The 40,947-nt window shown below is 46.3% G+C and carries 32 protein-coding genes, 1 tRNA gene and 1 riboswitch (1 of these 34 cut by a window edge); of the genes, 10 read left to right on the top strand and 23 right to left on the bottom strand.

The window, feature by feature from the left end:
- Nucleotides 1–146 carry the 3' end of a phosphoglucosamine mutase gene (gene glmM / locus ACK5NH_RS08965; RefSeq protein ID WP_416919343.1) on the top strand. The gene continues 1,207 nt to the left of window position 1, outside the view, so 146 of the gene's 1,353 nt are visible here — the last part of the coding sequence; the start codon falls outside the window, past its left edge; the stop codon is at nucleotides 144–146.
- A 180-nt stretch (nucleotides 147–326) separates the two neighbouring features.
- On the top strand, nucleotides 327–1,352 hold the full coding sequence (gene rfbB, locus ACK5NH_RS08970; protein WP_416919345.1) for a dTDP-glucose 4,6-dehydratase: 1,026 nt from the start codon (nucleotides 327–329) through the stop codon (nucleotides 1,350–1,352).
- Between the two features lie 65 nt (nucleotides 1,353–1,417).
- Here rfbB and ACK5NH_RS08975 read toward each other — a convergent pair whose 3' ends face one another.
- Together ACK5NH_RS08975 and ACK5NH_RS08980 are read right to left on the bottom strand one after the other, a co-directional pair.
- Nucleotides 1,418–2,110 (bottom strand): HutD family protein, encoded by a 693-nt coding sequence (locus ACK5NH_RS08975; protein WP_416919347.1) that lies wholly within the window; start codon nucleotides 2,108–2,110, stop codon nucleotides 1,418–1,420.
- Between the two features lie 101 nt (nucleotides 2,111–2,211).
- Complete coding sequence (locus ACK5NH_RS08980; RefSeq protein ID WP_416919349.1) at nucleotides 2,212–2,700, bottom strand: copper resistance protein NlpE; 489 nt, start codon at nucleotides 2,698–2,700, stop codon at nucleotides 2,212–2,214.
- A 246-nt stretch (nucleotides 2,701–2,946) separates the two neighbouring features.
- Here ACK5NH_RS08980 and ACK5NH_RS08985 point away from each other — a divergent pair, with 246 nt between their 5' ends.
- From ACK5NH_RS08985 to rfbC, 3 genes are all read left to right on the top strand, one after another.
- Complete coding sequence (locus ACK5NH_RS08985) at nucleotides 2,947–4,308, top strand: sensor histidine kinase (protein ID WP_416919351.1); 1,362 nt, start codon at nucleotides 2,947–2,949, stop codon at nucleotides 4,306–4,308.
- A gap of 123 nt (nucleotides 4,309–4,431) precedes the next feature.
- Nucleotides 4,432–5,322, top strand: a complete 891-nt coding sequence (gene rfbA, locus ACK5NH_RS08990; protein WP_416919353.1) for a glucose-1-phosphate thymidylyltransferase RfbA — start codon at nucleotides 4,432–4,434, stop codon at nucleotides 5,320–5,322.
- The gene (gene rfbC, locus ACK5NH_RS08995) at nucleotides 5,309–5,851 is read left to right on the top strand and encodes a dTDP-4-dehydrorhamnose 3,5-epimerase (protein WP_416919355.1); all 543 of its coding nucleotides are present in this window, start codon (nucleotides 5,309–5,311) and stop codon (nucleotides 5,849–5,851) included. Before rfbA ends, rfbC begins: the two co-directional genes overlap by 14 nt.
- A gap of 25 nt (nucleotides 5,852–5,876) precedes the next feature.
- Here rfbC and ACK5NH_RS09000 read toward each other — a convergent pair whose 3' ends face one another.
- The 12 genes from ACK5NH_RS09000 to ACK5NH_RS09055 all read right to left on the bottom strand — a co-directional run bounded on the left by ACK5NH_RS09000 (nucleotide 5,877) and on the right by ACK5NH_RS09055 (nucleotide 20,536).
- On the bottom strand, nucleotides 5,877–8,219 hold the full coding sequence (locus ACK5NH_RS09000) for a YjbH domain-containing protein (protein ID WP_416919357.1): 2,343 nt from the start codon (nucleotides 8,217–8,219) through the stop codon (nucleotides 5,877–5,879).
- The gene (locus ACK5NH_RS09005; RefSeq protein ID WP_416919359.1) at nucleotides 8,219–9,004 is read right to left on the bottom strand and encodes a capsule biosynthesis GfcC family protein; all 786 of its coding nucleotides are present in this window, start codon (nucleotides 9,002–9,004) and stop codon (nucleotides 8,219–8,221) included. The genes ACK5NH_RS09000 and ACK5NH_RS09005 overlap by 1 nt, the downstream gene beginning before the upstream one ends.
- Before the next feature lie 10 nt (nucleotides 9,005–9,014).
- The gene (locus ACK5NH_RS09010; protein WP_416919361.1) at nucleotides 9,015–9,725 is read right to left on the bottom strand and encodes a YjbF family lipoprotein; all 711 of its coding nucleotides are present in this window, start codon (nucleotides 9,723–9,725) and stop codon (nucleotides 9,015–9,017) included.
- Nucleotides 9,726–9,872: 147 nt separating this feature from the next.
- Nucleotides 9,873–10,121, bottom strand: a complete 249-nt coding sequence (locus ACK5NH_RS09015; protein WP_416919363.1) for a hypothetical protein — start codon at nucleotides 10,119–10,121, stop codon at nucleotides 9,873–9,875.
- Between the two features lie 276 nt (nucleotides 10,122–10,397).
- A complete protein-coding gene (locus ACK5NH_RS09020; protein ID WP_416919365.1) occupies nucleotides 10,398–11,522 on the bottom strand; it encodes a patatin-like phospholipase family protein in 1,125 nt (374 codons plus the stop codon).
- 255 nt (nucleotides 11,523–11,777) lie between these two features.
- A complete protein-coding gene (locus ACK5NH_RS09025) occupies nucleotides 11,778–13,490 on the bottom strand; it encodes a proline--tRNA ligase (RefSeq protein WP_416919367.1) in 1,713 nt (570 codons plus the stop codon).
- Between the two features lie 170 nt (nucleotides 13,491–13,660).
- On the bottom strand, nucleotides 13,661–14,290 hold the full coding sequence (locus ACK5NH_RS09030; protein ID WP_416919369.1) for an acyltransferase: 630 nt from the start codon (nucleotides 14,288–14,290) through the stop codon (nucleotides 13,661–13,663).
- Complete coding sequence (gene tsaA / locus ACK5NH_RS09035) at nucleotides 14,291–15,025, bottom strand: tRNA (N6-threonylcarbamoyladenosine(37)-N6)-methyltransferase TrmO (protein WP_416919371.1); 735 nt, start codon at nucleotides 15,023–15,025, stop codon at nucleotides 14,291–14,293.
- A 94-nt stretch (nucleotides 15,026–15,119) separates the two neighbouring features.
- On the bottom strand, nucleotides 15,120–15,500 hold the full coding sequence (gene rcsF / locus ACK5NH_RS09040) for an Rcs stress response system protein RcsF (RefSeq protein WP_416919373.1): 381 nt from the start codon (nucleotides 15,498–15,500) through the stop codon (nucleotides 15,120–15,122).
- A 77-nt stretch (nucleotides 15,501–15,577) separates the two neighbouring features.
- On the bottom strand, nucleotides 15,578–16,867 hold the full coding sequence (locus ACK5NH_RS09045; protein WP_416919375.1) for an amidohydrolase: 1,290 nt from the start codon (nucleotides 16,865–16,867) through the stop codon (nucleotides 15,578–15,580).
- Complete coding sequence (locus ACK5NH_RS09050) at nucleotides 16,867–19,941, bottom strand: amidohydrolase family protein (RefSeq protein WP_416919377.1); 3,075 nt, start codon at nucleotides 19,939–19,941, stop codon at nucleotides 16,867–16,869. Before ACK5NH_RS09050 ends, ACK5NH_RS09045 begins: the two co-directional genes overlap by 1 nt.
- A 202-nt stretch (nucleotides 19,942–20,143) precedes the next feature.
- Complete coding sequence (locus ACK5NH_RS09055) at nucleotides 20,144–20,536, bottom strand: H-NS family nucleoid-associated regulatory protein (RefSeq protein WP_011622135.1); 393 nt, start codon at nucleotides 20,534–20,536, stop codon at nucleotides 20,144–20,146.
- A 310-nt stretch (nucleotides 20,537–20,846) separates the two neighbouring features.
- On the opposite strand from ACK5NH_RS09055, the gene ACK5NH_RS09060 reads away from it, so the two are divergent.
- From ACK5NH_RS09060 to ACK5NH_RS09070, 3 genes are all read left to right on the top strand, one after another.
- A complete protein-coding gene (locus tag ACK5NH_RS09060; protein WP_416919379.1) occupies nucleotides 20,847–21,596 on the top strand; it encodes an electron transfer flavoprotein subunit beta/FixA family protein in 750 nt (249 codons plus the stop codon).
- A complete protein-coding gene (locus tag ACK5NH_RS09065) occupies nucleotides 21,597–22,523 on the top strand; it encodes an electron transfer flavoprotein subunit alpha/FixB family protein (protein ID WP_416919381.1) in 927 nt (308 codons plus the stop codon).
- Between the two features lie 95 nt (nucleotides 22,524–22,618).
- A riboswitch (Lysine riboswitch) is annotated at nucleotides 22,619–22,815 on the top strand.
- Nucleotides 22,816–22,894: 79 nt separating this feature from the next.
- Nucleotides 22,895–24,463, top strand: a complete 1,569-nt coding sequence (locus tag ACK5NH_RS09070; RefSeq protein WP_416919383.1) for a Na+/H+ antiporter NhaC family protein — start codon at nucleotides 22,895–22,897, stop codon at nucleotides 24,461–24,463.
- Nucleotides 24,464–24,576: 113 nt separating this feature from the next.
- Here ACK5NH_RS09070 and ACK5NH_RS09075 read toward each other — a convergent pair whose 3' ends face one another.
- Nucleotides 24,577–26,727, bottom strand: a complete 2,151-nt coding sequence (locus ACK5NH_RS09075; protein WP_416919385.1) for a M3 family metallopeptidase — start codon at nucleotides 26,725–26,727, stop codon at nucleotides 24,577–24,579.
- Nucleotides 26,728–26,897: 170 nt separating this feature from the next.
- Complete coding sequence (locus ACK5NH_RS09080) at nucleotides 26,898–28,988, bottom strand: multiheme c-type cytochrome (protein WP_416919387.1); 2,091 nt, start codon at nucleotides 28,986–28,988, stop codon at nucleotides 26,898–26,900.
- Between the two features lie 538 nt (nucleotides 28,989–29,526).
- Here ACK5NH_RS09080 and ACK5NH_RS09085 point away from each other — a divergent pair.
- Both ACK5NH_RS09085 and ACK5NH_RS09090 read left to right on the top strand, forming a co-directional pair.
- Entirely contained in the window at nucleotides 29,527–30,105 is a 579-nt protein-coding gene (locus ACK5NH_RS09085) for a thymidine kinase (protein WP_416919389.1), read from the top strand.
- Between the two features lie 286 nt (nucleotides 30,106–30,391).
- The gene (locus ACK5NH_RS09090; RefSeq protein WP_416919391.1) at nucleotides 30,392–33,463 is read left to right on the top strand and encodes a transglycosylase domain-containing protein; all 3,072 of its coding nucleotides are present in this window, start codon (nucleotides 30,392–30,394) and stop codon (nucleotides 33,461–33,463) included.
- A gap of 129 nt (nucleotides 33,464–33,592) precedes the next feature.
- Here ACK5NH_RS09090 and ACK5NH_RS09095 read toward each other — a convergent pair whose 3' ends face one another.
- From ACK5NH_RS09095 to ACK5NH_RS09125, 7 genes are all read right to left on the bottom strand, one after another.
- A complete protein-coding gene (locus ACK5NH_RS09095; RefSeq protein ID WP_011716480.1) occupies nucleotides 33,593–34,972 on the bottom strand; it encodes a sigma-54-dependent transcriptional regulator in 1,380 nt (459 codons plus the stop codon).
- On the bottom strand, nucleotides 34,969–36,780 hold the full coding sequence (locus ACK5NH_RS09100; RefSeq protein WP_416919394.1) for a sensor histidine kinase: 1,812 nt from the start codon (nucleotides 36,778–36,780) through the stop codon (nucleotides 34,969–34,971). The genes ACK5NH_RS09095 and ACK5NH_RS09100 overlap by 4 nt, the downstream gene beginning before the upstream one ends.
- 99 nt (nucleotides 36,781–36,879) lie before the next feature.
- Complete coding sequence (locus ACK5NH_RS09105) at nucleotides 36,880–38,277, bottom strand: TRAP transporter large permease (protein WP_416919396.1); 1,398 nt, start codon at nucleotides 38,275–38,277, stop codon at nucleotides 36,880–36,882.
- Nucleotides 38,277–38,921, bottom strand: a complete 645-nt coding sequence (locus ACK5NH_RS09110; RefSeq protein ID WP_416919398.1) for a TRAP transporter small permease — start codon at nucleotides 38,919–38,921, stop codon at nucleotides 38,277–38,279. The genes ACK5NH_RS09105 and ACK5NH_RS09110 overlap by 1 nt, the downstream gene beginning before the upstream one ends.
- Before the next feature lie 62 nt (nucleotides 38,922–38,983).
- Nucleotides 38,984–40,006 (bottom strand): TRAP transporter substrate-binding protein, encoded by a 1,023-nt coding sequence (locus ACK5NH_RS09115; protein WP_416919400.1) that lies wholly within the window; start codon nucleotides 40,004–40,006, stop codon nucleotides 38,984–38,986.
- A 395-nt stretch (nucleotides 40,007–40,401) separates the two neighbouring features.
- Nucleotides 40,402–40,632 carry a hypothetical protein gene (locus ACK5NH_RS09120; RefSeq protein WP_011073026.1) on the bottom strand — a complete coding sequence of 77 codons (231 nt, stop codon included), beginning with the start codon at nucleotides 40,630–40,632 and terminating at the stop codon, nucleotides 40,402–40,404.
- A gap of 143 nt (nucleotides 40,633–40,775) precedes the next feature.
- Nucleotides 40,776–40,851 (bottom strand) — tRNA-Val (locus tag ACK5NH_RS09125).
- Nucleotides 40,852–40,947: the final 96 nt, after the last annotated feature.

Raw genomic sequence — 40,947 nt, forward strand, 5'->3', positions numbered from 1 at the left:
CTGAGGAAGTTTTAGGGGATAAGGGGCGAGTATTATTGCGTAAATCGGGTACTGAACCCTTAATTAGAGTGATGGTTGAATCCACGGACATTGCCTTAACCCAACAACAAGCTGAATATATCGCTCAGGCAGTCAAAGCGGCATAAGCGAGGAGATAGAATCTAGGGCGTTGCTTGCCAATGCTTGGATACTGCGTTTTTTAACTTCTAGAATCAAGATTCTAGACTTAGCGCGTGATGATCCGCTTATATTGACAGCTAAGCGCTTAGCTTTTCTGATATAATTCGTTACTTTTGCTTTCAAAGCTGTAAGGTGTGAAAGATATAATGCGGATTTTGGTTACTGGTGGTGCTGGGTTTATCGGTTCGGCATTAGTGCGAATGCTGATTGAGAAAACGATGTGTGTCGTGATCAATGTCGATAAGTTAACCTATGCCAGTCACCCTGAGGCTTTAGCAGCTATTGCCGAGAGTGAGCGCTATCATTTCATACAGGCGGATATTTGTGATGGAGAGACATTAGAGCAAGTCTTTCAGGCTCATCAGCCCGATGTGGTAATGCATTTAGCGGCTGAAAGTCATGTTGATCGCTCGATTGAAGGACCCGCTGCATTTATCCAAACCAACATTGTGGGCACCTATACGTTGTTAGAAGCTTCGCGCCGATATTGGCAGCAATTAGCGGATACGCGAAAAGGGTTATTTAGATTTCATCATGTTTCTACCGATGAGGTTTTTGGTTCACTGACCGAAACTGGATTGTTTAGTGAAACATCTGCCTATGATCCGAGCTCTCCCTATTCGGCCAGTAAAGCCTCTGCCGATCATTTAGTTCGCGCCTGGTATCGAACCTATGGCTTACCGATAGTGATCACTAACTGTTCGAATAACTATGGTCCGTTTCAATACCCTGAAAAACTCATTCCCTTAATGGTCACCAATGCGTTGCAGGGTAAACCGTTGCCAATTTATGGCAATGGTCAACAAGTGCGGGATTGGCTGTATGTGGATGATCACGTTAAGGCGCTCTATTTAGTCGCCACTCAAGGTCAGCTTGGACAAACCTATAATATTGGTGGCTCCTGCGAGCAGTCTAATTTGGCTGTGGTGCAACAAATTTGCTTATTACTTGAGGAGTTAATACCTACTCACCCACAATCGCTTGCGATGAAAGGAGACGGTTTTGCAGCTTTAATTGAACATGTGATTGACCGCCCGGGACACGATGTTCGCTATGCGATTGATGCTAGTAAAATTCAACAGGAATTAGGCTGGAAAGCGGTAGAGTCTTTTGAATCAGGGCTTAGAAAGACTGTCGCTTGGATGATTACGCAGCAGGCACAATTAAACTAAAATGCCTCAGTGGATTGGATATTTCTAGCTTTACATCACACAATGCCGTTAAGTCCGCGATATATTCAATCTGGTATGGATTGCGCTAAATTGTTACTTAATACTAATGACTGTGTGGCCTCAATAAATACACGTATCAACTGACATTTTTTACTGCTTATCAGCGTGAAGTATTTCACTGTTGCCTCCTGTTCTTCTGCTAATTGCAGCAGATCGTAACGTTGAAGTGCCATCTTCTCTCCTTGATAAATACAGGTGATTGGTGCTAGCGGGAGCAAAAATTGTATAGACTGCTCATTTGCACTCAGGTGAGCACTGTTAGCTTTTGTTTCAATTTCAAGAGTGCCATTGCACTCGATGCGCTCAATCCTTGCAGTGTAACTAGCGCGTCTCGTCATCACATTAAAGTCTAAAATCTGTTTATCTAATAACTCGCTTTCAATTGGAATTTCGCCGCTAAAGCAAAATGGGGGATCATTTGGACCTAGGATGACGACTTCCTCTGATAGAGCTAAATTATCAGCCTTGATGTTTAGTCTTACTCCTTCACCTTCTAAGATACACAGCTGTCTATCAATGCCTAAAAATTGTGAGAAGGGGCCATCGCTCAAAATGGTGGCTATGCTTATCCTAAAATCAAAGTTGTTAAGGTCTGCAGCCTTTGGCGATATCAACAGTTGTTTAGTACTGCCGCCGCCATTTTTCCATAAACTCGATTCGCAGTCTTGATAACGGATGATCTGGATATTTGATTTCAACTTTTGTTTCTCATTAGATCATAAGGCGCAACAACGTGGCTTTAGGATGCGAGTTTCTCAAGATCTAACAGTAAACTTCTCGTAGAAAAGCGCGTTCAATGTTAAATCCCTTTCTTCTTTAAAATATAATGTTCGGCTAGTTCACCGCTTACCCTATTACCTTCCATATCTAACATAAACAGCTGGTTTTCACCGACGTGGTATTTGCTACCATCAGAGAGGGTGATTTTTGAGCCACTCTTATCCCAATCAAATTTCCCTACCACTTTGAAGATGGATTCATCTTTACCTAAATAAATACTTTTTAATTGAAAGCTATTATCCGCTTGTAGCGTGAGTGTGGTTTCAATACCTTCACAGCTTGCGCAGGGCAGTACACCTACATATTCACCTGGCCAATCGAGTGCATTTTGGCTGTTATCGCCTAGAGATATATTGGTTTGAGCAACGCCGTTCTTATTTGCGGTGTTTGCTGGCTCACCGCATGCGGTCATCATTAAGGCTAGAAGAGCGAGTGTAATCTGTGAAAGTTTCATGTTCATCTTAACCATTTGATTTATTGACTGTCGTATGATGATACCTGCCATCATAGCGTGTTCCAACCTTATTTATTCAGCGTGCTTTTATCATGGCTCATGACACCACAGAGAGTGTTTTCGATTTAGTAAGTAGGAGACTAAGTATTGACCTTGCAAACAAATAGCATCCTGCTCAAACATTTAGCCTCGTTAGTTTACAGATTGAATCTATACTGAATGGTATTACTTAAGGTTGAGTCGCCAAGTTCACTGACAAATTTTTAAGTCACTAGGCTCTAAGCGGGATACAGCAATATTATGACGCGTATGTTAGACAGAATTCTATTTGACGTAAGTCGCTCATCCATTATTGATGGTGGCGATCTCGTTGAGGCTTCGCAACTTATCGTGTCATCCGTTTGTAAAGGCTTAAAAATTAGCCGCGCCGGTATCTGGTTATGGAGTGAAGACCACCAAAGTATGCATTGCTTTTACTTGCTCGATAATAAGCTCAGGCAGGAAGCGCTGATATTAACCAGACTGGATTACCCTCATTATTTCAGTCTATTGGATAACGAGCGAGCCATAGTGGTAAATCTCGCTCAAATCGATAAAGCAACCCATGAGTTTGTTGAGGCCTACTTAGTCCCCAATAACATTAGCTCTCTGTTAGATAGCCCTATACGCCATCGAGGTAAAATGGTAGGCATTATCTGCTCTGAGCATCAAGGTGAGCCTCGTGAGTGGACACGAGATGAAAAAGCCTTTGCTTCGGCGTTGGCCGACTTATTTGGCCGATCTATGAGCGCAAAGGAGATTTTGGACTATCAGGAGCAGTTAAAAGCCATTAATGCCGATTTAGAGACGCAGGTTGAGCAACGGACTCAAGAGTTAGAGACCGTACTGGCGGATTTGCGTTCGATACAACACCATTTAGTCGAGAACGAGAAAATGGCGGCGTTAGGGAGTTTAGTCGCAGGGGTTGCGCACGAGGTCAATACGCCTCTAGGAATTGCCGTGACGTCAGTAACCCATTGTTTAGATGAAGTCTCGCTGCTGAAAACGGCTTTTGAACAAAACGATCTCGATGAAGATAAATTTTTAAGTTTTATCAATACCATGCAAGATGGTTTAGGGCTGATTGAGCGCAATCTTTCTCGAGCCGCGGAGTTAGTCCATAACTTTAAACGTACAGCTGCGGACCAATCGGTGCTTGAGTGTGAGCGATTTAATTTAAAGTCATATATTTATCAGATATTTAGTTCGTTAAGACCATTAATGCGTAAGAAAAATATCATTTTAAGTGTTGAGTTTGATGAGGATATTTTTATTGAATCTTACCCTGGCGCTATCGCGCAAATTTTTACGAATTTAGTCGCCAATAGTTTTCGCCATGGATTTCCAGAGGGCTTTACTGGGGATAAGAACATTATCATCCGAGTCGAAAAGCAAGGCTCGAATATTTGCATGCAGTATCAAGATAATGGGGTAGGGATGACTGACGAGGTTAAATTAAAAGCCTTTGAACCCTTTTTCACTACAGCACGTAAAGATGGCGGCACAGGTTTAGGTATGTCGATCATTTATAATCTGGTGACGCAAAAGCTACAGGGTATGATCATGCTGACCTCATCTCCCCATGAAGGGGTTAAGGTTGAAATACAGATCCCTGATAAATAACCTCAGTGCATCGCTTAGAGGCCACGGTGCTGCTTGTTGCAGGCCTAGTGTCATTCTGCTTTCTTGGCATTTATATGCTACAATTTCGTCCTTTACTTAGACTCACTAATCCTTGATATATCAATGAGAAAAGGCATTTTATTGGCGGGCGGAACGGGTTCACGCCTTTATCCTATGACACAGGTAGTGTGTAAGCAGTTATTGCCCATTTACGATAAGCCAATGATTTATTACCCACTTGTGACCTTAATGCAGGCGGGTATAAAAGAGATTTTAGTTATTTGCACTAGCGGTGATTTACCTCTTTTTCAGGCATTGCTTGGTGATGGTGGACGCTGGGGTATTCAGCTTGAATATGCTGTCCAGCCTTCCCCAAATGGGTTAGCCGAAGCGCTTATTATTGGCGAAGCTTTTTTGGCGGGCGATACATGTGCATTAATTCTCGGTGATAACCTGTTTTATGGGCAACAACTGAGCACAAACTTGCATCGGGCCTCTCAACTCAAGGTGGGGGCGACAGTATTTGGTTACCATGTAGCTAATCCGAATGCCTACGGCGTTGTCGAATTTGATGAAAGCGGAAAAGCGATTTCTATCGAAGAGAAACCCCGAATTGCGCGTTCTTCCTATGCTATTCCTGGATTGTATTTCTTTGATAATCGGGCCAGTGAGTGGGCTAAAAAAGTGATGCTATCGGCGCGGGGAGAGTTGGAAATCGTTGATGTGATTAACCGCTATTTGCATCTTGGTGAATTACAGGTTGAAATTATGGGACGAGGAACGGCTTGGCTAGATACGGGGACACCCGATGCGATGGCCGAAGCCACGCAATTTATTGCTGCTATTGAGAAACGTCAAGGTTTGAAGGTCAACTGCCCTGAAGAAGTTGCTTTTCAATCAGGTTGGATAGATGCAGTGCAGCTTACCGCTTTAGCTCAACCTCTGCTTAAAAGCGGTTATGGTGAGTATCTCTTAGGATTATTAAATAAGCAGGTGTTTAATGAAGTGCATTGAAACCGAGCTTGCAGAAGTACTTGTGTTTGAACCTAAGATATTTGGCGACGAGCGTGGTTTTTTTATGGAAACGTTTCGACAAGCGTACTTTGCTGATTGCTTGATAAGCCGAGGGTTTAAGGCGGTTGAATTAGTACAAGATAATTACAGTCGCTCACAACAGAACGTATTACGTGGCTTGCACTATCAATGCAAGCATCCGCAGGGGAAATTAGTCCGTGTGTGTGTTGGCAGCATTTTTGACGTTGCAGTGGATATTCGTCCGCAATCTGCAACCTATGGTAAATGGGTTGGTAGGATACTTTCTGCGGATAACCATTTGCAAATGTGGATCCCACCTGGTTTTGCCCATGGGTTTTATGTCTTGAGTGAATATGCTGATGTGATTTATCGCTGCAGTGATTATTACGCGCCAGATGATGAATATGTGCTGGCGTGGAATAGTGTTGAGTTTGCCATTGACTGGCCACTACTCGACAAGCTGCCGATTCTGTCTGTTCGGGATGCGAAGGCAACAGTGAGTGCCTAGTTTTAGGCACTCACTGCATGTGGTTTTATTTGTCGTTATGTTCAATACTCGGGCGAGTGTACCAAGGTGCACGAGCGTCCGTGACATCGAATAGGTTGTATTTACGACCTAACATCTGACCACCATCACGCGTCAATGGCATCCAAGAGAGGAATGCACGGCTGTGGGTTGACTTAATCGTCATCAGATCGAATGGAACCGAAATATAGAACCCCTTAGTAAAGCTTCCTTCGCCATACTCTTCAGATGAGAGATTAGTCTTAGTCGCAAAGGCTCCTACGATTACACCACTATTAAATTGTTTTGAGAAATCAACGGTTACCCCTTTATCTTCAGTTAAATACTGGCCAGCACTGACCCTTAGTAGGGTATTTGGGAACCAATTAGGTTGATAATAGGCGGTTGCATGACCCGTTACTGTACCTGTTTGTACTCTGTAAGCTCTATTCGTTAGCGGATCGAATTGATGCTCATCTTCGAAGAAGCCAAACATACTATCTGGATCGCGTTGCTTGACGTAGTTTACATCAAAGCCAAAAGCCCATTGGCTGTTAAGCGGTCGATAGAGGAATTCTGTACCCACACCACCATACATCATCTCTAAATAGCCACCATAGGCTTGATAGGAGATGTTTTCACTCAGATTATCCATCCAAGTCAGTTGCAGGTTATTCACCCTTACAGGATTATCATGTACATATTGACGAATTAGTGTACGTACGCGTTTTAGATCGGTTCCATCAGGTGGAACATCGTACAAAAACTTATCGTAGTTATCATAGAGGTTCAGATATATGGAGCTAGAAAATTCGAAATTATCATTAAAGCGATAACTCGCACTACCTGTTACGCCAATATTGAACATATAGAATCCTTCTGAGCCGCCAAAGGATTGCACCATAGTTGGAGAAATATCAAAGCCGAAATTATCTAACCAATCTTTGTCTGTTTCTGTGACTAATTTACCCTGTGGTGATGTTGGCACACTTACCACACTGGTGTCGGCCATTTTTGCATTGATATAGCCATAACTTGCCACTTGAGCAAATTTATGGCTATCAATGCGTGTTTCTGTTACCGGTTGATGATAGTGGGTTTCTATCAGGCGATATTCTTTTATAGTTGCTGTGTCTGTATTGTTGGCGAGAATCGTTGCCGCTCTCCGATGCGCTTCGTTCCTGTCGCGGAATTTGCTTTGTTCACCCACCACAGTAACTGTGTCATGGTCGAGGTAAATTTGGGCGTTGTAGTAACCAGCAATGGACTGTAAATCTTGGGCGACCTTATTCCAGTCAACATTGTGGGTCGTGTCTTTGTTGGTTGATATAGGCTCAACTGGTGTTTGTTTTTCAGATAAAGCAGTAACTTCTACCTTCGAAACCTTACTAGTTGCATCAGAATTTTGAGTTACTTCTGTTGTTGCATTTGTTAATGGCGCCGCTGGAAGGGGTTTATACTTGGCCGCTTCAGGGTCGCGTTTAATTTGGGTTAGCGTATTAAAGTTGGTTTGTAGGCTAAAGCCTAGTGTCCAAGTATTACCACGCTCATAACTTAAATGCAGATCGCCCCAGTCCCCAAAACGATAGAGCATACCATAATTAAATTTACTGTCTTGTGGCATGGAGACTCCACCACGAACGACAGGGAAGTCGGATTGATAGTCGTTGCCATCGTATTCAACTTTTAAACGCAGAGGTTCCCAAGGTGTTTGATACTCAATCCCACCAAAGAGCGCGGCACAGCCTTTAAACCAACGTTGATAATCAACAGTGCCGCCAGAGCCTCCATAGGAAGTATCTCTATCACAGTTGTAATTGAGATCTTTTTTATCTGAAGTGAGATTTCCGCTATTCCCTATATAACCCCAACCAATACCTAAGGTGAAGTCGAGTGGGCCTACGCGCTTCGTTGCTGCAATAAACTCACCATCAAATAACCCTGTTCCACCAAAATCGCGTACGCCGAAGGAGGTTTCGGGTAACCAATCGGTTTCTTCGAGTAGGCGAACTTTAAAATCAATCCCTTTATCCGTGTATTTAGTACTTCCGCTAAAGCTTGGATCATCGCTGTAGAGTAAGTCTTGTACTTGGGTGTAGCGGATTGTTGTTTCAAACCAAGGAAATAACTGTACTGATGCAGTAAAATGCTGATATTCGTCGTTATAGCTGGTGGCAAAATTAAATTCACCTTCGGGAGCCATGCGTCCCGTAGGCATTTGCATTAAACCTACGCCACCAAAATCTGATTGTGAAGGTAAGAGTGTGGGATAGGAAAATTCATCGGCGCTAACGTGTAATAAAGGTAGTAGAGCTAAAGATAGCGCAGATAAACGCCCGAACGTATGCAAAGTGGGGGTCGACTTTTTCATTACAGAGCCTGATTTTTGAGTAATTCGATAATGTTGTTGTTTAATGTGGAATAATCATCAAAAAGGCTTGAAAACTCAACGAAGAGTATTGCACCAGGTGCGATATCTTGAGCCTGATGATTCCAATAGGCAATAGGTTGTCGAATAGCATTACCATCAGGTTGAATTATCCATACAAAACTATTTTCAGCGTTTTCCAATAAACCAGCTTGCTTCAGATAGTCTTTACTGCTTTTACGAGATTGCCACACTTGTTCACCCGTTTGTGCCACGGATCCAACCACTGTGACTGTTGTCGGACGAGGGGGTAACACTAATAAAAATTGCCCATCAATGCTGGGATTATAGGCGTCTGTAATACGAATTAAATCGAGATCTAACGGCTGATTAACCCTTTGTCCGAGTTTAATATTTCTGAGAAACTGCGCAAATTTGGAAAGCTTCGCAATATACTGGCTGTTATCCACTTGCTGTCCAATATTTGCCAATTGCTGCAATACATGCTGACGAGTGGCTTCTAGTTCGGCGGTGTTTTGTAGATCTAGCAATGCAGCACCTAACCAGTAAATCGGTATAGCTTCGTTTCTTGTTGTCTTATTATAAAGTGGCAGTTGGGTTAAACCATCTTGCACTGCTTGTCCAACACGAATTGTTGCAGGATAGGTTATCTGCATCTGCGGTTCTTTAGAAGCTGATGTGCTGACGTAGAGTTGTGTATTGGCTTGGACTGTAGGCAAAAATAATGTACTCAGCAGTAGAGCTAAAGAAGGAGTATAGGATTTCATTATGGCTCCACTAAGCTGCAAAAGGCTTTAGCAAGGTAATATCAATAAATGGCAGATTGGGCGCAATCTTCTGACGACTCTTAAGAACGGTACCATTTTCTGGGTCTAGCCAAAATTCATTTTGGTATTTAATGTTGAGTGCTTCCACAGAGACATTTTCACTAAAATGTAGAGCTTGAGTGGGGAGGCCGTTGATTAGAATCTTTTCGTCGGCAATCAATTTAAATTCAGATGTTGCTTTATAGCCATAATGATAACCGGGTTGCCAGTCTAGCGTACGAATCCAAGTTTTTGGGGTATTGCTTAAATGCAAACCTAGTAGCAAAGGGTCTGGCTCATCACTTTCGACTGCACTTAAATTACCAGCGAGTAGATTGTGGGTTTTGACTAAGCGACCATTGACAGTGACTAACATCCCTTTATCTGCAGATAACCATTTAAGTTCAAGAGCATCGGGATTTTGCTTGGTAGGGGATAGAGTCACTTTGGGTTCTGCAAACGCTAATACTACAAATGCTTGGGGTGTATCTTCTATTTTTACATAGACACTAGCATAGGGGTTAGCTTTTACTTGTTCAGCACTGAGAGTGATATCATCATCACCGATAAAGGCGAGCTTAATCGTATCGTTTAGCGCACTAATTCGTTGGCTACAGCCAGAAACACCTATAAGAAAGGCTGAGAGCGATATTAGCGAAAATAATCTTGTGTATATACGCATCCGGATTGCTTATTTTAAATAATAATTGGTTGTCAATGTAAAGGCATGTGGAGGGGATTTCAAGTCATCAAGAGTTGACCTTTACTTTTAAATGCCTGAAAAAAAACAACCGCCATGTGGCGGTTGTTTAAATATCCGGTTAATGGCTTAGTTACCAGTACCAGTGGTAGTGTTAGTACCAGTGCTGGTGACTGGGTTACCGTCAGAACCGTTAGATGCTACTACGATACCAGTAATAGCCGCTGCACCTGCTACACCACCAGCAACTAGAGTACCAGTTGCGCCACCAGTAGTTGCGCCACCAGTAGTTGTGCCACCAGTAGTTGGGTTAGCATTTGCAGCAACTGAGCCTAACATTGAAATAGCAGCAATAAGTGCTAATGAAGTTTTTTTCATCGTGATTCCCTTTTAGAAAAAATTAACCTAATTTTTAGCTAATCTAGTACAGCATGATAGGCGATTCAACTTAAATGATCAATGTTAAATCTGTTTCGCCATTCAAACTTTAGACTGATTTGCTGCCGATTCGCCTTCAAATAATCCTTAATTTAGAATGGGTTTGCCACATTCACGTTGGATCACTGAGGCGACACTTATTTTATACCACGTCGAGGTTGGTGCTTCAAATCGATTTATTTGACCGTTTGTAACAAGCCCTAGGCAATAAATACCTCAAGCTAGATTAAAAAACGCTTTTAGTTCGTCCATTTGAGCCATGCCATCTTTATAGCCCAATTCAATCAATGCACTTGTGTATGACTTCTCAAACAAGAGATAGGACACAATACTCGAGTCTGACTGCCTGTCGATACCGATAAAACCTAGTAAGGTCTTGATCGCCCAAGGCATATCATCGTAGAAACGGGCGGCGATTTTACTTAAGTCTTCACTGGGTTTTATCACTAGGGTTTTTATCGGATGTAATGACAGTTGAGCGCGGCTCTCTTCGGGGATCAACGACAGCGTATGGTTAATCCGCTCTAGGCGCTCAAGATCGCTATTTAAGGTATCAGAAAATATTGTATCCAGCAGATGACCGGCAATGGTTGCCGTCTTGGGATGATATTCTAACTCCATAGGGAAATGCTTATGGGGACTGTCTAGGTTTATCACCAGCAGTTTATTGGCGCCTAAATGGATTGGACTTGAAAGCGGTGCCAGCTGGTGGACGGAGCCGTCACCATAGTAGGCTTGGTTAAGCTTAATTGAAGGGAACACCATGGGAATCGCCGAGCTTGCCAACAAATGTTCGGTATTTAACATTCGCCGCTCACCGCTGCGTCTTGCGCGGGTCCAGTTTTCAATATCCCGCGCCGCTTGAAAAAACGTCACCGAGCGTGAGTTGTTATAGCAGGAGGTATCAACACTGAGTGCCGTTAATGCACCGTTGCGGATATTGCGATCAATTCTTTTAAAATCAATGAGTTCATTGAGTAAGTGTCGTAAAGGTTCGTTATCGAGTAGGCTGCCAGCATCCGTATTGACCTTATCATCCTGTAGACCTTTAAGTGCCATTTTCGCCAAATGGCTTAACACGCCGGGAATGGAGGCGCGATATACTTTTCTGGTTTCAAAATGGCGCCAAACCCATTCGAGTTTTCTAACCCCTAAGTGGAAACAGGAGGCATGGGTGGCGATGGAAGTGCCATTAATTGCACCTGCAGATGTGCCACAAATGATTTTAAAGGGTACGCCATGGTTGCGGGGATAGAGTTGGACCAGTGCTTTTAGCACTCCCACTTGATAGGCTGCACGGGCGCCACCGCCTCCGAGAACTAATGCTGTTGATGTTGGCAATCTTATGACTCAACGATTTGTTATTATGATTTTATTAAAGCAATGCCTACTCTAAAAAAGCAAGTCTGAGCAGTTATCTTAATGACATATCTTTAGTTTTTGGTGTGAGGTTGAGCTGAGGAGAGAGCAAATCTGTTATTAGGGTGGAAAATAAAAAACGCACTTAAGTCTGACTTAAGTGCGTTTGCATTTATACGCGTGAACCCTATTTAAGTATTCGCTCAAACCGGCGGATTCAGCGCGGTAAACTTTTGTTTAAGGCTGCAGATTCTTTAAGAAATCGACGATTTGGTCGAATGGTACGTCTTGCTTCTCACCGGTGCGGCGGTTTTTGTATTCAAATACACCGGCGTCGATATTGCGATCGCCAATCACCACAGTATGTGGAATACCAATCAGTTCCATATCGGCGAACATTACGCCTGGACGCTCTTTACGGTCATCCAGTAGCACATCGATACCCGCAGCACTTAAATCTTTGTATAACTGCTCGGCGATATCAGTCACGCGGTGCGACTTGTGCATATTCATTGGCAGAATGCCCACACTGAATGGCGCAATGGCTTCTGGCCATACAATGCCACGGTCATCAAAGTTTTGCTCAATGGCCGCTGCTACGATACGGCTCACGCCAACACCGTAGCACCCCATCAGCAACACTTGTGATTTACCGTTCTCATCGAGAACCGTCGCATTCATCGATTTAGAATAGTTAGTACCGAGTTGGAAGATATGACCCACTTCGATACCACGAGCCATAGCATAAGTCCCTAAACCATCCGGTGTTGGCTCGCCTTCAACCACGTTACGGATATCGGCAGCTTGTGCCAGTGGCAGATCGCGCTCCCAGTTGATGCCAAAGTAGTGTTTGTCATCTTGGTTAGCGCCAGCGGCGAAGTCGCTCATCACGCTAACACTGTGGTCGATGATGATAGGCATATTCAGGCCGACAGGGCCTAATGAGCCAGGACCAGCGCCAATGGCGTCACGGATCAGGGCTTCTGGGGCAAATTCTAATGGTGATGCCACTAAATCTAGCTTGTCTGCCTTGATTTCGTTCAGCTCGTGGTCGCCACGTACAATCAGCGCTACCAGCGGTGCTTCTTCCGTCGCACCCTTAACAATCAAGGTTTTCACTGTCTTAGTGATATCTAAACCGAATTGTTCAACTAACTCGGCAATGGTTTTCGCATCTGGCGTATCGACTAAACGTAACGCTTCAGTTGCCGAGCCACGCGCTTCGGTTGGCATTGGTGATTCGGCTTTCTCGATGTTAGCGGCATAGTCGCTGCCAGTAGAGTAGGCGATTAAGTCTTCACCGCTTTGCGCCAATACGTGGAACTCGTGTGACATGCTGCCACCGATAGAACCTGTGTCCGCTAAAACTGGGCGGAAGGCCAAGCCCATGCGTGAAAGAATGTTGCTATAGGCTTGATACATGGCCTCATAGGTTTCATTCATGGTATCTACGTCCAGATGGAAAGAATACGCATCTTTCATTAGGAACTCGCGCGAACGCATCACGCCAAAGCGTGGGCGCACTTCGTCACGGAATTTGGTCTGGATTTGGTAAAGATTCAGCGGTAATTGCTTGTAAGAGCTGACTTCTTTACGGATTAAGTCGGTGATTACTTCTTCGTGGGTTGGCCCCAGAACGAAGTCACGGTTATGGCGGTCTTTAAAACGCAGCAGTTCAGGACCAAATTTGTCCCAACGACCAGTTTCTACCCATAAATCAGCCGGTTGCACCATAGGCATTAGGATTTCAATCGCGCCCGCTTTGTTCATTTCTTCACGAACAATGGCTTCGACTTTACGCAATACACGCAGGCCCGTGGGCAGATAGCTGTATAGACCTGAAGCGTTACGGCGGATCATACCCGCACGTAGCATTAATTGATGGCTGATGACTTCTGCATTCGCAGGTGTTTCTTTTTGAGTAGAAAGTAGGTATTTGCTAACGCGCATTACCGATGTCCAAATTTGAGTTGAATGGGCGCCATTTTATCACCTGCTTCGATGATGTCACCTATGGATTGAGGTTAAATTCAATCAACTGGAGACAAATGGCCGTTTTCATTTTACAAAGTGTGCCGCGTTGCCACAGAGGACGCAGCATGTGGATAAAGCTGAGTGAGTTATTTATCCCGCCTATCGCCAATCACCCGTGCGGGGTTGCCCGCGACGATGGCCCAATCGGGAACATCTTTAGTGACAATACTGCCCATGCCAATTACCGCATGGTCGCCAATGGTGACACCATCGACTATCCCTGCCTGTGCGCCAATCCACACATCTTTACCTATCACGACTCCTTTAGAATGGGAGGCTTGTTGATAAATGGGCGTATCTGGCACCATGCCATGATTAAACGCATAAATGGTCACATGGTTGGCAATGCGAGTTTGGGAGCCTATGTGAATGCCCACTCGTCCGCCATCAAAGGAGCAGCCGTGATTGATGGCAACTTCATTACCGAGCGTGATAGGGCCGTGCAAAAAGCATTCAGCGGCAATCATGCAGCGATTACCGATTGTGATATCGCGATTGGGCTCGGCAAATAACTGCGCCTCGGGCGCAATAAAACAGTTTTCGCCAATGGTCACGGTTTCGAGGGCGCAAAGGTTGGCTTGCACTTCATCCTGCCAGGGTTTGGCCCAAACTAAGTGTTTTTCTTTGAGTGAAAAATACAACCAGGGCATCCAAGACAGACGCTTTTTATGCTGGCTCTGATAATCAGGCAAGGCCGTTGTGATTGGCGTCTGCATTTAGCCACATTTCCCCGGTTTGAGTTCTAAAACCTGAATGTATTCCTGTTCATCCTCATCGACCGCCATCCGCCAAAAGATATCTAAATCATACAAAGCGACTTGATATAACTTGGGGTCATCCTTGGCTTTTTTATAGGCCGGGCGGGGGTCTTGCCCCAGCACGCCGTGGATGAGTATGGCTAGATCAGTATAGGCGTCCTGCTTGCTGTAAGTGTCAATCTGGATTGTGGCGAGTTCTGAAAACACGACGCGGATAAGTTTTGGTGCTTCTTGCGCGATACCGCCGACGGCACCTTCAATCGAATCCGAGAACGGAATATAGGGCTTAATATCGATTATGGGCGTGCCATCGACAAGATCCATGCCCGAAATCTCTAGGCATACTTTGCCTTTACGTTGCACCACCCCGTGGAGTTTGACCACGGATTGGCCTATGCCATTCGGGCGAAAGGTCGAGCGAGTCGCGAATACGCCGAGTTTTTCATTGCCGCCTAAACGGGGCGGGCGTACGGTCGTTTTCCACCCTTGGGCGAGATTCTCATGGAAACAAAACAACAACCAAAGGTGGGAATATTGCTCGATACCACGCACGGCATCGAGATGATTGACATGGGGCTCCAGCTCAACATAACCGCGTGCCTCCACCAAACCGGGCTGCCGTGGAATGCCAAATTTTTGTTTATAGGGAGTACGGCAAGTGGCGACAGCGGTAATCTGGTTGGTAAATGTCATGCAAAAAATACCTAAAGGAAGGGCAACAACCCAAACTCAGATGGCCTAGGTTGTTAAGTACATCAATATTGGCGTGCAGTATACACGCTTTGAACTAGTCGGCAGAGGCCATTTTGATGGCTTGGCCAACGCAGAGGGCGCGGCTAACACAGCCTTGGGCCGCTTCTTCCATCATCACGCATTGTTTGATGATGATGCCATTGGCGCCTTTATCGGCCGCTGCGCGGCGGGCTTCGGTTCGGGCTTCACTTAAGGAAGCGGGCACCGCATTCACATCGGCTTGACAAGATTCACCCTGTACCAAACCTTTTAATTCGTAATGGCCTTTAGGCAAACTATCGCCCTCAAACAGCGTGACATCTCCAGCCTTGAAGTAGTCATTAATCGCCTCGCTATCCAAATTGCTGTTAAAACTGTAATCGCTGGCACAGGCGCTAAGCAGTAGCACTAATGCACTTGAGAGGATGATTTTCATGGTTTGACCTGAGATTAAGGGTAAATAGGCGCAGTCCAACGGACTGCGCGGTATCGAGCGATTTATCTGAGCAAATTCTAGCGCTTAAGATACTTTTGATAAAGCTGCTGGTGGCGATTATTCAGATCTATTTGCCGTCCTTCAATCCAGATCGCATCAATTTTGTTGCTCATGGGGTCTAGGATATCCCCATTACTCAGCACAACACTGCCCTGAAAGCCCACAGCGATGGCGCCTAAATCGGCAATCCCCAGCAGTTTTGCTGCATCTAAAGTCACCGATTTTAATGCTTGCTCGGGCGTCACGCCGTAAGCAGCACTGTAGCCTGCGGCATAGGGAAGGTTACGACTATTCCAATCCGATGAAAACCCTAGGGCATAGGGAATGCCTGCACTTGCTAGCAACGAAGGGATTTTAAAGGGTAAATCCACTGGTTCATCTTTACGTTTGGGCAGACTCAGAGTGTGCGGGTAAATCACACTGGCGTTCACTTCCCTTAGGCTTGAAGCCAATCGCCATGCATCATAACCACCGACAATCACCAATTTAAATTGATATTTTTTAGTCAGGGCAATGACTTGCTCAATTTGGCTGACGCTGTCCGCATGGGCAAATAGCGTGGCCTTACCTTGGTACAGGGGCAACATGGCCTGCCAACGTAAATTGGCTGTCTTGGCTGAATCCTTTGCCTTATGGCTTAAAAAGTAGCGATAGCCATCCTCAAAGGCTGTGGTCAGTGTATCTATTGCTTGCTGATTTTTCTCAATCGCCTTGGCTTTTTCCTTTTCATCCTCTGGGATACGCTTGATTTGCGGCCAGTAAACATGGAATTGGCCTTCGCTTGGTTGCAGGGCGTCCTCAATCGTCCAAGCATCGAGGTCTACGACCACAGATTGGCCCGCGAGTCCGTCGCCACTGGGGACGATTTGTGCGTGGGTGATGCCATTGTAGCGAATGGTCGGCAATAGTTCGGAATCTGGGTTGTAAGCCGTCGCAGCGCTAATTTGCGGATTAAAATCACCGACTTCTGCATTATCTACGGTTGGGCGCACCATCTCGATTTCCACTAAACCAAGACTGGTATCGAGTGCGATAAGGCCGGGGTATAAGTGTTTGCCCGTGGCATCGATGACCTGCGCTTGGCCATTAGCGCCATTGGTGCTTAGCTGTTGCCCGATGGCGCTAATTTTACCTTGCTCAATCAACACATCGGTATTGTTCAATGTCCCTTGGCTGACGGTATGCACAGTGGCGTTTTTAATCAACACGCTCTGGGTTTGTTTGGCCGCAGGGACGAGATTGTGTGCCTGGGCTGACAGCGTGATAGCCAGTGTCGACAGCAGCAAGCTAGTGGGTAAGTGCTTCATTATTTTGCTCCCTGATGATGTAGGCCCCAAGCCTGATAATGGGTATCGCAGTGCCATTGTGGTTCCTTAAGTGGAGTGACTTTCTCACCCGCCTTGGCGTTATCATCACTAGTGAGAATTTTTTGGATAAGGGCGGCGCGCTCTGCGACAACCTGCTGCTGGGCAAGCTGGTCTTGATCGCGATCGAAGTAGCGTTTGCCCTCGACCCAAGCCTGCGTCACTTTGGCGTAAATCGATAGCGGCTCGGCGTTCCAAAGCACGATATCGGCCATCTTGCCTGGGGTGAGTGAGCCTACATACTCATCGACTCTGAGCTGTTTCGCCGGGTTGATGGTCACCATATTCCAGGCATCTTCTTTAGACATATCGCAATACATCATTGACTTGGCCGCTTCTTGGTTGAGTCTGCGCTGCATTTCGTAGTCGTCGGAGTTGATGCTGGTAAGTACGCCCTGTTTTTGCATCAGGCAGGCGTTTTGTGGAATCGCATCATAGACTTCGAACTTATAGGCCCACCAATCGGCAAAGGTCGAGGCGCCTGCGCCATGGGCGGCTAGTTCACTGGCCACCTTGTAACCTTCCAGTACGTGGGTAAAGGTTTGCACTTTAAAGTGATAGGCTTCGGCTAATCGCAGGAACATTAAGATTTCTGACTGCACATAGGAGTGAATATGTACATCGCGCTGTTGCTTTAATACTTCGGCCACCGCTTGCAGACGGTAACTTGGGCGCGGCGCAATGGTTTTCTTCTGCTCACTGCTGCGTAAATCATCATAGTCTTTCAGTGCATTCTCATAGGCGATTGCGGCATCGAAGGTTTCTTCGAATAAGGCTTTCACGCCCATGCGAGTTTGTGGGAAGCGCTGAACAAACTTCTCGCCCCAGTTACTCTGTTTGACGTTTTCGCCAAGGGCGAATTTGATACTGGCGGGGGCATTGGCAAATTTAAGCTGCTCGGCACTTTCACCCCATTTCATCTTGATTAACTGGGATTGACCACCAATCGGGTTAGCACTGCCATGGAGTAATTGCGCACTGGTTACACCGCCCGCGAGGGCGTGATAGATAGAAATATCTTCAGGATTGATCACATCGCCAATCCGCACTTCAGAGGTGACTGCGTCTGTACCTTCATTAGTGCCGCCATTGATCGCAATATGGGAATGCTCATCGACGATACCCGCAGTTAAGTGTTTACCCGTTGCATCGAGAACTTGATAACCTGAAGGCGTACTGAGTTGCTGACCGATTTTTTCAATTCGGCCATTGGCCATTAACAGATCGGCATGTTCCAATATGCCTTGTTTATCTGAGGTCCACAGGGTGGCATTTTTAATGTGGAGTTTCTCGGCTTTTGGCGCCTCACTCAAACCATAGGCGACGTTAGGGTAGGTGAGTTGACTCACTAAGGTTGGCGCGGCATCGGTTTTGGGCGTGTCGGTTGGCTTTGTATTTGGACTCGAAGCGATAGCAATGCCAGCCACATTAGTGCTGCGACTTTGGGCGTCCACCATGCGGCCTTGAATACCATCTTTGGCGAGCCAGAGAATAAAACGGCTAATGCCATGAATACCTGCATCGCTTAAATCGGCGTTAAAGCTCACGCGGCCATCGTCTTCAAGCTGAAGATTGGTGAGTGGAATACTCTTCTCGCCACTGCTCAGCTGACCTTGGAAGGCGGTTTTGCCTGCTTTGCCAGTATCTTCAAGGCTCAAATCTAAGGTTAAATTATTCAGCGTGAGCTGATAGTCACCCAAGAGTTTGGCCTGTGGGAGTGAGCGGATGGATTGTTCTTCCCCCTGCAGCCAGACACTGTAAATTTGTCCATCCTTAAAGATATTGCCCTTTGTAATCACAAAGTCGGCCATATAGCCGGGGGCAAGTTTACCGGCGAACTCTGCAGTACCTGCAATCTCGGCGGCTTGAGTCGTCAGCGCGGCGAGGGCATTGTCCTCACTCAGCCCGTGCGCGATGGCTTGACGTAGGCGAGGCCAAAACGCTTCTGTTTTAATGCCAAATTGGGTAAAGGCAAAGGGGATTCCTGCATTAGCCACTGCAGCTGGGTTTGTCGGCGCGCGCTCCCACTGTCTGAGTTCTGCAAGGGAAACTTCACGGTCGGCATCATCTGTACCCACATCGGGTGCCTGCGGATAATTGAGCGGCAGGATCAGAGGATAATTCAGGGCCTTTAATTCATTGAGCCGGGCGTATTCCTGACCACTTGCGAGTAAGTTTGCGGGCTGCTTGTGTTCTTTAAGCAGGTTAGCGGCGCGCAGCAAATCGTTAAGGTTTTTTGTTTCAAAGACGATTTGCTTCTCGGCTAAGTTATCTAAGCGTTCGAAGGCGATATTAAATTCAATTTGAGCATTTACTGAACTATTAACCGATTTGTGCTTATTTTGGTTATACCAGTTAGCATCGGCAAAGGTTTGCCTGATAAGTGCAATACTGCCCATGAGGGAATTGGGATAATCTTGTTCAGATGTGCCTTTATCGAAGGCCATAAAAGGTTGGCTGCGTGCGCGATAAATCACCTCATTGGCGGTTTTATCGGCTAATGAAAGACTCACGCCTGTGCCACGGAAAATACCGTCGAGTTTACTGCTTTGTACGCTGGTAAAGCCGTTATTGATCCAATCTCGTGCGCGTTCTTTATTCGGATAAACGTAATTAAACCATTCTTTTTCAGCGTGAATTGCACCATTTTCCGCATTACCGCCAATACGCTTAATATCATATACCGGACGAGTCAGCCCCAATTTAGGATATTCAAACTCGATACCATAATCGGTAAAGGGATCTATAAAACCGGGATAGATAGTATAACCACTGAGGTCAACCCTTAATGCCGCCTCCGGGATATCACCTTTTTCAATAATGGCTTTGATCCGATTGTTTTCTACTAATAAAGTGGCATTTTTGAGTCGCTTCCCTGGCGCCATGATTAATTCAGCATTGGTAAAGGCTGTTAACTTATTGACGGGGGAAATAGGATTGGCCTCGGCAAAAATGTTGTGGGAAACCAAACTACTTATAATGCCGCAGCTTATTATTATCTTATTGTTTATCTGCATTTTTTATTCACTTAGACGGAGGGGGAATAAAGAGTAACCTAAAGCAGATGTAAATACTAAAGCTGAATTGTAACGCAATTTAAGCATTTGCTTGAATGCAATGGCGGGGGCATTCAGGCATAAAAAAGCTCGCAGGGCGCGAGCTTTTTTATGTTACTCAATGGTGGTAATAGCAAACGGCTATTACCAGCACTGTATTGGATTAGATTAAGAAATCATCCATAGAACGGCCTTTATTGACTTCGTTCTTAAATACCGTTGGCATACGACCTTGACCAGTCCACTGGATCACTTCGCCGTTAACTTCAATTTGGTATTTTGCTGGACGTGGAGCGCGTTTTTTACCTGCAGCTTTAACTGCTACGCCACCTAAGTCGTCGATTGATAAACCAACTGCTTCCATTTGTTGGCGGATTTCTTCGATTTTGGCATTACGCGCAGCAATAGCTTGCTGTTCTTCTGCCTCCATTGACTCACGCTCAACTAAAATTTTATCTAGCTTAGCCGCTAAATCACGCAGTTCTTCTACGCTGAGATCTTTTACCGCAGCTTTAAAACGACGACCGTGAGTTAATATCTCTAAAAATTCGCTCATATCTATTTTCGTCCCACTCTATTTTTATTACAGGATAATGGTGAACAACAGCTAAATGATAGAAACTAATATTGTTCGAATCAAATAAAATTATGCAATAAACAGAAATTAAATATTATTTAATTTTTGAACTTTTTTAATATGACAGATAAGTGTTCAAAAATGTGGCCAATACCACAGTCTTAAAAAATGCAAACAGGCGTTTGACTTTGGTTGACGTTAACGTTAACAGGACGTAAAGTGGCTCTATCCTGCATTGGTGATTACCAATGTTTTGTCCATGTACATGAAAGTGTAGGAAGGAAACCCTATGAAAGTATTGGTGCCTGTTAAGCGCGTAGTTGATGCCAATGTGAAGGTCAGGGTAAAAGCTGACAACACCAGCGTTGATACCGCAAACCTCAAAATGGCGTTGAACCCTTTTTGTGAAATTGCAGTAGAAGAAGCGGTTCGTTTGAAAGAAGCGGGCAGTGCTACTGAAGTAGTGGTCGTCAGTATCGGCAATAAAGCCGTTCAAGAACAATTACGTACCGCGTTAGCATTAGGTGCTGACCGTGCGATTCACATTGATACTGAAGAAGAGTTAGCGCCAGTATCAATTGCCAAATTACTTAAGGCAGTACAAGAAAAAGAACAAGCACAATTAGTGCTGTTTGGTAAGCAATCTATCGATGGTGATAATAACCAAACAGGTCAAATGTTTGCGGCATTAACAGATATGCCGCAAGCCACCTTTGCCTCGGAAATCAAAGTGGAAGGCAATTCAGTGCAAGTGGCACGTGAGATCGATGGTGGTATGCAAACCCTGAGTCTGCCATTGCCAGCTGTGGTCACTGCCGATTTACGTTTAAATGAGCCTCGTTACGCTTCATTACCTAACATCATGAAAGCTAAACGTAAGCCATTAGATGTGCTCACTGTTGCGGATTTAGGTGTGACGTTAAAAGCCCATCAAACTGTGGTGAAGGTGACGCCGCCTGCCGAACGTAAAGCGGGTATCATGGTTGCGTCTGTAGCTGAGCTGGTTGAAAAGTTAAAGAATGAAGCGAAGGTGATCTAAATGGCCATTTTAGTATTAGCAGAACACGATAATGCGGCACTGAAACTGGATACCGCAAAGGTTGTCACCGCAGCCCGTGCAATTGGTGATGATGTACATGTATTGGTGGTGGGCCACCAATGTGGCACCGTGGCGCAAGCTGCGCAAGCATTACAAGGCGTTACTCAAGTGTTGGTGGCGGATAACAGCGTCTATGAAGCCCATTTAGCCGAAAACGTGGCTAAATTGCTGGTGGACTTAGCGCCTAGCTACAGCCATATCCTCGCCGCAGCATCGAGCGCTGGTAAAGATACGCTACCACGTGTGGCGGCCTTATTAGACGTTGCACAAATTTCTGAAGTGATAGGCGTGGTGAGCAGCGATACTTTTGTTCGCCCCATTTACGCAGGTAACGCTTTGGCAACAGTACAAAGCCATGACGCGATTAAAGTGATGACAGTTCGTGCCAGTGCCTTCGATGCAGCGGCGCAGGGCAACAGTGTTGCCGTTACCACCTTAGATAAAGTATTTGAAGCCAAAACCCAGTTCGTATCTCAATCTCTGACTGTTTCAGCGCGTCCAGAATTAGGTAATGCAGGCATTATCGTTTCTGGTGGTCGCGGTATGGGCAGCGGTGAAAACTTCGGCATGTTAGAGCAACTGGCTGACAAACTCGGTGCAGCAGTAGGGGCTTCGCGCGCGGCGGTTGACGCAGGTTTTGTGCCTAACGATCTGCAAGTGGGTCAAACCGGTAAGATTGTGGCGCCAAACCTTTACATTGCCGTGGGGATTTCGGGTGCCATCCAGCATTTAGCTGGGATGAAAGATGCTAAGGTGATTGTTGCAATCAACAAAGATCCTGAAGCACCAATCTTCCAAGTGGCCGATTATGGTCTCGAAGCAGACCTGTTTGACGCCGTTCCAGAGTTGATCGCAACTCTAGGTTGATTTTATCCGTGATCTAAGTCAAAGTAAGCGGCTTTGCGGTGGCAACTGCTTAGCCGCTTATGTTTTTATGTGCCTCACGCCCATGCATGGGCGTTCTTAGAAGTAGAGGCGCACCAAATATCAGTAGTGATCAGTAGGGTGATTCCGATGATCGTTCACGAAAGGATTTGGTGCCGAAGTGGTTTGATTTATCACGATCAACTGCTGGGGTTGTGCCGAATAGGTATAACACTGCCATAGTATTTTCTGATACGGATATTAGGAATAGTTACTATGGAGCGCTACTGATAGGACAGGTGATCTTGGGTATCTATTGCCTTTTCCCACCAGTTCAGTCGCCCTCCATTCGTATTTTGACGAAGAAATAATCAATGACTGTAGTTAGTTATGCCGATTCGGCACTTTCTCTGCTGCCGCCTGTGGTCGCAATTGTGTTGGCGATTTTTACTCGCCGAGTTCTCCTTTCCCTCGGTTTAGGTATTGTGATTGGGGTGTTATTGCTCAATCAGTTTTCACCTATGGCCAGTGGTGAGTTTTTAGTTAACAGTGTAAAAGGGCTTTTTTGGTCTGAAGATGGTGTAAATTCTTGGAATTTATACATTCTTGGCTTTTTAATTGTATTAGGGATGATCACGGCATTAATTACCGTCAGTGGTAGTGCGCGGGCATTTGCCGATTGGGCACGCTTGCATATTCGCAATAAACGCGATGCCAAATTACTGACCATGTTCTTGGGCTGTGTTGTCTTTATTGACGATTATTTCAATAGCTTAGTCGTTGGCTCTGTCGCAAGGCCCGTCACCGACCGTTATTATATTTCCCGCGCTAAGTTAGCTTATTTATTAGATTCAACGGCGGCGCCTGTTTGTGTTATTTCGCCAGTATCGAGTTGGGGCGCTTATATTATTGCGCTGATCGGTGGCATATTAACCGCTCACGGTTTTGCCGACTCTGGTCATTTGAGTGTATTTATTCAAATGATCCCTATGAATTTCTACGCTATTTTCTCTTTATTATTATTACTATGTGTTGCATTTATGGGCTTAGATATTGGCCCTATGCGTGAGCATGAGTTAAATGCGCAGCGCGGTAATTTATACGATGAGAATAAAGGATTACCACCGGGAGCGAATGCCGATTTACCTGAAGCCGAAACGGGTAAAATCCTCGGTTTATTCTTACCCATCACTGTGCTGGTATTTGCAACCCTGTATTTTATGATCAATAGCGGTGCTCAAGTATTAGCGAAAGAAGGTATTGAATTTAATATTATTTCCGCTTTTGAAAAAACCGATGTCAGTTCATCACTGTTCTTTGGTGCCTTAATTGGCTTAGCGGTTACGCTGGTGCTAAACCTAGTGCAAGGCGTTGAAAAGTCGATGGTCGTTAAAGGTATCGTGCAGGGGGCTCGCTCTATGCTACCTGCGATTTATATCCTGTTATTTGCTTGGACCATTGCTGGTGTGATTGGCCAGCTTGAAACCGGTAAGTTTATGGCAAGTCTCGCGACGGGGAACATTCCCTTTGCCTTCTTACCTGCGTTGATGTTCGTGTTAGCGGGCCTGACGGCTTTCTCTACGGGAACCAGTTGGGGCACGTTCGGCATTATGTTGCCGATCGCAGCCGATATGGCTATGGGTAGCCACACGGCCATGATGTTACCTATGCTAGCTTCGGTATTGGCGGGCGCAGTATTTGGTGATCACTGTTCACCGATTTCTGATACCACGATTTTGTCGTCAACTGGGGCGAGTTGCCATCATATCGACCACGTAGTCACTCAGCTTCCTTACGCTGTGATTGTGGCGCTGATCAGCATGGTGGGTTATGTCGTGCTTGGTTTCACTGAATCAGTCAATGCGGGGCTACTGACCTGTAGCGTATTGTTTGTGTTGACTATCATTGGCTTGCAAATTAAATCAAAAAGCTTGGCGAAATAAGTCGCCCTTAAGGAGAATGACTACTCAGCTATTCTCAAGGTGAATTTCGCGAGAGTTAAAAAAATCGGCCAGCAAATATGCTGGCCGATTTTTTATCGTTCACTCATCCCCAATTACAGGGCGGTGTTGAGTCCACGGCGGTTGAGTAAACCTTCGGTGGTTGGCTCTTGGCCACGGAAGTTTTTGTAGGCTTCCATTGGTGCGATACTATTGCCCACTTCGCGAATCGTCTTGCGGTATTTCATGCCGATTTCACGGTTCAGGCCACCTTGAGTTTGCACGTAAGCGTAGGCATCTGCCGCTAAAATCTCACTCCACATGTAAGCGTAGTAACTTGCTGAGTAACCACCCGGGAAGGCGTGGGCAAAGTAAGTTGACTTATAACGTGGTGGTACAGCAGTGATATTTAAGCCGTGTTTTTTCAACGCATTGGCTTCGAATGTCGCCACATCTTGCAGTGGAGTATCAGGGCTTAATGAGTGCCATTCCATGTCGACGAGCGCCGCAGCCATATACTCTAAGGTATCAAAGCCTTGGTTAAAGCTGCCGGATTTAAGCAGTTTTTGCAGTAAATCATCGGGAATAGGCTTACCAGTTTCGTAGTGTTTGGCGTAGTTGGCTAACACTTTAGGATGGGCCGCCCAATCTTCTTCGAAGGTTGATGGGAATTCCACAAAGTCACGGGAAACCGAGGTGCCCGCCAAGCTTGGGTAAGTCACCTTAGAGAACATACCGTGGGTACCATGGCCCATTTCGTGGAACATAGTCGTGACTTCATTGTAGCTGACGAAGGTCGGTTGGCCTTCAGGCGCCTTCTTGATGTTCATCACGTTAACCACGACAGGCTTAGTGCCTTCGAGGAAGGATTGACCCACGAACGAGCTCATCCATGCACCACCACGTTTACCTTCACGGGCAAAGTAGTCAGCATAGAAAATCGCCATGCTTGAACCATCGGCATCAAACATTTCGTAGGCTTTCACATCTGGGTGATATACAGGTAAATCTGGACGTGGCTTTAAGGTTACGCCGTAGAGCTCTTTGAGCGTATAGAACACGCCGTCTTCGAGTACGCGGTTAAACTCGAAGTAAGGGCGAATGCTATTGGCATCGAGGGCATATTTCTCTTGGCGAACCTTCTCGGCGTAGAATTCCCAGTCCCATGGCGCGAGTTCAAACTTGCCGCCAGTCTTGTCGATCATCGCTTGGATATCGGCCGCTTCTTTTTCTGTATTGGCTACGACGGCAGGCACCATAGAACCAAACATGCTGTATACCGCTTCAGGCGTTTTTGCCATTTGTGGCGCGAGGCGGTAGCTGGCCCAGTTTTCATAACCTAAGAGGGCGGCACGCTCGGCACGTAATTGCGCTAAGCGAGACACTAAAGATGCGGTTTCGTTTTCACCCGTTAAGCCACGGTTTGCCGAGGCTTCCCAAATGCGCTGGCGCAGTTCACGGTTCTCTAGAGAGGCGAGTACGGGCTGGCGAGTGGTGTTGGTGATGTTGATTAAGTACTTACCTTCGTGGCCCGCGGCCTTGGCATCGTTTGCGGCCGAGGTGATTTCGCTGTCAGTCAGGCCCGCCAGTTGCTCTTTGCTATCGACAACGATGGCGATTTCCTTGGTTAAGCGCAGTAAACGTTGTGAGAACTCGTTGGTCAGCGTCGATTGCTCTTCGTTCAGGGCACGGATCTTCACTTTCTGCTCATCGGTCAGCTTAGCGCCGGCCATGATAAAGCGTTGGTGATACACCTCAACCAAACGAACCGCTTCAGGCGTTAAGCCTAAGTTATTGCGGTCGTTATAAATGGCTTCAATACGGGCAAATAGCGCGGGATTGAGGTTGATGTTATCCGAGTGGGCCGCCATTTTAGGGGCCATTTCACCTTGGATTTTACGCAATGCGGGATTGCTGTTTGAACCCGCAAGGTTGTAAAACACGCTCGATGCACGGGTCAGCAGGGCACCGCTTTTTTCCATGGCGACAATGGTGTTGTCGAAGGTCGGGGCGGCAGGGTTGTTGGCAATGGCCAAAATCTCCTGGTAATGCTCTTTAATGCCTTGCTCTAATGCGGGCTGAAAATGCTCGTCTTTAATGACACTGAAATCAGGCGCTTGGTATTGCAGTGTGCTGGCTTGGAACAGAGGATTTTGGGTTTGAACTGCGGTCACATTGCTCGCTTTAGTATCTTGAGTGCTGCAGCCTGCGAGTGCGCCAGTCATTAGTGTGGCGCCAATGGCGATGGCAATAAAACTTTTACGCATAGTTGAGTGATTTCCTTAGAATTGTAGTTTTTTGTGACTCTAGCGTTACTAACTTAAATAGGACTGAAAACCTATAGGGTGAAGTTGTAAGTAAAAGTAAACAAAAAAGCGCCCTACAACCGTAGGGCGCTTGAACTATTTTCTTGCAGGGAAAATAGCGGGACGACTAGCTATTTACGGGTAAAGTTATGGTATTTGTCGATACCAGAGCTGCTACCTGTGTTGTGACACACGGCGCAGGATTCACCCGTAGGTTGTTTGAACCAATCACCAGTGGCTGGCACGCTGATCTCACCACCGTTGCTCACCATGTGGGCTTTCACTGCATCGTCAGTATGGCAGGCATAACAGTTAGCTGTGACAGGGCTAGTCATCTTGCTGCCGGGTTCAAGAATGTATTGATTTGGCACTTTGTTTAAGTCAATCGCGGTTTCGTGACAGGCAACACAGCTTGTGACTGGGTTGATCGCGCCTGCGCCGTTAGCTGTGTTGGCTTGAGTGCCATCGGCCTTCATTTCTCCGACGTTAGCACCATTACCCCAGTGCCAACTGTGGATCATAGGACCAAAACCTGCACCGAGCGTGGCCGATGTCCGCGCCATACCGTTATCGTGACAGGCAATACAACCGTTTCCGCCTTGATCGAATGCCCCGTTTTTATGGAAGGCGGTGGCATCGTTATGGCAAGTGGTACAGCTGTTATCGCTGATCACTGTGCGACGTTCAAAGCCTGATACTTTTGTGGTGGTCACTGGATCCACAACATCTGAGTAGGCAGTGAAAGAGACACCCATAGAACCGTCATAACCGTTGGCTCTAAGGTTACCATTGCTTTGGTAACGTTGGTTACCGTCGTATTCCATCCAACCTGCGGTGCTGAAGGTGACACGTGCAGAGTAAGCATAGTTAGCGTTTACTGGGTTGATATTAGTCAGTAGGTGACAAATATTCTTAGTACCATCGGCATTGTAGCCATAGTAGTACTTGGTACGGTCACCTGGACGACCCACTAAGGTGTTGTTGTCATAGGCATGTAGATAAGCGCCTGCGTAGACAATCGGCTTCTTGGCATCAAATACCAGAGGGTCTGAGTAGTTGAAGTTATCTTTAATGCTAAAGATATTACCGTCGGTGTCTTTGACTGTGATGGTAGTACACCAACCGGGTTCAACTTTGGCAACGCTTGAGCCATCGGGCGCATAGTGATCCGTTAAGGTTGAAATGTCATCCACTTTGATTGGCGTTGAGAGTGTCACTTTGTACTTAGCGCGGATAGCTTGACGCTCGGTAATACCTTCTTTGCCTTCATGCATTGGCCGTACATCGGCACCGTTACTTGGCACAATCGCGCCAGGTACGCCGCCCGTGTTATGGCAGTCGATACAGCCTGGGCCTGAAACGCTGATATTGGTCGGTGCTTCAACGTGGCAGGAGCTACAGTTCATCACGCTGAAATCCTTAGTGAATTTCTGGTGATTAATGTGGCCAATCTTAGATAGTGTATTGGTTGCATAGCCGCCGATTGAGAAGCCTTCGGCATTTTTCGCGCCGCGGCTCACGGAGCCGTGACAGACTAAACAGCCTTCGACGAAGGTGACTTCGCTGTCCATGCCAGTTGCGACATAGCTTGCGTGGCGACGTGGGCTAGTGGCGTAATCCACGTGGCAGGAATAGCAGCTGTCAGTGGTGGTTGAATGGGTACCTTCGGGTTTATTCACAACCATTGGTGCTGAGCGCGCAATACCGCTTTCGCTGTTACCGCCGACTCTGAGCCAGACAATGCCTTCAGTACTTGCGTTTACACCTTTCATCGGTGCTTTAAAGCTGTAGTGACCATCGCCTAACGAAGTGATCTCTGCGCCTTCGGTTGCCTGAGTCGCTGCGCCACCAATCTGTACATTATCGGCGACATTGTTGATATCGGCTTCGTCACGGTTATTGATAAAGCCTTTGTCTGTTAATGCTGCGACTTTAGCTTCAGCATTTAACAGTCCGTTGACTAAGTTGCCATTTTCGTCGGTGACTTCAAATTCATAGGTAATACTACCTTCGCCAAAGCTGTAGCCCAGTACTTTAACATTGGTCACCGTTGAACTTGTAACTGGTGGTGGAGTCCATGGGTCTCCGGGTTTACCGGGTTGTCCAGGATCGCCAGGTTGGCCTGGTGCGCCGTCTTTACCATCACTGCCACAGCCTACGAGTGCACCCGTTAAGGCTAATGCTACTAGGTATGCCAGTTTTTTAGATGTGAATATTCTCATCATAATCTCCATTTAATCCAATACGCATTTAAAGGCACGGATTGCAGCACTAAATTTGCAGGGGAGATTAGTGCTTTGAGCCGCTGATTTAATTTGCAAGCGTTCGAATAACTTTTTTTGTTTTTGTGAGTACATTTGTCTCAACCAAATAGTACGGGTATTGAGATGTCTGTTTTTTGAACCAAACCGCATTTGAGCCTATATCTTTGGAGGTAGATCTCAATTTTAAATATTTGTTAATGTGCGTTTCCTTATGTAAAACAATATTTAAGTTTAAATTAAGCTTATTGTAACAATTACCATTTTACTCGCGGGTCTCCATTCGCCTTTTACCGTTTGGACGGAAATACGAACAATCAATCGAAGCGTCGAAGGGGAGGGATAGTTGTTAAAATGCACATTCGTGAAATCGAGTATGGATTTCAGTAGAAAAGCTGAGATTGGCCTAGTGTGTTAGCGCACGGCGCAATGGTAAACTAGGCGCCATAAGCTCTGGTTACACAGAAATGATAAATTCAGTTTAAAAAAGGGATTCGTTTTGGCGCAATTGTATTTTTACTATTCAGCAATGAATGCAGGTAAATCCACCTCTCTATTACAATCTTCCTATAACTACCGCGAGCGCGGCATGAATACCTTAGTGATGACGGCCTCTATCGATGACAGATACGGTAAAGGCAAGGTGGCATCGCGCATTGGTATTGAAACCGATGCGCAGGTATTTAGCAGCCATGACAATCTGTTAGACATGATCACCACAGCCCACCAACAGAATCACTTGAGTTGTGTGCTGGTGGACGAGTGTCAATTCTTAAGTAAAGAGCAAGTCAAACAACTGACTTATGTTGTTGATAAAATTGATATCCCTGTTTTGTGCTATGGTTTACGTACCGACTTTCAAGGCGAACTTTTCAGTGGCAGTCATTATTTATTGGCTTGGGCCGATAAATTAATCGAACTGAAAACCATTTGTCACTGTGGGCGCAAGGCCAATATGGTCGTGCGCCTCGATGGCGAAGGGAAAGTGATGCGTGAAGGTGAGCAGGTTGCTATCGGCGGTAATGAAAGTTACGAATCGGTTTGCCGTAAGCATTTTCGTGAGTTTATTTGGGATTAACCTGACTTCTTTAAAGGGTTAGCACTGAAGAGAAAACCTAAGTATTTTTGTGCTAACCACTTTGAGGCATGCTACCAACTCATTAAAATACGGTGAGATCTAACAAGAGCTGCGATGATCCTGTGCTGTTAGATCTTGCTCAATGAAGGCAAAGGAATGTATTTGCAGACTCATGCACCGTGGACGAATTTAAGTGTGAGTTTTGCCCTGGTACTAGATGTGTTGAGCATAGGTTGGGAACATTCCCACGTAGAAAGGATTTGTTAAGTGATTTCTGGGAGCCGTTTTGCCTAATTCTACGCAAGAAATGCAATTCGAAAATTATCGTCCTCGTCCGCCACAACCCGAGCCGAAGGCTAAGCGTCAGCGCAAGCCGAGAGCTAAGGGTCGTGTCTGGTTCCTATTTTTTATTCTGATTATCTGTGTAGCGATATTGATTGGACAGGAGGTAAAAACCTCTTATTTCCAGTCTAAGTATGTTCATCAATATGCTAAGACCTTGACCTATGAGCTGAAAAATCAGCCCACAGAGTCGATTATCTATCCAAGCTACGGCCCCTTCGATGAGCGTCACGGCTACAGTAAGCTGCCGCAGTATATCGATAGATTGTTGCAACGTAACTTCCAGGTGACGCAGCAAGTCGAGTTTTCCCCCGCGCTGCAGGAATACGCCCAGATGGGATTTTTCCCACCGTATCATGAGAAGGCGCAATCGGGTTTAACACTGCTGGATTGTCGTAATACCGATCTGTACGAATTTACCTATCCCAAACGTGTGTACCAAGATGACGATAGAATCCCCAATGAAATCGTTAACACCCTGCTATTTATTGAAAACCGCGAGCTGTGGACTACGGAGCCAAAACTTAACCCTGTAATCGACTGGCCAAGGTTTATTGTGGCAGGGATGAGCCAAATTGCTGAAATGATGGGGATGAATGTGTCTACCGCAGGGGGCAGTACACTCGCGACTCAAATTGAGAAATTCCGCCATTCCTCCCAAGGCTTAACGCTAAGCATCAAAGATAAACTGCTGCAAATTGGTTCGGCTACAGTACGGGTCTATCAACAGGGGGAAATGACCGAGCCCGCCCGTAAGCGTATTATTCAAGATTATTTAAACACTGTGCCTTTATCGTCTGCGCCTAATCATGGCGAGGTCCATGGTATTGGTGATGGTCTATGGGCTTGGTTTGGTACGGATTTCGATACGGCAAATAAACTGTTAACCTCACCTCAAGTCAAAGCCAATGCCGCTAAGCGTGGCCAAGTGTTTCGCCAAGTGGTGGCGTTGATGATTGCCCAGCGTCGTCCTTCGTATTACCTGTTGCAGGGGCATGAGGATTTAGAAAATCTGGTCGACAGTCACATCCGATTGCTCGGTCAGTATTATCTGATTGACCGCCAACTTAGGGATGCCGCGCTTGCTCAAAGATTGCAGTTTAAGGTGGCTAAACCTCAGCGCAATACACAGCCGGGTTCAGACAAGGGCGTCAACACTATCCGTATTCGCACTGCGGGCATGTTAAATGTCGGTCTGTATGATTTGGACCGCCTCGATTTAACGGTCAATAGCAGTCTACACAGCGACTTACAACAACAGGTGAGCCATTACTTACGCAGTCTTGGGCAGGTCGCAATGGCCGAGAAAGTCGGTCTCTTAGGCGAGCGATTACTCGAGCCAAGCCAACTGCAAAACGTGCTCTACAGCTTTACCCTCTATGAAAAAACCGAAACGGCTAACCGCGTGCGGGTACAAACCGACAGTACCGACCAACCTTTCGATATTAATGAAGGCAGTAAGCTAGAGCTTGGCTCAACGGCAAAACTGAGGGTACTGGCAACTTACCTTGAGATCATTGCCGAAATTCACGACAAATACTCGAAGAAACACGGTATTGAGTTGGAGTCGATTGAGATTGAACCTCGCGATCATCTCACGCGCTGGGCGATTGATTACTTGATTGTGAATCCGGATAGACGCCTCGACCGTATGCTGGATGCGGCGCTGCAACGTGAATACTCTGCATCGCCCAATGAGCAATTCTTTACGGGTGGCGGCTTGCATGTATTTAATAACTTTAAAAAATCAGAAGATTTTAAAGTGCCAACCATGTATGAGGCGCTGCAAAACTCCATCAACTTACCCTTCGTACGTTTGATGCGTGACATAGTCAACTACAGCAGCAGTATGCAAAACGAAGGCAATATGGCGCGTCTGCTACGCAACGATAAGGATCCACGCCGCGAGGAGTATTTGCGGGTGTTTGCTGACCGCGAAGGCAATACCTTCGTCAATAAGTTCTACCGTAAATATAAGAAAGTGGCGCCTAATGAGCGTTTAGCGCTGTTCTTCGATGGCCAAACCCAAGCGGAGCAGCAACTCACCGCGGCTTACCGTTACTTACAGCCCTATGAGTCTATCGCCTCCTTTAAGGCCTTCTTGCTGCAGCGTTTGCCGCAAAACAATTACACCGATAAGCGGATTAAAGAGCTCTATAACAAATACGGCCCTGAAAAATATAATCTGCCCGATCAAGGTTATATCGCGCGGGTGCATCCGCTTGAGCTATGGGTGCTCGATTATTTGAATCAACATCCCGAGGCTAACCTTAACGATGTGAAGGAGGCCAGCAAGGATGAGCGTCAGGAAGTATACCGCTGGCTGTTTAGAACGCGGCATAAAAACGCGCGGGATGTGCGAGTACAAGTGATGCTGGAAGTTGAGGCTTTCCTCGACATTCATCAGCGTTGGGCGCGTTTAGGCTATCCATTTGAATCTATGGTGCCTTCTTTAGGCTCGGCTCTCGGCAGTTCGGGGGATAGACCCGCAGCCTTGGCGGAGTTGATGGGGATTATCCAAAACGATGGTTATCGTTTACCAACGGTGCGGATTAATCAGCTGCACTTTGCCGAAGATACACCTTATGAGGTTCTGCTCGAAAACCAAAATACCCAAGGCGAACGTGTGATGCGCCATGAAGTTGCTCAGGCATTAAAAGCGGCGCTGGCGAACGTAGTCCAAAATGGTACCGCACGACGTCTTAAGGGCATTTTTACCGATGACAATGGCGAGATGCTGGCGATTGGCGGTAAAACCGGTACTGGCGATAACCGTATTGTGACTCAGATGCAGCAGGGGCGAAAAGTCGCCACAACGGCGATGAACCGCACAGCCACTTTTGTGTTTTACTTAGGTGATAACTATTTCGGCACCTTAACCGCCTTTGTGCCTGGCAGTAAGTCGGATGATTTTAGTTTTACCTCGGCGCTGCCATTACAAGTGATGAAGGGGATGATGCCAATCCTCGCGCCTTATGTGAAATCCTCGAAGGGCATGTGTGTGCGGGATGAGTAATGACTCACTTAATTTTGCAATATGCTTTTTTGATACATAAGCATCGGAATGCTAGTTTGAGGTTCCTTAGATAAAGCAAACCCCGCAGCCGTGATTCGGTTTGCGGGGTTTTTATTGACATCGACTGGCTTATTCGTCGGCGTTGATATATTGCTTGCGGTCTAAATCATACTTACGCATCTTGTCGTATAAGGTTTTACGGGGCAGTTCGAGTTGCTCCATGGTTTGCTTAATGCTGCCCTTGTTATGGCTTAAGGCTTCTTCAATCAATACCCGCTCAAAAAACTCGACCCGTTGCAGCAGCGACATACTGGTATGCAGACTAGGCGCATTGCCTAAGCTGCCAGCGAAGGCGGCTTCGCCACCGAGTAACACATAGCGCTCTGCCAGATTTCGCAGCTCGCGCACATTACCCGGCCAGTCGTGGGAGGTGAGAATGGCGTTTTGCTCGGCATTGAGAGCAATCAACGCTTTGTGGTAACGCGCCGAGGCCATACGGGCAAAGTGTAAGAATAATAAAGGAATATCTTCGCGGCGGTCCCTGAGTGGTGGAATCGGCACAGTCACCAGATTTAAGCGATAGAGCAAGTCTTGACGAAACTCTCCAGTATCGCACAGGGACTTTAAATCCACCTTAGTGGCGGCTATCACCCGAATATCCAAATGAATGCTTTTATTGGAGCCTAGGCGTTCGACCTTGCGATCTTCGAGCACCCGCAGCAGTTTGACTTGTAACGACAGCGGCGTGCTTTCGATTTCATCTAAAAACAGTGTACCGCCATTGGCGTACTCAAACTTACCGATACGCAGTTTATCGACACCGGTAAAAGCACCCGCTTCGGCGCCGAATAGCTCGCTCTCAATCAGGTTTTCGGGAATAGCGCCGCAGTTAATGGCGACAAAGTTGGCCTGATTACGACTGCTGTGGTCATGCAGATAGCGGGCGACTAATTCTTTACCCGTACCGGTTTCACCTTCGATAAGCACATCGGCGGGGGTGTCAATCACTTGGTCTATGATGTGGCGCATGCGCAAAATGCCGACACTGTGGCCTAATATTCTCGGCCCTGGCACGTTATGGCTTTCTAACTCTTTCTTTAATTTACGGTTCTCTAGGGTGAGGCTGCGTTTATCTAAGGCGCGTTTCACCACATCTAGCATGTGTTCGTTGTTAAAGGGTTTTTCGAGAAAATCGTAGGCCCCTTGTTTTAAGGCATTGACCGCCATGGCGATATCGCCAAAACCAGTGAGCAGCACGACGGGTAAATCGGGGTCCTGTTGACGAATTTGCTGCATCAGGCTGATGCCATCCAGTTGCGGCATATTCACATCGGAAATCACCACGCCAGCCCAGTCCCTGTCGAGTAATTTGGCTATTCCTTTGGGATCTGTAGTGGCGAACGCTTTAATCCCTTCCAGCTCAAACAGTTGGACTAGCACTGTGCCTATATGGGGCTCATCGTCGATGATCAGTACGCTATAGTCTTGAATTGAATTGGGCAGACTCATGATGACTGACGTTCCTCGGCTAAATAAATCGGTAAAATAATATGGAAAATCGCGCCGCCGTCCTCGGCATTGGCAACATTTATTTGCCCTTGCATAGACTCGATAATGCGCTGGGAAATGGATAGCCCGAGTCCAAGGCCTGTTCGCTCGCTGGTGGTGAAATAGGGCTCAAAAATCTTCTCCATTTGGCTCTCGCGTACCCCAGGGCCAGAGTCCTGAATACTGATACAGAACTTGTCTGCACAGTTTACCCTAATACTCAGCGTACGTTTTGAAGATTGCTGCATGGCGACAATCGCGTTGCTCATAATATTCACAAACACTTGCTGCAATCGCACTTTATCGCCCCAAACCTGATATTGGCCTTCGGGTAGCAGAACATCGAGCTCAACCCCTTGTTTATCGATTTCGGGCTGGACTATGGTCAGGGCTTGTTTGATGCAGCCCTTAAGATCGGTGGCGCTGTCAGTGCCTTGGCTCTTACGGGTAAAACTCTTAAATTGACCGACAATATCGGCTAAACGGTCGGTCAGCTCAATAATAATTTTAAGATTATCAGAGGCTTTATCCGGCATGTTGCGGGCGAGGAAGGTTTGGGTATTTTGCGCATAGCTGCGAAGGGCGGCTAAGGGCTGATTCAGTTCATGGTTGATACTGGCGGATAAACTGCCTATTACGGTTAATTTAGCCGCTTGAATAAGCTCATCCTGAGTATCTTTAAGGCGATCATTGGCCTGTTGCAGATCTTGGGTGCGCTCCTCCACCCTTTGCTCTAACAAACTCTGGGCGAGTTGCATACGCTGTAAGTTGCGGCGCCGCTCACTGCTAAATAGAAGACCAAGAGCGAGCAATAAATAGATAGACGCAGATAGCAGCATAAGCGCGGGCATAGATTCGAGCAGAGGTTTCATCGGCGCCAGAATATGCACCCGCCAACCCGCCTTGGTCATCAAATGATGGGTGTCCATATATTGCGCCTGACTGTTACCAGAGCGAATTTGATAGACATGCCCGTTGTTGAGGCCATCTTCTTGATATTGAGGCTTAATGAGTAACTCGCCAATCGGGCGCTCGGCGTAACGCTTTGAGGCATTTAAGGCATATTGTTTGGCCTGGGTCAGCGGTGTGAGTGAGGCTAAACGCCATTCATCGACACTAGAGATAAACACAATATCGTCGGGATCGCTGATGAGGAATTGATATTGTCCCGCCATCGCAATACTAGTGCTTTGCTGCTCGATATCGGCGATATCCACTTTCACAATAATGGCGCCCAAAATGCCTTTCGCGCCTTGCTGATAAATAGGGTAAGAAAAGTAAAAGCCGCGTTTATCCGAACTGGTACCCACCGCGTAGTAACGGCCTAAATTGCCCGAAATCGCGTCGGTGTAATAGGGCCTAAAGGAGTAGTCTTTACCGATAAACGAAAAGCTCTGCTGCCAGTTGCTGGCTGCAATTGCAATGCCGAGGGCGTCGATAAGATAAATATCAGAAGCCTCTGTCACATGCTGAATTTCTTCCAAATACAGGTTAAGTTCTTGCACCTTCTTGGGGTTTTGTTGATCGTTTAAGACATTGGCGAGCATAGGGTTAGTTGAAAGTACATGGGGAATACTCTCGTAGCGCGATAGGGCGCCATCTAAGAAGCTCACCAGCTCTTTGAGTTGTTTTTCTGATTGCTGTTGGATTTCGATTTTTCCCTGATAAAAATGCACCCAGTAGGTTAATTTTAAGATGGCAAATAAGCCCGCAAGTAACACTATGGTCATTAAGAGACGTTGTTTGGCCTTGGGCGTCATAGGCAACATAGCAGGCGATCCTGATCCACACTGAATAAAACAAAGCGAGCCTGAGTAGGCTCGCTTAAAAACTATCTAGAATCAAGGAATAATCCTTATTCCTTGAGATTAATATCCGTTGAGCTTATCCAAAAATTCCGGCAAGAACAGGGAAATCTGTGGCACGTAGGTGATAAGCGCCAAGAAGGCTAACATCAGTGCTAGCCAAGGCAGTACTGATTGGATCACCCAGCCGATGCTGCGGCCAGTGATCCCTGCTGTCACAAAGAGGTTAAGCCCCACCGGCGGCGTCAGCATACCAATCTCCATGTTCACCACCATGATGATACCTAAGTGGATAGGATCGATACCTAACTGAGTCGCAATCGGGAACAAAATCGGCGCCATAATCAACACGATGGCCGATGGCTCCATAAAGTTACCCGCCGCTAATAGCAGTAAGTTTACAATGATCAGGAAGCCCCAAGCGGGTAAGCCCATGCTCACAATGTATTCGGCAATAATATGGGGAATACGCTCAGTGGTGAGTACGTGGGCGAATAACATCGCATTGGCAATGATAAACAGCAACATAATGCTGACCTTTGCCCCGTCACGCACTACATGGCGGATTTCTTTGTCGACTGGGGTTTTAATCAGCCCGAGTACCATATGACCTAAGTTACGGACAATTGCGCTGGGGATGGGCTCGTTAGCGTTACGCCATGCGACATTTTTCAATGGGCCAATATCGCGATAACCAAATACCGCAATGAGATAGGCATACATACATGCCACGGCAGAGGCTTCGGTTGGACTGGCCACACCGCCGTAGATTGAACCTAATACGATAAGGATCAGCGCCAGACCACCTAAGGCTTTGGCACTGGAAATTCCCAGTTGTTTAAAGCCGGGGAAGGGACGTGATGGCAGATTCTTAAAACGAGCGACGATATAAATCACTATCATCAGCAGGAAGCCCATCATCAGACCTGGGATTAAGCCCGCCATAAACATTCTGGCTGCCGAGACTTCCGTTGCTGCCGCATACACTAGCATCACGATAGAAGGTGGGATCAAAATCCCTAAGGTGCCTGAAGTGGTAATTACACCAGCGGCAAATTTTTCGGGGTAGCCCGCTTTCACCATGCCGACAATAACGATAGAGCCAATAGCGGCCACAGTTGCAGGGGAAGAACCTGACACCGCAGCAAACAACATACAGGCCATCACAGAAGCCATGGCTAAACCGCCACGGATATGGCCGATACTGTCCATCGCAAAGTCGATGATCCGCCGCGCCACTCCTCCCGTTGATAGGAAGGCTGAGGACAGAATAAAGAAGGGGATCGCCAGCAGGGTATAGTGCTCTGACGATGACTCATAAAGTTTTAACGCCACAGAGGCGAGGGAATCGTTGGAGAATAATAAAATCGTCAGCATGCTCGAGAAACCTAACGCAATCGCGATAGGCATACCTAAAAACATACAGACGAGTAGGGCAGTAAAGAGGGTCGCAATCGCCATTACTTCGCTTCCTTATTGTCTGTTTCTTGTTGTGCGTGCTGAGCAGCTTCATCAATTAAATGCATGCTTTCTTTCGCTTCATCGGCAAATTGGAATCCAGAGACTTGATTGCGCAGGATGGCGATAAACAGTTCTAAGAAACGCCAAGTCAACATGCTAAAACCAATCAGGAGAATGCTTTGGGATAACCAAATGGGCACAGCGCCGTCTTCGACATCAATCTTTAAAGTGTTCCAAGCAAAGTCGGGATCTAAGCTGTTTAATAGGAACTTAGGAAAGTGAATATCCTCCATCGGTACGCCGATTTGGTACATTTGCGACAGATATTGCCAGCTACCCTTTAAAAAGAGGCCGCAATAAGCTAAGCAAATTAATGCTGTCACTAGGGAAGTGACCTTTTTAGCCTTAGGGGGCAGGTTTTTTACAAACGCATCAACACCGATGTGAGCACCGACTTTCACCCCATAGGACATACCAAAGAGCACAAACCAACCACACAGGGTTAAGGTCAGTTCTTGGATCCATAAAAAACCAGTATTGAAGAAAAACCGCGCCACTACCTCAGTGAACACTAAGAGTGTCATTAAGGTGATCAAGAGGTTAAGCACCCCTTCTTCAAAGTAACCAAAAATTCGCGATATCACAGCTGTACTCCCCTCGCTCAAATACCGCTTAACCTCTTAAGGAGGTTAAGCGGTTTATTTCATTATTGTTTATTTGCAGCAACAGCGGCTTCAATCACATCTTTACCTACTTGGTCTTCAAACTTAGCCCAAACAGGTTTCATTACATCAATCCATTTTTGACGTTCTTCTGGCGTTAAGGTCACCAGTTGTGAACGTTTTGAATCAAGGATTAATTGTTTATCTTCGTTATCTTTTTCAGCGGCGATCTTGTTACCTAAAGCGATAGATTCATCTAGGGCTTCTTTGATCACTTTACGTTTATCCGCTGGTAAGCCTTTCCAGAAGGCCTCAGAGGTCACGACCATGTAGTCCAGTACGCCGTGGTTACTTTCAGTAATATGGCTTTGCACTTCATAGAATTTTTGTGAGTAGGTGTTAGACCAAGTATTTTCTTGACCATCGATGGCACGGGTTTGCAGCAGGGTAAACACTTCAGAAAAAGGCTTCTTCACTGGGATGGCGCCAACCGCATCAAACTGTGCAGCTAATACGTCAGATGCCATCACGCGAAATTTTAAGCCTTTAGCATCGGAAGGCTGTTTGAGTGGTGCGTTAGCAGAAAACTGCTTCATACCATTGTGCAGATAACCTAAACCCACAATGCCTTTGCGACTCATGGAGTTCAGCAATGCTTGGCCGGCTTCGCCTTGTTGGAAACGGTTTACCGCATCCATGTCATTGAACAGGAATGGCAGGTCGAAAACCTGTAAGCGCTTAGTGTAACGTTCAAACTTAGAGAGTGACGGCGCGACAAATTGCACATCGTTTAACAGCAGTGCTGCTAACTCGTTGTTATCCCCAAATAACTGTGAGTTAGGGAATACACTGACCGTATATTCACCGGGTAAACGTTGTTCAACTAATTCTTTAAACTTCAACGCCATTTGACCCTTTGGCGTGTTTTCTGCAACCACGTGGGAGAACTTGATTTCAACGGGCGCCGCAAACACGTTAAAGCTGGTGGCAAACACTGAGGCTAGTGCCAGCATTTTAGCGACGGTTTTTAATGGACGTGTAATACCCATCTGTTGATTCAATGTCATTTTTGAGTTCCTTTTTCTGTTGTTAGGATTTGTCCTCAGCCTTGGTTAGTTTGTTACCAAGTGTGAGTAGGAATACAGCCTTGATTTCCCTGAGGTCTGTCTTAATAAAGGCAAATACCACGCCAACTTACGATGTATTCTGTAAGTGTTTGGTTAATAAAGTGTAGTTCATTTGACGCTTGTCACACTTTTAGTTTTGTGGGTGAGATCTCGCTCACGTTGATTTTTGCTATGGGTGGAAATCCACCCAAATGGTATTTTGTGGCTTAAATATAGCGGCGTGAAGCTTGATGATTAAGTGAGCAAAATAAGTTGCTTTTAGATCAAAAGCGGTTTGAAAAATGACGGTGAAGCAAGGGGAAAGGTAAGAGAGGGCGGATGAAGTATAGTGACTGTTAGCCATGATCTTCACCAATCCGCTTAAGGATTTCATCACTCGGGAGGAGTTCTAAATGTCCGCGCTCATCGAAGTACCAGCCAGTAATAAAGCCTTTTTGGCGCATGCTGACAAGATTTTGCATGACTTCACGGGCTTCCCTTAGCGCGGTTTGTTCATCGCAGGCATGGGTATGCTTAAGGTAAGCTGCAATATTGGTTAGGGATGCAGATTGACTGACGCTGGCCATAGTGCTGATCTCCAAATATGCCTAAGGCAACAATCAGCAACGTTTAATCGGATTGAATACTGGGTAACAGACTCAGTTAAGCAGATGCTGATTAAGATCAAGCATAGTTGAGTTGTGCTGGGGGTAAAGTTTTTGGGGGAATATGGTGGTCGCTACTGGGATCGAACCAGTGACCCCCTCCTTGTAAGGGAGGTGCTCTCCCGGCTGAGCTAAGCGACCCGGGCAAATCAATACTGAAAAATATGGTGGTCGCTACTGGGATCGAACCAGTGACCCCCTCCTTGTAAGGGAGGTGCTCTCCCGGCTGAGCTAAGC

The organism is Shewanella sp. (assembly GCF_047975355.1).
Taxonomy (GTDB): Bacteria; Pseudomonadota; Gammaproteobacteria; order Enterobacterales; family Shewanellaceae; genus Shewanella.

Excerpts from the sequence above, each read along its gene's own strand:
- rfbB (WP_416919345.1), top strand. The coding sequence starts at position 327 with ATGCGGATTTTGGTTACTGGTGGTGCTGGGTTTATCGGTTCGGCATTA.
- ACK5NH_RS08980 (WP_416919349.1), bottom strand. The coding sequence starts at position 2,700 with ATGATGGCAGGTATCATCATACGACAGTCAATAAATCAAATGGTTAAG.
- ACK5NH_RS08985 (WP_416919351.1), top strand. The coding sequence starts at position 2,947 with ATGACGCGTATGTTAGACAGAATTCTATTTGACGTAAGTCGCTCATCC.
- rfbA (WP_416919353.1), top strand. The coding sequence starts at position 4,432 with ATGAGAAAAGGCATTTTATTGGCGGGCGGAACGGGTTCACGCCTTTAT.
- rfbC (WP_416919355.1), top strand. The coding sequence starts at position 5,309 with ATGAAGTGCATTGAAACCGAGCTTGCAGAAGTACTTGTGTTTGAACCT.
- ACK5NH_RS09000 (WP_416919357.1), bottom strand. The coding sequence starts at position 8,219 with ATGAAAAAGTCGACCCCCACTTTGCATACGTTCGGGCGTTTATCTGCG.
- ACK5NH_RS09005 (WP_416919359.1), bottom strand. The coding sequence starts at position 9,004 with ATGAAATCCTATACTCCTTCTTTAGCTCTACTGCTGAGTACATTATTT.
- ACK5NH_RS09010 (WP_416919361.1), bottom strand. The coding sequence starts at position 9,725 with ATGCGTATATACACAAGATTATTTTCGCTAATATCGCTCTCAGCCTTT.
- ACK5NH_RS09015 (WP_416919363.1), bottom strand. The coding sequence starts at position 10,121 with ATGAAAAAAACTTCATTAGCACTTATTGCTGCTATTTCAATGTTAGGC.
- ACK5NH_RS09025 (WP_416919367.1), bottom strand. The coding sequence starts at position 13,490 with ATGCGCGTTAGCAAATACCTACTTTCTACTCAAAAAGAAACACCTGCG.
- ACK5NH_RS09030 (WP_416919369.1), bottom strand. The coding sequence starts at position 14,290 with ATGCAGACGCCAATCACAACGGCCTTGCCTGATTATCAGAGCCAGCAT.
- tsaA (WP_416919371.1), bottom strand. The coding sequence starts at position 15,025 with ATGACATTTACCAACCAGATTACCGCTGTCGCCACTTGCCGTACTCCC.
- rcsF (WP_416919373.1), bottom strand. The coding sequence starts at position 15,500 with ATGAAAATCATCCTCTCAAGTGCATTAGTGCTACTGCTTAGCGCCTGT.
- ACK5NH_RS09045 (WP_416919375.1), bottom strand. The coding sequence starts at position 16,867 with ATGAAGCACTTACCCACTAGCTTGCTGCTGTCGACACTGGCTATCACG.
- ACK5NH_RS09050 (WP_416919377.1), bottom strand. The coding sequence starts at position 19,941 with ATGCAGATAAACAATAAGATAATAATAAGCTGCGGCATTATAAGTAGT.
- ACK5NH_RS09055 (WP_011622135.1), bottom strand. The coding sequence starts at position 20,536 with ATGAGCGAATTTTTAGAGATATTAACTCACGGTCGTCGTTTTAAAGCT.
- ACK5NH_RS09060 (WP_416919379.1), top strand. The coding sequence starts at position 20,847 with ATGAAAGTATTGGTGCCTGTTAAGCGCGTAGTTGATGCCAATGTGAAG.
- ACK5NH_RS09065 (WP_416919381.1), top strand. The coding sequence starts at position 21,597 with ATGGCCATTTTAGTATTAGCAGAACACGATAATGCGGCACTGAAACTG.
- ACK5NH_RS09070 (WP_416919383.1), top strand. The coding sequence starts at position 22,895 with ATGACTGTAGTTAGTTATGCCGATTCGGCACTTTCTCTGCTGCCGCCT.
- ACK5NH_RS09075 (WP_416919385.1), bottom strand. The coding sequence starts at position 26,727 with ATGCGTAAAAGTTTTATTGCCATCGCCATTGGCGCCACACTAATGACT.
- ACK5NH_RS09080 (WP_416919387.1), bottom strand. The coding sequence starts at position 28,988 with ATGAGAATATTCACATCTAAAAAACTGGCATACCTAGTAGCATTAGCC.
- ACK5NH_RS09095 (WP_011716480.1), bottom strand. The coding sequence starts at position 34,972 with ATGAGTCTGCCCAATTCAATTCAAGACTATAGCGTACTGATCATCGAC.
- ACK5NH_RS09100 (WP_416919394.1), bottom strand. The coding sequence starts at position 36,780 with ATGTTGCCTATGACGCCCAAGGCCAAACAACGTCTCTTAATGACCATA.
- ACK5NH_RS09105 (WP_416919396.1), bottom strand. The coding sequence starts at position 38,277 with ATGGCGATTGCGACCCTCTTTACTGCCCTACTCGTCTGTATGTTTTTA.
- ACK5NH_RS09115 (WP_416919400.1), bottom strand. The coding sequence starts at position 40,006 with ATGACATTGAATCAACAGATGGGTATTACACGTCCATTAAAAACCGTC.
- ACK5NH_RS09120 (WP_011073026.1), bottom strand. The coding sequence starts at position 40,632 with ATGGCCAGCGTCAGTCAATCTGCATCCCTAACCAATATTGCAGCTTAC.